This window comes from Roseibium sp. AWQ4_254, from assembly GCF_056161025.1.
Genome location: NZ_JBSWYH010000013.1, coordinates 1 through 57,671, shown reverse-complemented (window position 1 = coordinate 57,671; position 57,671 = coordinate 1). Strand labels below are relative to the sequence as shown.

46 protein-coding genes (1 of these 46 running past the window's edge) are annotated in these 57,671 nt (G+C 58.8%); 28 read left to right on the top strand and 18 right to left on the bottom strand.

The window, feature by feature from the left end; all coding sequences use genetic code 11:
• A protein-coding gene (locus ACXAIC_RS11785) for an SH3 domain-containing protein (RefSeq protein ID WP_475178500.1) crosses the window boundary here: on the bottom strand, nt 1-1,245 show its beginning. The gene continues 1,437 nt to the left of window position 1, outside the view; only the first 1,245 of its 2,682 coding nucleotides appear in the window; the start codon lies at nt 1,243-1,245; the stop codon falls past the left edge of the window.
• A 303-nt stretch (nt 1,246-1,548) separates the two neighbouring features.
• Here ACXAIC_RS11785 and ACXAIC_RS11780 point away from each other — a divergent pair, with 303 nt between their 5' ends.
• On the top strand, nt 1,549-1,980 hold the full coding sequence (locus tag ACXAIC_RS11780; RefSeq protein WP_475178497.1) for a hypothetical protein: 432 nt from the start codon (nt 1,549-1,551) through the stop codon (nt 1,978-1,980).
• A 102-nt stretch (nt 1,981-2,082) separates the two neighbouring features.
• On the opposite strand, the gene ACXAIC_RS11775 is transcribed toward ACXAIC_RS11780, so the two are convergent.
• Nucleotides 2,083-3,210 (bottom strand): Gfo/Idh/MocA family protein, encoded by a 1,128-nt coding sequence (locus ACXAIC_RS11775; protein WP_475178495.1) that lies wholly within the window; start codon nt 3,208-3,210, stop codon nt 2,083-2,085.
• Between the two features lie 36 nt (nt 3,211-3,246).
• A complete protein-coding gene (locus ACXAIC_RS11770; RefSeq protein WP_475178492.1) occupies nt 3,247-3,957 on the bottom strand; it encodes a GntR family transcriptional regulator in 711 nt (236 codons plus the stop codon).
• A gap of 129 nt (nt 3,958-4,086) precedes the next feature.
• Here ACXAIC_RS11770 and ACXAIC_RS11765 point away from each other — a divergent pair, with 129 nt between their 5' ends.
• The 6 genes from ACXAIC_RS11765 (at nt 4,087) to ACXAIC_RS11740 (ending at nt 9,881) form a co-directional block, all read left to right on the top strand.
• Complete coding sequence (locus ACXAIC_RS11765) at nt 4,087-5,241, top strand: LLM class flavin-dependent oxidoreductase (RefSeq protein ID WP_475178490.1); 1,155 nt, start codon at nt 4,087-4,089, stop codon at nt 5,239-5,241.
• The gene (locus ACXAIC_RS11760) at nt 5,241-6,131 is read left to right on the top strand and encodes an aldo/keto reductase (protein WP_475178488.1); all 891 of its coding nucleotides are present in this window, start codon (nt 5,241-5,243) and stop codon (nt 6,129-6,131) included. The genes ACXAIC_RS11765 and ACXAIC_RS11760 overlap by 1 nt, the downstream gene beginning before the upstream one ends.
• Nucleotides 6,131-6,646, top strand: a complete 516-nt coding sequence (locus ACXAIC_RS11755; RefSeq protein ID WP_475178486.1) for a flavin reductase family protein — start codon at nt 6,131-6,133, stop codon at nt 6,644-6,646. The genes ACXAIC_RS11760 and ACXAIC_RS11755 overlap by 1 nt, the downstream gene beginning before the upstream one ends.
• Before the next feature lie 65 nt (nt 6,647-6,711).
• Complete coding sequence (locus tag ACXAIC_RS11750) at nt 6,712-7,302, top strand: TRAP transporter small permease (RefSeq protein WP_475178482.1); 591 nt, start codon at nt 6,712-6,714, stop codon at nt 7,300-7,302.
• A complete protein-coding gene (locus tag ACXAIC_RS11745; protein ID WP_475178480.1) occupies nt 7,302-8,795 on the top strand; it encodes a TRAP transporter large permease in 1,494 nt (497 codons plus the stop codon). The genes ACXAIC_RS11750 and ACXAIC_RS11745 overlap by 1 nt, the downstream gene beginning before the upstream one ends.
• Before the next feature lie 27 nt (nt 8,796-8,822).
• Entirely contained in the window at nt 8,823-9,881 is a 1,059-nt protein-coding gene (locus tag ACXAIC_RS11740) for a TRAP transporter substrate-binding protein (protein ID WP_475178477.1), read from the top strand.
• Nucleotides 9,882-10,086: 205 nt separating this feature from the next.
• On the opposite strand, the gene ACXAIC_RS11735 is transcribed toward ACXAIC_RS11740, so the two are convergent.
• Complete coding sequence (locus ACXAIC_RS11735; RefSeq protein ID WP_475178475.1) at nt 10,087-10,608, bottom strand: tetratricopeptide repeat protein; 522 nt, start codon at nt 10,606-10,608, stop codon at nt 10,087-10,089.
• Here ACXAIC_RS11735 and ACXAIC_RS11730 point away from each other — a divergent pair.
• The 5 genes from ACXAIC_RS11730 to egtD all read left to right on the top strand — a co-directional run bounded on the left by ACXAIC_RS11730 (nt 10,588) and on the right by egtD (nt 18,029).
• Nucleotides 10,588-11,925, top strand: a complete 1,338-nt coding sequence (locus ACXAIC_RS11730) for a cytochrome-c peroxidase (protein ID WP_475178473.1) — start codon at nt 10,588-10,590, stop codon at nt 11,923-11,925. The genes ACXAIC_RS11735 and ACXAIC_RS11730 overlap by 21 nt on opposite strands.
• Nucleotides 11,926-11,949: 24 nt before the next feature.
• A complete protein-coding gene (locus tag ACXAIC_RS11725; RefSeq protein WP_475178785.1) occupies nt 11,950-12,939 on the top strand; it encodes a YeiH family protein in 990 nt (329 codons plus the stop codon).
• Between the two features lie 345 nt (nt 12,940-13,284).
• Nucleotides 13,285-14,805: a methionine--tRNA ligase gene (gene metG, locus ACXAIC_RS11720; RefSeq protein ID WP_475178469.1), complete on the top strand. Its 1,521-nt coding sequence runs from the start codon at nt 13,285-13,287 to the stop codon at nt 14,803-14,805.
• 1,014 nt (nt 14,806-15,819) lie between these two features.
• Nucleotides 15,820-17,085 carry an ergothioneine biosynthesis protein EgtB gene (gene egtB, locus ACXAIC_RS11715; RefSeq protein WP_475178464.1) on the top strand — a complete coding sequence of 422 codons (1,266 nt, stop codon included), beginning with the start codon at nt 15,820-15,822 and terminating at the stop codon, nt 17,083-17,085.
• Entirely contained in the window at nt 17,082-18,029 is a 948-nt protein-coding gene (gene egtD / locus ACXAIC_RS11710; RefSeq protein ID WP_475178457.1) for an L-histidine N(alpha)-methyltransferase, read from the top strand. The genes egtB and egtD overlap by 4 nt, the downstream gene beginning before the upstream one ends.
• Nucleotides 18,030-18,040: 11 nt before the next feature.
• On the opposite strand, the gene ACXAIC_RS11705 is transcribed toward egtD, so the two are convergent.
• On the bottom strand, nt 18,041-18,892 hold the full coding sequence (locus ACXAIC_RS11705; protein WP_475178449.1) for a LysR family transcriptional regulator: 852 nt from the start codon (nt 18,890-18,892) through the stop codon (nt 18,041-18,043).
• Between the two features lie 116 nt (nt 18,893-19,008).
• Between ACXAIC_RS11705 and ACXAIC_RS11700 the strand changes: the two genes are divergently transcribed.
• A complete protein-coding gene (locus ACXAIC_RS11700; RefSeq protein WP_475178446.1) occupies nt 19,009-20,499 on the top strand; it encodes an NADP-dependent isocitrate dehydrogenase in 1,491 nt (496 codons plus the stop codon).
• Between the two features lie 68 nt (nt 20,500-20,567).
• Here ACXAIC_RS11700 and ACXAIC_RS11695 read toward each other — a convergent pair whose 3' ends face one another.
• Nucleotides 20,568-22,967, bottom strand: a complete 2,400-nt coding sequence (locus ACXAIC_RS11695; protein WP_475178443.1) for a GcvT family protein — start codon at nt 22,965-22,967, stop codon at nt 20,568-20,570.
• A 90-nt stretch (nt 22,968-23,057) separates the two neighbouring features.
• Between ACXAIC_RS11695 and ACXAIC_RS11690 the strand changes: the two genes are divergently transcribed.
• From ACXAIC_RS11690 to ACXAIC_RS11660, 7 genes are all read left to right on the top strand, one after another.
• On the top strand, nt 23,058-23,927 hold the full coding sequence (locus ACXAIC_RS11690; RefSeq protein WP_475178440.1) for a MurR/RpiR family transcriptional regulator: 870 nt from the start codon (nt 23,058-23,060) through the stop codon (nt 23,925-23,927).
• 52 nt (nt 23,928-23,979) lie between these two features.
• On the top strand, nt 23,980-24,945 hold the full coding sequence (locus tag ACXAIC_RS11685) for a TAXI family TRAP transporter solute-binding subunit (protein ID WP_475178437.1): 966 nt from the start codon (nt 23,980-23,982) through the stop codon (nt 24,943-24,945).
• Nucleotides 24,946-25,132: 187 nt separating this feature from the next.
• On the top strand, nt 25,133-27,748 hold the full coding sequence (locus ACXAIC_RS11680; protein WP_475178432.1) for a TRAP transporter permease: 2,616 nt from the start codon (nt 25,133-25,135) through the stop codon (nt 27,746-27,748).
• A gap of 14 nt (nt 27,749-27,762) precedes the next feature.
• Nucleotides 27,763-28,191, top strand: coding sequence for a universal stress protein (locus tag ACXAIC_RS11675; RefSeq protein WP_475178425.1), 429 nt, complete (start codon nt 27,763-27,765; stop codon nt 28,189-28,191).
• 348 nt (nt 28,192-28,539) lie between these two features.
• The gene (gene yghU / locus ACXAIC_RS11670) at nt 28,540-29,400 is read left to right on the top strand and encodes a glutathione-dependent disulfide-bond oxidoreductase (RefSeq protein ID WP_475178420.1); all 861 of its coding nucleotides are present in this window, start codon (nt 28,540-28,542) and stop codon (nt 29,398-29,400) included.
• Nucleotides 29,401-29,794: 394 nt separating this feature from the next.
• A complete protein-coding gene (locus tag ACXAIC_RS11665) occupies nt 29,795-31,378 on the top strand; it encodes a Re/Si-specific NAD(P)(+) transhydrogenase subunit alpha (protein WP_475178415.1) in 1,584 nt (527 codons plus the stop codon).
• A gap of 12 nt (nt 31,379-31,390) precedes the next feature.
• Entirely contained in the window at nt 31,391-32,824 is a 1,434-nt protein-coding gene (locus tag ACXAIC_RS11660; protein ID WP_475178411.1) for an NAD(P)(+) transhydrogenase (Re/Si-specific) subunit beta, read from the top strand.
• A gap of 80 nt (nt 32,825-32,904) precedes the next feature.
• Here the strand turns inward: ACXAIC_RS11660 and ACXAIC_RS11655 are convergent, their stop codons facing one another.
• The 5 genes from ACXAIC_RS11655 to ACXAIC_RS11635 all read right to left on the bottom strand — a co-directional run bounded on the left by ACXAIC_RS11655 (nt 32,905) and on the right by ACXAIC_RS11635 (nt 38,018).
• Nucleotides 32,905-33,903, bottom strand: coding sequence for an ABC transporter ATP-binding protein (locus ACXAIC_RS11655; protein WP_475178407.1), 999 nt, complete (start codon nt 33,901-33,903; stop codon nt 32,905-32,907).
• The gene (locus tag ACXAIC_RS11650) at nt 33,900-34,934 is read right to left on the bottom strand and encodes a Gfo/Idh/MocA family protein (protein ID WP_475178404.1); all 1,035 of its coding nucleotides are present in this window, start codon (nt 34,932-34,934) and stop codon (nt 33,900-33,902) included. Before ACXAIC_RS11650 ends, ACXAIC_RS11655 begins: the two co-directional genes overlap by 4 nt.
• Nucleotides 34,931-35,770: a carbohydrate ABC transporter permease gene (locus tag ACXAIC_RS11645; RefSeq protein ID WP_475178399.1), complete on the bottom strand. Its 840-nt coding sequence runs from the start codon at nt 35,768-35,770 to the stop codon at nt 34,931-34,933. Before ACXAIC_RS11645 ends, ACXAIC_RS11650 begins: the two co-directional genes overlap by 4 nt.
• 13 nt (nt 35,771-35,783) lie before the next feature.
• On the bottom strand, nt 35,784-36,698 hold the full coding sequence (locus ACXAIC_RS11640) for a carbohydrate ABC transporter permease (RefSeq protein WP_475178394.1): 915 nt from the start codon (nt 36,696-36,698) through the stop codon (nt 35,784-35,786).
• Between the two features lie 66 nt (nt 36,699-36,764).
• Entirely contained in the window at nt 36,765-38,018 is a 1,254-nt protein-coding gene (locus ACXAIC_RS11635; protein ID WP_475178390.1) for an ABC transporter substrate-binding protein, read from the bottom strand.
• A 430-nt stretch (nt 38,019-38,448) separates the two neighbouring features.
• On the opposite strand from ACXAIC_RS11635, the gene ACXAIC_RS11630 reads away from it, so the two are divergent.
• From ACXAIC_RS11630 to ACXAIC_RS11600, 7 genes are all read left to right on the top strand, one after another.
• The gene (locus ACXAIC_RS11630) at nt 38,449-39,102 is read left to right on the top strand and encodes an NADPH-dependent FMN reductase (RefSeq protein WP_475178384.1); all 654 of its coding nucleotides are present in this window, start codon (nt 38,449-38,451) and stop codon (nt 39,100-39,102) included.
• Between the two features lie 170 nt (nt 39,103-39,272).
• Nucleotides 39,273-39,476, top strand: coding sequence for a hypothetical protein (locus ACXAIC_RS11625; RefSeq protein WP_475178379.1), 204 nt, complete (start codon nt 39,273-39,275; stop codon nt 39,474-39,476).
• A 315-nt stretch (nt 39,477-39,791) separates the two neighbouring features.
• Nucleotides 39,792-42,254 (top strand): tetratricopeptide repeat protein, encoded by a 2,463-nt coding sequence (locus tag ACXAIC_RS11620; RefSeq protein ID WP_475178373.1) that lies wholly within the window; start codon nt 39,792-39,794, stop codon nt 42,252-42,254.
• A 132-nt stretch (nt 42,255-42,386) separates the two neighbouring features.
• Nucleotides 42,387-43,859, top strand: coding sequence for a GumC family protein (locus tag ACXAIC_RS11615; RefSeq protein ID WP_475178368.1), 1,473 nt, complete (start codon nt 42,387-42,389; stop codon nt 43,857-43,859).
• 36 nt (nt 43,860-43,895) lie between these two features.
• Nucleotides 43,896-44,726: a CpsD/CapB family tyrosine-protein kinase gene (locus ACXAIC_RS11610; protein WP_475178363.1), complete on the top strand. Its 831-nt coding sequence runs from the start codon at nt 43,896-43,898 to the stop codon at nt 44,724-44,726.
• 507 nt (nt 44,727-45,233) lie between these two features.
• On the top strand, nt 45,234-45,953 hold the full coding sequence (locus ACXAIC_RS11605; protein WP_475178359.1) for a VPLPA-CTERM sorting domain-containing protein: 720 nt from the start codon (nt 45,234-45,236) through the stop codon (nt 45,951-45,953).
• A gap of 498 nt (nt 45,954-46,451) precedes the next feature.
• Nucleotides 46,452-47,207, top strand: a complete 756-nt coding sequence (locus ACXAIC_RS11600) for an ExeA family protein (RefSeq protein ID WP_475178355.1) — start codon at nt 46,452-46,454, stop codon at nt 47,205-47,207.
• 249 nt (nt 47,208-47,456) lie between these two features.
• Here ACXAIC_RS11600 and ACXAIC_RS11595 read toward each other — a convergent pair whose 3' ends face one another.
• Both ACXAIC_RS11595 and xrtD read right to left on the bottom strand, forming a co-directional pair.
• The gene (locus tag ACXAIC_RS11595; RefSeq protein WP_475178349.1) at nt 47,457-48,800 is read right to left on the bottom strand and encodes a nucleotide sugar dehydrogenase; all 1,344 of its coding nucleotides are present in this window, start codon (nt 48,798-48,800) and stop codon (nt 47,457-47,459) included.
• A gap of 213 nt (nt 48,801-49,013) precedes the next feature.
• A complete protein-coding gene (gene xrtD, locus ACXAIC_RS11590; protein ID WP_475178344.1) occupies nt 49,014-50,630 on the bottom strand; it encodes a VPLPA-CTERM-specific exosortase XrtD in 1,617 nt (538 codons plus the stop codon).
• A gap of 294 nt (nt 50,631-50,924) precedes the next feature.
• Here xrtD and ACXAIC_RS11585 point away from each other — a divergent pair, with 294 nt between their 5' ends.
• On the top strand, nt 50,925-52,181 hold the full coding sequence (locus ACXAIC_RS11585) for a glycosyltransferase family 4 protein (protein ID WP_475178339.1): 1,257 nt from the start codon (nt 50,925-50,927) through the stop codon (nt 52,179-52,181).
• Nucleotides 52,182-52,236: 55 nt separating this feature from the next.
• Here ACXAIC_RS11585 and ACXAIC_RS11580 read toward each other — a convergent pair whose 3' ends face one another.
• From ACXAIC_RS11580 to ACXAIC_RS11560, 5 genes are all read right to left on the bottom strand, one after another.
• Nucleotides 52,237-53,439 (bottom strand): glycosyltransferase, encoded by a 1,203-nt coding sequence (locus ACXAIC_RS11580; protein ID WP_475178336.1) that lies wholly within the window; start codon nt 53,437-53,439, stop codon nt 52,237-52,239.
• A gap of 2 nt (nt 53,440-53,441) precedes the next feature.
• Nucleotides 53,442-54,212: a PHP domain-containing protein gene (locus tag ACXAIC_RS11575; protein WP_475178332.1), complete on the bottom strand. Its 771-nt coding sequence runs from the start codon at nt 54,210-54,212 to the stop codon at nt 53,442-53,444.
• Nucleotides 54,209-55,417: a hypothetical protein gene (locus tag ACXAIC_RS11570; protein ID WP_475178330.1), complete on the bottom strand. Its 1,209-nt coding sequence runs from the start codon at nt 55,415-55,417 to the stop codon at nt 54,209-54,211. Before ACXAIC_RS11570 ends, ACXAIC_RS11575 begins: the two co-directional genes overlap by 4 nt.
• Before the next feature lie 20 nt (nt 55,418-55,437).
• On the bottom strand, nt 55,438-56,106 hold the full coding sequence (locus tag ACXAIC_RS11565; protein WP_475178326.1) for a polysaccharide deacetylase family protein: 669 nt from the start codon (nt 56,104-56,106) through the stop codon (nt 55,438-55,440).
• A gap of 458 nt (nt 56,107-56,564) precedes the next feature.
• Nucleotides 56,565-57,104, bottom strand: coding sequence for a VPLPA-CTERM sorting domain-containing protein (locus ACXAIC_RS11560; RefSeq protein WP_475178322.1), 540 nt, complete (start codon nt 57,102-57,104; stop codon nt 56,565-56,567).
• Nucleotides 57,105-57,671: the final 567 nt, after the last annotated feature.

Below are 57,671 nucleotides of genomic sequence, written 5' to 3'. Positions count from 1 at the left end.
GCGCACCGAATAATAGGGCGCGTCTTCGGGAATGTTCTGAAAGTCGGAGGGCATATCCGGCGTGGTGAAGGTCCAGGGGCCCTCCAGCGAGGCGGATTTGAACCAGCGCCCAGACACCAGAATGTACCAGGTGGACGTGCTCTTGAGGAAAAAGACGTCGCTGTCCGTGTTGGAGGCCCATTCCAGATCCGTGCCTGCCACCGGCTCCAGCTCCGGTTTGCCTTCAAACACGATCATTTCCGCAGGCTTGTCCGAATAGATGACCTTGGGCGCCTTGTTGTCCGCAAAAGGCTGCGGCGGGATCGCGGCACGGGTTTCGGACCAGTTGTCATCATCGGGCAGTTTGGTGATCAGCGCGGGCAGATCGGTGACCGGCTCCCAGCCGGAGGCCACATCTTTGGTCTTGAGCCAGGACTTTTCGTCCCGAAGATAGAACTCCCCTGTGTCGTCGAGCTTGAGAATGTCCCAATTGGTGTTGACCACGAAGCTGAGTCCCTGATCCCCCTTGACCGGTGCCAGGATCGGCGTGCCTTCGGTCTGAACCAGAATGGCCGGATCGTTGGAGATGAAAATGGGCGGGGCGTCAGCATTCAGGCCGTCCACATCTTCCATGCGCTGATATTCCGCAAGGCCTGCGGTGATCCGGTCTTCTTTCACGGTCAAGGTGCCGGTGGGCATGATTTTGCCGACCTGCAAGGTCAGGTCCGTCAGTGACGCCCGGTCCAGGGATGAAAAATCGAGCTGGGTGACCTGCACATCGCTCACATAGACCTCCCCCTTGTCCGGATCGGCCACCGTGGCACCGCTCACGCCAATGACACCGAAAACCGGCTGGGCGTCCTTGTCTTTCAAATATTCTGATGCGACCAGCGCCTTCAGGGTTTTGAAATTGTCCCATTCGGTAAACTGGGGCTGATAGAGGATCAAGGTGGCGCCGCTACTGGTCTGGAAGGATCTCGGCCAGCCGGTCGTCTCTTCCGATTCACTCAATTGCAGATACTGGCCGCTCACAAAGCCGTTCTGGCCATTGTAGCTGATGCTGCACCAGGCACCGGTATCGTCGCAGTTTTCAAGCTCTACCTGCGCGCCATCCGGCAGCGTGCCCAGCGCCCCGAAGCCGGTGCCCGGCCCGGAGCGGAAATTGACCTTTGCCGTGGTGACGGCCGGGGCGGCCTGCAAGCCATTGACCAGGACGGTCTGGAAAATCAGTGCTGACGACAAAATCACCGAAACAAATCTGCGCATCTGGCCCTCCCAAAGGCGTCTCATGCAGTCTGGATCCCCCGAAACGCGGCCGGACCAGGCCGGGCTGCAACGCGGAACCCGTTTTCAAAGGACCTGGCATCTGAGCGCCTCTATAAGAGACGGCGCGATGCCCGGAAAATCTCATGTCCAGATTCTGCCGGTAAGCTGCGGACAAAGGGGCTCTCACATCCCCTGCCCGGTTTGCCTTCACAATACGGCACCTGGAAAAAAATTTACGTAAGGTTGTATTCGACTCACCATGACATAAATTTGGCAGGGCCTAAAGGTCGGGAGAAATCTATATTGGCCCATTGGAACAATACTCTGAAGAGGTGCCTGTCGGCGGCCGGTCTCGGCTTTGCCGCTGTCCTTTGCGTCCCCGCTGCCGCGGCAGCGGAAATCTTTTTCTGTGAAAGCACCCGGACCCCGCAGGGATCCGCCAAATACTGCAATTTCCTGCTCTTTGACAAAGGCTTCCAGCGGCACCGGCAGATTGTTGTCGCCCAGGGGGCCCGGCGCACATTTGCAGTCAATGGGCGCTATGACCTCTTCTGCGTTCTGGTGCAGAACCATACCGGTGTTCCCGACAACATTGCCTATCGCAAACAGCAATGCCGGAAGACGGATACGGGCCGGGAGTATAAGGCGCCCATCAGATCCTTGAACATGCGCCGGGGCCGTGACGCCTTCAGCACCGACGCCCCCCAGGTTGTCCGGCCAGCGGACCGCTGGTAACTTTCCCCCGTATATCGGGGTGGGCAGGCCTTCCAGTTTTTCGGGCGCCCCGGCTGGTCCAGCCGGGCGCGAGATCCATTCGGGCCCCACAGAACCCTGCGCTTAACAGGCCAGAGACGGCCGGGCACTGCGCGGGGCCAGAAGAACCGCCTGGCCGGAGCGCGCGGACTGCTGGGCGGCAAGGCCCATTTCCACCGCCCGGCTGCCATCGTCCAGAGTAACCTCCGGCCCGCTCAGCGCACCGCGCACCAGCGCAACGAAACGTTCATGCTGATAGAAGGTGGAGCCGTTATGGTCGCCTGCGTCCAGAAGCGCCGGGTCCACAGGCACCTCGAGGGTCTGCGGCCCTTTCGGCTGGCGCGGGGAAACAACCAGTTGGGCCACCGGCGGCGTACCCAGATGCTCCGGCCAGAACCGGCTGGGGCCCGGCACAAAGGCCTCGATCTTGCCTTCGGGCCCAACTGCAACGATCTCCTCCTGAAAACGGGAGCCCTCGGCAAACATGCACAGGTCAAGAAGGGCTCTGGAACCATTGTCGAAATCGACAATCACATAACCATTGTCCAGAATGTCCGGCTGTTCGCCGTCATAGCGCTCCTCCATGTGATTGGCATCCTGCCCGGCCGAGGCCATCACACGCACCGGTTCAGCCTTGATGATCAGGCGCATGAGATCGAAAAAATGGCAGCATTTCTCAACAAACGTGCCTCCCGAATACCGGTTGAACCGGTTCCACGCCCCGACTTTGTCCAGAAACGGAAACCGGTGCTCGCGGATGGTCAGCATTTTGATGCCACCGGTCGCCGTATCCACCTGCGCAGCCAGCGCCGCGATGACGGGCATGTAGCGGTATTCCATCGCCACCCAGACCGGCGCCGGATAGTCCGCACGGAAAGCTTCCAGCTCTGCAAGGTCTTTCGGATCCGTGAAAAGCGGTTTTTCGACCAGCAGCGGCAGGGGCCGCTTGCGGCGGATCTCCTGCATTTGCGGCACATGGCAATGGTTGGGGCTGGCGATCAAGATGCAATCCAGCACCTCTTCGTCCAGAAGCTCGGACACGGAAGCTGCAAACCGTGCATTCGGAACGATCTCCGCCGCCCTGGCCTTCATTCCGGCATCCGGCTCAAAAATCACGCTCACATCCGTATCGGGCAGAAGGGCGATATTGCGCAAATGCTCCTGGCCCATCATGCCGCAGCCGACAATTCCGTATCTCACCTTTGCAGGCATCAAAGTCTCCCTATGAACACGGGGTCTGCGCCCCGTCTATTTCAAGCGCTGAACGTAATGTGCCCTGGCCGTATCGAACCAGGTGCGCGAATATTCGACCGGCTGCGGGCGGTCCGCCCAGCTGAACCGTTCGATGAACCCTGTCAGGGTGCCGGGCTCGAGCGGGAACACGTCCGGGGCCCAGCCCGGCACCCCTGCAACCGTGACCCGGTCTTCCGCCCGGACGATCCAGAAGCCCAGATGCTTCTGGTAGTAGCGGTAAAGGGAATCCGACAGGAGGTCCCGGCTCACCGTTCCGGCGTCACCATCCAGCCAGATCTCTTCCACCGCGATCATGACATCATTGAGATATCTGAGGCGGCGGATACGCGTTGCCTCCGCACTGGTGCCGAATGCCGGCAGATCAGCCGGTTTGGCAGTTCGTCCGGCGCTTAAGACATCTGCGCGCGGCAGGCCGCCCCCTGTGAGCAGCTCCAGACGAAACATGGCATAGATGCTGTCCTGGGCGCCGCCCTGGCGTATGTAGTTTCCCGACCCCTGAACCCGCTCCAGTAAGCCTTTTTCCGTAAGGTCTGCCAAGGCCTTGCGCAGGGTACCGATGGAGATTCCCAGCTCATCGGCCATGTCCCGCTCCGGCGGCAGGCGTTCACCGTCTATCAACCGCCCGGCCGCGATATCCCGGATCAGAAGCTCGCTGATCTGCAGGTACAAAGGCAGCGCATTGGACGATTGCGGAGACGAGGACATGGGGCTTGCGGTGACCGGCCTTGGACAAATTGATACACTATTGATTTACATCAATGCGGATGATAAGCAAGATTAAATCGACGGTAAAGTGAACCCGTCCGAAAACAAACGAAACCAGGGAGCCCCTTCATGACAATCGTCCCAGTGACCTCGCCGGATCTCGAGGCCGCGGAAGTATCCTGGTTTTCCGCGCTGTGCTCCGACGACTATCAGTTTCTGGGCGTCCCTGAAGGCGATCTGCGCTCGTCCTGGGAGCATTGCTCGGACATTGTGAAGACCGCTGAAGAGCAAGGGTTCCGCAACATCCTGTGCCCCTCCTCCTATCAGGTGGGCCAGGACACCTTGTCCTTTGTGGCCGGGTGCGCCCCGATCACCGACAAGATCAATCTTCTGGCAGCCGTGCGCTGCGGCGAGATGCAGCCGATCATGCTGGCGCGCACCATCGCGACCCTCGATCACATGCTGAAAGGCCGCCTGACAGTCAATATCATTTCCTCAGATTTTCCGGGCGAACAGGCGGACAGCAGCTACCGCTACCAGCGCTCGCGCGAGGTGGTTGAAATTCTCAAACAGGCCTGGACCCGTGACGAGATCAACTATGAAGGCGAGATCTATACCTTCAAGGACCTGACCACAGATCCCGCCCGCCCCTATCAGACCGGCGGCCCGCTGCTCTATTTTGGCGGCTACTCCCCGGCCGCTCTGGAGCTGTGCGGCCAGCATTGCGACGTCTATCTGATGTGGCCGGAAAAGGTGGAAGAGCTGGAAGGCCGCATGAAGGCGGTGAATGCGGTGGCTGAACGCTATGGCCGCACCCTCGATTACGGCCTTCGGGTTCACATGATCGTGCGAGACACCGAACAGGAAGCCCGGGAATATGCCGACTACATCATCTCCAAGCTGGAGGACGACCGGGGCACGGCCATCCGCGAACGGGCGCTGGATGCCAAGTCCCTGGGGGTGAGCCATCAGGCCAAGAACCGTGACATTGCCGATGAGTTTGGCTATATCGAGCCGCATCTTTGGACCGGTGTCGGCCGGGCCCGCTCCGGCTGCGGCGCCGCCCTGGTCGGCTCTACCGATCAGATCATGTCCAAGATCGAGGCCTATCAGAAGATGGGCATCCGCGCCTTCATCTTCTCCGGCTATCCGCATCTGGAAGAGGCAAAACACTTCGGCGCGCGCGTTTTGCCGAACCTGAAGACCTGCTCGCTTCCCCACGAATACGGCCGCGTTCCGGCCGCCCCCCCTGCAACCCCGCTTGGCAATGGAGTCCGCCGCTGATGCAGCGCGTATCGCTTTCCGAAACCCTCACCTTTTCGCGTCTGATTTATGGCATGTGGCGTCTGGGGGATGATACGGACACCTCACCCGCCCATGTGGAGCGTAAGATCCAGCTGTGCCTGGACCAGGGCATTACCACTTTCGACCAGGCTGACATTTATGGCGGCTATGCGGCAGAAGCCGTGCTGGGCGGCGCGCTCAAGGCCAACCCGGCCCTGCGCCAGAAAATGGAAATCGTCACCAAATGCGACATTGTCGCCCCTGCCGGACGCTATGCGGCGGCGAAGGTGAAACATTACGACACCAGCCGGGCGCATATTGAAAAGTCGGTCGACCTGTCCTTGAGCGAAATGGGCATCGAGACCATTGATCTCCTGCTCATTCACCGGCCCGATCCGCTCATGGACCACCTGGAAACGGGCTCGGCTCTGGATGATCTGGTGGCAAGCGGCAAGGTGCGCGCCGTTGGCGTCTCCAATTTCCGCCCTTGGGACTGGGAGCTGCTGCAATCGGCCATGACGACCAAGCTGCTCACCAACCAGATTGAGATTTCGCTCGCCGAAATTTCGCCCTTCACCAATGGCGATCTGGCCTTCCACCAGCGCCTTGGCACCAAACTGATGGCCTGGTCGCCGCTTGGCGGCGGTTCGCTGATGTCGGAAGACGGCAAACTGGGCGCAGTTCTTGACGAGATCGCCGAAGGGGCCGGTGTCGACCGCTCTGCCGTCGCCATCGCCTTCCTGCTGGCCCATCCGGCCGGGCTTCTGCCGGTTATGGGGACCAACACCCTTGAGCGGATCGCGCGGATATCCGACGCGCTGAGCGTCACCCTGGACCGTGAGACCTGGTACCGGCTCTATGAAGCTGCCCTTGGAACCGAGGTGCCCTGATGACCATGCAAAATGCCAATCATCCTGTGACTTTCTCGCCGGATGCGGACAATACCCGCCTCCTGCGCGATGCCTTCGGCCGGTTCGCAACCGGTGTGACCATTGTCACCACCAGCTCCGAAGACGGGCCGGTCGGTATTACCGCCAACAGCTTTTCCTCCGTCTCCCTGGACCCGCCGCTGGTTCTGTGGATGCCGGACAAGGGCTCGCGCCGGTTCCGCTACTTTGAAACCGCCGAACACTATGCCATTCATGTGCTCAGCCATCATCAAGCGGAAGTGTGCAACGGCTTTGTCCGCAATGCCCACGCCTTTGACCAGCTGCCGCACCGGATCGATGACCGGGGTGTCCCGCTGATCGATCACTGCCTGGCGCGGTTTGAATGCAAGCGCTTTGCAGCCTATGAAGGGGGTGATCACCTGATTGTTCTGGGACAGGTGCTGAAGGCAGAAATGCGCCATGGGGAGGCGCTGACTTTTTTTGCGGGCAAATTGGGGCAAATCGCTCCAGAATAGGGGCAAAACCATACAGCGGGACAGACCCTGTCCCGGCGATAATAATATTCTGGGAGGAAGCCCGAATGGGGGCATTGCTGGCGGTTCTTACACCGCTCGCCTTTGTTAATACGCAGCTTTTGCGTCTTGGGCGTGCCATCGGCATCGTGGCCGTGGCCTTGATGGTGGCAGCCATTCTGGTGCAGGTCGTCTTCCGCTATGCGCTGAACAACGCCCTGCCCTGGCCCGATGAAGCGGCCCGCTTCTGCATGTTGTGGATGGCCGGCTTGATGGCCCCGACCGCCTTCCGGCGCGGCGGGTTTGTCGCCATCGACATGTTCGGCCAGGCCCTGCCTCATTTTCTGGGACAAGTGCTGTCGCTGCTCCTCCTTGCCCTCTCGCTTCTGGTTCTGGTGATCGCCATTCAGATCGGTTACGGCGAAGTCACCGGCTTTGGCGGCAAATTCGCCACCGCCTCCCTTTATGTGCCCGGCAACCTGACCCTGACGGAGTGGATCCGGGTGCCCCGCAGCTGGATGATGATGTCGCTGTTTCTCGGGGTCTGCCTGCTGACGCTGGTCAATATCGAACTGATACTGCGCAGCGTGATTTCCCTTGTTGGCGGCGCGGGCCGCCTGCCAGACATTCCCGATACGGACATGGCGGGGGCGGACTGATGCTGATCTGGTTCCTGCCCGTCTTTCTGATCTTCCTGATGATCGGCCTGCCGGTTTTTTTCGGCCTCTTGGCCGCCCCTGGCCTGTTGTTGTGGCTGAACGGTCAGGAACGGGACATCACGCTTCTTTATCGCAACGTCTACAATGGGATGGATAGTTTTCCTCTCATGGCGATTCCGTTTTTCATGCTCGCGGGCGAGCTGATGAACAAGGGCGGTATCACCTTGCGCCTGGTGGAATTTTCCCAGGCGTTGATGGGCCATCTGCGGGGCGGACTGGCCCATGTGAACATCCTGTCCTCGATGCTGTTCGCCGGCCTGTCCGGGTCTGCGGTGGCCGACACCTCGGCGCTCGGCTCCATGCTGATCCCGGCCATGGAAAAACAGGGCTACACCCGCCGGTTTGCCGCTGCCGTCACCGCCGCCTCCTCTGTCATCGGACCGATCATTCCGCCCTCAGGCATCATGATCATCTATGCCTATGTGATGGGGGAAAGCGTGGCGGCGCTGTTCCTGGCCGGGATCGTACCCGGTGTCATGGTTGGCGTCGGGCTGATGCTGATGGTCCGGCTGATGGCGGACAAATACGACCTGCCCAAGGCCCAGCGCATCGTCAATCCGGGGCAGACCATCGCGCCGGTGGAACACTGGTTCTCATTCGTGCTTTTGCGTCTGAACCTTGCCATGCTGGCCAGTTTCGCAGCCAGCTTTACGGCAAGCAAATTGGGGTATGACGCCTTTTCCACACCTGTGACCCTGCTTCTCTTCGCCGTGATGATGGGGCTGTCCCATGTCTTGCTCCTGGGCCTGCGCGGCACTGTGTCCAGCGATTTCCGCATGGTCTGCAAAAAGGCGGTTGCCCCGCTTCAGACCCCGATCATCATTCTCGGCGGCATTCTTTTAGGCGTCTTCACGCCGACAGAAGCTGCGGCCGTGGCCGTGGCCTATGCGCTGATTATCGGTTTCTTCGTGCTCCATTCCATCAAGATGGACGAGCTGCCCGGCGTGCTCAGCCGGGCGGGCATCACCTCCGCGGTTGTCCTGCTGCTGGTCGGGGCGGCGATGGCCTTCAAGACCGTTGTCAGCCTCAGCCATGCGCCGGAAATCATGGCCGATTTTGTGCTGTCCCTGTCCAACAACCCTCTGATCCTGCTGCTGCTGATCAACCTGCTCCTGTTTGTCGTGGGCATGTTTCTGGATGCGGGGCCTGCGATCATCATTCTGGGACCGATCCTAGGGCCCATCTTCACATCCATGGGCGTTGATCCCATTCACTTTGCCATCATCATGAGCGTGAACCTGACCATCGGTCTGGCGACCCCGCCCATGGGGCTGGTGCTTTTTGTTGCCGCGTCGGTTTCACGCGAACGTGTGGAAACCATCGCCAAAGCCATCCTGCCGTTCCTGGCGGTGGAGATAGTGGTGATCTTCCTGATCACTTATTTTCCGGCACTTTCGATGACGATCCCCCGTCTCACCGGATTTGCCAACTGATCTTGAGCGAATAATGGGAGGTACCTGATGCTCAAATCTGCCCTTAAGACCTTTACCGTCGCGGCCATGCTCGCCGGTTCGGCCCTCAGCGCCGCAGCCGCCGACTACACGCTGCGCGCAACGGCCAATTCCAACGAAAACGACGAGGACTATGACGGCCTGGTCGTGTTCAAGAATTTCGTCGAATCCGCCTCTAACGGCGCTATCGAGGTGGAACTCTTCATCGGCACCCAGTTGTGCTCCAATGGCGCTGAGTGCCTGCAAGGGGTCGCTGGTGGTGCCATCGACATCTACATCTCCACCTCCGGCGGGGCGTCCGGCATCTTCCCCTATGTTCAGGTTCTCGACCTGCCTTACATGATGTCCGACGACCGGATTGCCGAGCATGTCCTGTCGGGTGAATTCGCCCGTACCATGCGCACCATGGCCCTGGAAGACAGCGACAACACCATCCGCCTGATGACCATCGGCAACACCGGCGGCTGGCGGAACTTTGCCAACACCAAGCGGCGTATCGCCAATCCCTCCGACATGGAAGGCTTGAAGATCCGCACGGTGGTCGCCGACCTGCCACAGGAACTGGTCAAGGCTCTTGGCGCGTCCCCGACCCCGATCCCGTGGCCTGAGCTGTTCACCTCCTTCCAGACCGGCGTCGTGGAGGGCTCCAAGAACGGCATCACCGACATCATGAGCATGAAGTTCCCGGATGCGGGCCTGCAATATGTCACCCTGGACGGCCACGCCTATATGGGCGCTCTGTGGTGGATGAACAATGAGAGGTTCCTGTCCATGCCGGAAGATTTGCGCCGGGTGGTGGTCGATGGCTTCTATGCCCTGCAGCAGGCAACCTTCGCCTCGCCGAAGCGCAAATCCATCAAGGCCTATGAGGATTTCGTGGCCGGGGGCGGTGATCTTTATGTTCCGACCCCGGAACAGAAAGCCGCTTTCAAGGAAGCCGCCTCCCCGGTCTATGACTGGTTCAAGTCCAATGTGACCCGGGGCGACGAGATCTTCGGCGCACTGGAGGCAGCCGTTCAGGAAGCGGAAACTGCCGTCAACGGAGCACGCAACGCCGACCTGAACTAGGCTTATACACACAGGCATGTCCGGCCAAGGCCGGGCATGCCCACCGGTTTTCCTGCACACTTTTGGCCCGGAACACTGCATCGCGCACTGGCACCAAGACCTGAGACGACATCCAGCGCCTGGAGGCTCGCCCCTCCCGGGCAGAAGCGCCGGGTTTCCACTCACGCGGTTTCAGGACGGGACGGCCGCACAGGGCCCATGAACCCTACCGGAACGGATACATCCAGACCTTGTAATCATCGACCAGGATATGCGCTTTTTCGATTTCATCCGGGGTCATTTTCTTGACCACTTCCTCAAGGGAGATTGCCGCATCGGGATCGCCGCCGATGGCGGAGAGCGTGTACCACATATAGGCCCGCACCAGATCCGGCGCGGGCACCCCCCGGCCGATTTCGTAATACCAGCCGATCCCGGACTGGGCGCCCGGATGCCCCTTCATGGCACTTCTGAGATACCATTCAAAAGCCCGCTGATCGTCCCGCTCCACGCCGAGCCCCATGGCATAAAGAACGCCGATCAGTTCCTCCGCATCCGCATTGCCGGACCGGGCCGCAGGCCACAATTCGGTCATTGCCTCTTCAAAGCGGCCCGCCTCCATCAGATCGCGCGCCTCTTCGATGTCCGCTGTGGCAGGACCGCTCAAAAGCCCCACAAGCAGGGCCAGGCTCAGACCAAACTTCCGGCAGCCCGCAAACAGGGCGGTGTGATATGGTTTGGGTTTCACGTCGTCTGGCTCCCCCTGATCGCCCTGATCTCCTCCCCGGCCCTTGCCGCCGGTCTACCCGAGCCGCTCACCACTGATGACTTCATTTTAGCCGACCGGAAACAGGCAGCGCTCGGACAGCTTCTCTTTTACGACAGGATCCTGTCCGGCAACAGGAATATTGCCTGCGCCACCTGCCACCATCCCGCATTTGGCACCAGCGACGGCCTGTCCCTCGGCATTGGCGAAGGCGGGATTGGCCTGGGGCCTCAGCGCAGCGCCCTGGTGGCGGAGAACCGGATTAAGAAACGGATTCCGCGAAATGCGCCAGGTCTTTGGAATATTGGCGCAAAATCCATCCGGACCATGTTCCACGATGGCCGCCTGTCGCTCTCCGACGTCTATGGCAACGGCTTCAATTCCCCGGCCGAAGAGTGGCTGCCGGACGGGCTGCCCTCGCTTCTGGCGGCCCAAGCGCTCTTTCCCCTGGTGGCCCAGTTTGAAATGGCGGGAAACCCGAAGGAAAACGAGATTGCCGGGGCCATCCATGACCGCATAGATGCCGCTTGGCCGATCCTGGCGAAACGGGTGCGCATCCTGCCCGGATATGGCCGGAGATTTGTCGAGGCGTTCGAGCATATCAAAGCCCCCGAAGAGGTTACTATTGTAGAGATCGCGGCGGCTCTTGCGGCCTTCCAGACCCTGGAATGGACGAGTTACGACAGCCCGTTCGACCGATATCTTGCCGGAGACACAGCCGCGCTGACTTCGCAGCAACAGCGCGGTCTTGATCTTTTCTACGGCAAGGCCGGGTGTGTCTCGTGCCATTCGGGCCAGCTCCTGAGCGATCAGAAATTCCACGCCCTTGGCCTGCCGCCTTTCGGCCCCGGCCGCACCCGCCGGTTTGACCCGGTGGTGCGCGATGTGGGCCGGATGGGGGAAAGCGACCGGCTGGAGGACGCCTACCGGTTCCGCACCCCCATGCTGCGCAATGTCGAATTGACAGCCCCCTATGGCCATAACGGCGCTTATTCCACCCTGGAGGGCATCGTGCGCCACCATCTGGCCCCCGGCGCGATGCGGGCCGCCTGGCAGCCTGCCACGGCCAATCTTCCCAGTGCCCCCTGGCTGGAGGCCATTGATTTTATCGTCTGGTCAGACAGGCGGGAACTGGCCCGTCAGGCCCGTTTTCAGGACCTCACGCCCGTGGACCTTGCCGACGCGGATGTGGCCGCCCTCGTTGCCTTTTTGAAAGCCCTGACCGGAACCCGTTCCGTGACCTCCCCTCCTTTCGGCATACCCGACCGGGTTCCAAGCGGTCTGCCAGTCGACAGATAGAAAGCAACAGGATTTTTCATGAACATGCCTTTGAAGGACCGCGCCAGCCAGCTGTTTCCCGGCATTGCCATTGCCGGGCTCGTTGCCATTTCCGCACAGTTTCTCAATGAGCACTACGGCGCACCGTCCATGCTGATGGCGATCCTGCTTGGCATGCCGCTCAATTTCCTGTCCGAGGAACACCGCACTTCGGAGGGGATCGCCTTTTCCGCCAAGGTGCTGCTTCGGGTGGGGGTGGCCCTTCTGGGCGTGCGCATCAGCGTTGAAATGGTCCAGTCCCTCGGCCTGCCCTTCCTGCTTCTGGTGGTGCTGGGTGTGCTCGCCACAATCGGCTTTTCCCTTCTGATCGGCCGCCTGTTCGGCAAGGATCGGCTGTTTTCCTTCCTGTCTGGCGGCGCGGTTGCCATTTGCGGCGCGTCGGCGGCCATGGCGATCGGTTCGATCCTGCCCAAACGCGAACATGCGGAACGGGACCTGGCTTTCACCGTCATCACCGTGACCGTCCTGTCCACCCTGGCAATGATTTTCTATCCGATTCTGACCGGCGCGCTCGGTCTCACGCCGGATCAGACCGGCGTTTTTCTGGGGGGGACCATTCACGATGTCGCCCAGGTGGTCGGCGCCGGGTTTTCCGTCTCCGAGGAAACCGGCGACCTGTCCACCCTGGTCAAGCTGATCCGGGTAACCATGCTGGCCCCGATTGTGCTGGTTGCCGCGCTGATCCTGCGCAAGAGCTCTGAGCCCGGCGCGGCCCGGCCGCCAATCATGCCCGGCTTTGTTGTGGCGTTTTTGATCCTGGCGGGACTCAATTCCTTTGGCCTCATCCCCGGGGCGGTCAAGGATCTGGCCAGCCACGTTTCCCGCTGGGCGCTTCTGGCCGCCATTGCCGCCGTCGGCATGAAAACCTCAATCCCGAAACTTCTGGATGTCGGCGGCCCGGCCATCTGGATGCTGGTCACCCAGACTGCATTCCTGGCGCTTTTCGTCCTCGGCGGCATCTGGTTGATCGGGTAGGATGGCCGCAAGCCCGGCACGCTGCGCGCCCCGGCCTGTGCGCCGGGGCCACATCCAGGCCGTCCAGGGGGCCCGGATCTCCGCTGCAGTGCGTCCGGGACGGCACCTTTGAGAAGACGTATAGGAAAGAACAGCCTCCGGCAGAGACAACAGGATCTGGACTGCCTAAGGGTCTCAAAACAGGCTTCGAACTGCGGTTTTCGGTCTGAAACCCCAAGCGGGGCTTTTCTTGATCCCTTGAGTATGAAATATAGCGGCGGTCCCTGGAGCGGGACGCCCCAGCGAGCCTGTGGCCACAGCCTGACGGCCTCCTGCCCTGGCAGCCACTTTATCGAAAGCGTTCGGATGAAAAGCTACATCACAACCCCGATCTACTACGTCAACGGTTCTCCGCATATTGGCCACGCGTTCACATCGATCATGGCTGATATCCTGAAGCGCAACCGGCAGGCAATGGGGTATGAGATGATGCTGTCCACCGGCGTGGACGAGCATGGCCAGAAGAATCAGGAAGCTGCGGCGGATCTCGGCATGCCGGTCGGGGACTATCTCGACATGCGCTGCAAGGAATTCCGGGATGTGTTTGAACAGCTTGGCGTCGAATTCGATTATTTCGTGCGCACCAGCCGGGAGGGCCACAAGACGGCCGTCGCGGAGCTGGAGCAACGTATCTTCGACAAGGGCCTGATCGTCAAGAAGCAATATACCGGCATCTATTGCAAGGGCTGTGAGGAGTTCAAGAAAGAGAGCGACCTCACCGAGGACGGGCAATGCCCGCTGCATCCGACCATGAAGGTGGAGCAGACGGACGAGACCAACTACTTCCTGCAAATGGAACCGTTCCGGCAGCAGCTTCTGGATCATATCGCGGCAAACCCGGATTTCGTGCAGCCCGAGCCCTTCCGCAACGAGCTGACAAAAATGCTCGCCGAACCGCTGGACGATCTGTGCATCTCCCGGCCGAAATCCCGCGTGACCCTCGGGGTGGACCTGCCGTTTGATCCCGAATTCGTCACCTATGTGTGGTTCGATGCACTCGCCAACTACCTGACCAATATCGGCTGGCCAGACGACGGCTATCAGGACTGGTGGGCCGCCTGTGAACATATGATCGGCAAGGACATCTTGAAGCCGCACGGGGTCTACTGGCCCCTGATGCTGATGGCTGCCGGACTGCCTCTGCCGAAAAAGCTCTCCGTACACAGCCACTGGGTCGGGGCCGGCGGGGTGAAAATGTCGAAATCCATCGGCAATGTGGTCGATCCGATCGAGGTCATGGACAAGCTCGGCGTGGATGCCCTGCGCTGGTATCTGGCCCGCCACATGCGCGCGGACAGCGACAGCCAGATTTCGGTCGAGCTGATCACCCAGACCTATAACAGCGAGCTGGGCAACAAGATCGGTAACCTGCTGTCGCGGGTCGCCAAGTTCTCCAACAAGAATTTCGGCGGCAAGGTTCCGGCGCCCGGACCACTGAGCGCGGAGGACGAGGCCTTGCGCAAGTCAGTCGTCGAGGCGACCTCCGGCTTCAGCCGCTGGATCGACCTTCAGGACATTCCGGCGCATAGCCAGGCCATCGTGACGCTCGCGGAAGAGATGAATGAGTACATCGACAAGCAGGCGCCGTGGACGCTGTTCAAGAGCGAAGACACCCGAGAGCGCTGCCAGACGGTGATCTACGTGACCCTCGATTGTCTGCGCGTGATCATGGAGGCACTGCAGCAGGTCATTCCCGGCTCCGCAGACCGGGCGCTCACCATGCTGAACGCACCTGTCGTGGCCTCTCCGTGGGGCCCGGAACTGGACCGCCTTGAAGGCGGCCAGGCGCTTGGCGAGATTGAAAACCTCTTCCCCCGGGTCCAGTAACCGGGCGCGTTTGACGGCCAAAAGAAGCCATGAGATGCGCGCGCAGAGCGTTACACCAAGCGCAATTGATGATGGTCTATTTGGGGCAGGCCTTGCGCCCCGCCGCAGGATGCCTTGTCGAGCTGCCCGCTCCGGCCATGCCGTTTCCCTTTCATCATCCCGGCCGCAGCGCAACGGAGAGCCGGACCCCGGTACGCCGCATTGGCTGCGGATCATATGCAGTTGGGCGGCGACTGGAAGCCTGCCTTCGCAGGACCGACAAGCGCGCGAGATGGGGTCAAGCCCCGGCGCAGGCTGAAGAGCGCGAAATCTTGCACGTCACACCTGATAATACCAACCTGAATAGATAGAAACCCATCTGATGGCGCTGATCCGGATTGGCCGGCAAGGCGCGTTGCGCAGGACGGCCTGGTTGGCCGTTCAAGCGGCGCAACGCAGTCCGGCGGGCCGGAGCAGGCCACCGAGGCCGTGTTTGAGGACTGTTCAGCTGCGTCCCAGGTTTTGAACGATAAACCATATCGCCCTGAAACCTGCTTCTTGCCGAACAGTCCCCAAACACGGTCAGATCGGTTCCTAGCTATTGAGGTTGGTATGAGACCCTCGCCCAGCAAGCTCCGTGGCGCAACACCCGATAGGCCCAACGCGGGCAATCTCATCCCCTCACATCTTTTTGACTGGCCGGCCACACATTCCTGACAGGCAGCTGTCAGGAAGGCAGATGTAAAACAGCCTCGACCCGGCCCATCGCCTCGTCTCCGTCCAGCCAAAATTCACGATCAAAATCAAAGATCTGCTTACTTCTGCCCACAAAGAGCGAAATATGATGAGAATCAAACTTTTGTTTAATTTAATCACCAATTTGAGATTTTCGTGGGCGGCGGTGCATTTGTGCACCGCCGCGGTGCAATTCCCGCCGTTTAAATCCCGGCTCCATCTCTTACCTTCAGGCGGCCTTAAGCAACTTGACGGAGCGGGCAGAACATTCTGCGCCGTATGCCACGCGGAAGGACAGACATGACCCATCTGGACGAGCAAAGCGGCCTAGCCTGTGCCGCAGATCCCCTGGACCTTTTCTTTGCCACACGCACGCAGACGGAGAAACTGACCGCGCCCTTGAGCGACGAAGACATGGGGCTGCAATCCATGGAAGATGCCAGTCCGCCCAAATGGCATCTGGCCCATACAACCTGGTTTTTCGAGGAATTCATCCTCAAGCCCCATCTGCCCGGTTACAAGCCCCGGGACGAGCGCTTCGCCATTTTGTTCAACTCCTACTATGTCCAGGCAGGCCCGCGTCACACCCGGTCCAAGCGTGGACTTCTGTCCCGCCCGAGCGTGACGGAGGTCACCTCCTACAGGGCCCATGTGGAAGACGCGCTGCGCGAAGGAATGATCTACGACAAGTTCGCGCTGGATCAGGCTCAGCTGGACGCACTGATCACGCTCGGGTGTCACCACGAGATGCAGCATCAGGAGCTTCTGATTACGGATCTCCTGCACGCCCTATCCCACAACCCTCTCCTGCCCGCCTACACGCCGTCCCAGCCGGAAGCCGTCCGGGAGGCTCCGGACCAGAGCTGGACGCGCCACGAAGGCGGCCTTCTTGAAATCGGACATGACGGCAACGGGTTCGCTTATGACTGCGAAGGCCCACGGCACAAGGTCTGGCTGGAGCCTTTCAGGCTTGCGGACCGTCCGGTGACCAATGGCGAGTGGATCGCCTTCATGGAAGATGGCGGCTATGACAACCAGACGCTTTGGCTGATGGAAGGCTGGGCGGTCAGGGAGCAAAACGGCTGGGACACGCCGCTTTACTGGTGGCGACAGGACGGCCAGTGGTGGACCTTTACGCTCCAGGGACCACGTCCCGTCGATCTCTCGGCTCCCGTTGTTCACGTCAGCTACTATGAAGCCGACGCCTTTGCCAGGTGGGCGGGACACCGGCTTCCGACCGAGGCGGAATGGGAAGCCGCGGCCCAGCACACTGACATTGCCGGAACCTTTCTGGAAAGCGGCGCCTTCATGCCGCTTGGCCGTGAGGCCGGATTGTGGGGGGATGTCTGGCAGTGGACCAGCAGTGCGTTTTCGCCCTATCCGGGCTTCCGGCCGCCGGAAGGCGCGATCGGTGAGTACAACGGCAAATTCATGGTGAACCAGATGGTTCTTCGCGGCGGGTCCTGTGCAACCCCCAGGCTCCAGATGCGTGCTTCTTATCGAACCTTCTTTTATCCAAACCAGCGCTGGCAGATGCTTGGGCTGAGACTGGCAGCCGATCAATGACCAAACATGTCCCCCCCTCCAGCATCGATCCCGTCTTCCGTTCCGAAGCCCTCAAGGGCCTCACTGGGCCGCAAAAGACCCTGTCGAGCAAATGGCTTTATGACGCGGTCGGCTCCCATCTGTTCGATGCGATCACCGCGCTCGATGCCTATTATCCGACCCGCACGGAGATCAGCATTTTGCGCCGGAAGGCGGCCAGCTTTGCCCGCCTTCCCGGAGCAAAGGGCGCTTTGGTGGAACTCGGCAGCGGCTCCAGCCGCAAGACGGGTCTGTTGCTGGACGCCTTTCCCGATCTGAAGCTTTACATGCCGGTCGATATCTCGGCCAGTCACCTCGCGGAGGCGGCCGAGCGCATGCGCCGGTCTTACCCCTCCCTTGCGGTGGCTCCGGTCACCGCCGACTTTACCCAGCCGCTCACCGGCCTGCCTGTACCGGAGGATCTGCCTGTTCTGGTGTTTTTTCCCGGGTCGACCATCGGCAATTTCGAAGTGCCGGACGCTGTTGCGCTCCTCAAAAACATCCACTCCGCCCTGCCCGGCGCCACCCTGATTGTCGGCGTCGACCGCCCCAAGGATGAAACGGTTCTGGTCACCGCCTATGACGATCCGGCCGGTGTGACCGCCGCCTTCAACCTGAATCTCTTGCAGCGTCTCAACCGGGACCTTGGGGCCGATTTCAATCTGAAAGCCTTTGCACACCGGGCCCTGTGGAACCGGAACGAGAGCCGCATTGAGATGCATCTGGAGAGCCTGAGGGACCAGACAGTCACGCTCGCGGGGCAAGAGATCCCGTTTGCTGCGGGCGAAACCATCCATACGGAGAACTCGCACAAATATGACGAGAATGCTTTTGCCAGGATCACCACATCCGCTGGCTGGCGTATCACTGGCCGGGAGGCTGATGAGCGGGACTGGTTCTCACTCTATACGCTGCAAGCGGTGTGAGCCCGCCGCGTTCATCCGGTTTCGAACGCTCCCTCCAGCACATTGGCCAGACGCCGCGCCGCCTGGCCCGCATCTGACGCGGTGGCCAGCACGATCTCCGTATCTTCCAGATAGGGCATCCGCTCGCCATTGTCGGTGATCAGGTCGTCCGGAGCCATATGGCCTGGCAGAACCGCGATCCCCAAGCCAGCCCGCACAGCCGCCAGGGTTCCGGCAAGCGATCCGCACACATAGGCGGCCCGGGGCTCGTGCCCGCTGCGCCGCAGGGCCTCGAAGGCCCGTTTGCGGTAGACACAGGGCTCGGGACTGACGGCCAGCGGCACACCGGACGCCGGAGATAACAGATTTTCATCGGCGGCTACCCACAAAAGAGGCTCCGCCCAAACCCGCTGCCCGCCGATTGCTGCCGCCGGTTCCCGTTTTAAAAGCACCACATCCAGAACCCCGTTCCGGAACTTCTCCAGAAGGTTCAGGGTCAGATCACAGGTGACCTCCAGACTGACCTTCCGATAGGCAGCAGCGAAATCGGCCAGCGCCTGGGGAAGATAGGTTGTTGCAATATCCTCCGGCGTGCCGAGGCGCACCTGCCCGGTTACTTCCTGCCCCCGGAATGCGGACAACGCTTCCTCATTCAAGGTAAGGATCTGTTCGGCATAGGTCAGAAACCGGTCTCCTGCCGGGGTCAGAACCACCCGCCGCGCACTCCGGCGCAGGAGCCGCTCTCCCAGGATCTCCTCAAGCTTCCGTATTTGCAGCGAAATCGCCGACTGGCTCCGGAAGAGCGCCTCCCCTGCCTTTGTGAAGCTGCCTGTCCGGCTCGTCAGAACAAAAGCCTTCAGCAACGCCGGATCGATTGTATCCATGACCATCCATGCATGAGTTTTTTCAATGATAAAATACCAAATTATAAATTTTTACAATCACGCGAACCTCTCTACACGTGTCCCGCACGCACTCGAACCGGTCCAGGGAGACACGAATGAACGTCCACAGCCACCCGCTCACCCAGTCTGCAACGGCCCATGATGCCCCCAAGGTCGCCATCGCTTTTGGCGATGGGATCGGCCCGGAAATCATGGACGCCGCCTTGCGCTGCCTGACAGCCTCCGGAGCGCGCCTGAAGCTTGAGGAAATCGTCCTGGGCGAATCGGTTTACAGGTCCGGGCACTCTTCGGGCATTGCCCCGGACACCTGGCAGACCCTCAGGGCCAGCAAAGCCCTGTTCAAGGGGCCAATCACAACTCCTCAGGGCGGCGGCTTCAAGTCCTTGAATGTCACGCTGCGCAAGTCGCTCGGGCTCTTTGCCAATATCCGGCCCTGCGCGGCCCTGACACCCTTTATCGCCTCCCATCACCCCGGCATGAATGTGGTGATTTTCCGGGAGAACGAGGAAGATCTTTATGCCGGGATCGAGCACCGCCAGACAGATGAGGTCTATCAGTGCCTGAAACTTGTCTCGCGTCCGGGCACGGAGAGGATTATCCGGTTTGCCTTTGACTATGCGCGCCAGCAGGGCCGCAAAAAGGTGTCGTGCTTTTCCAAGGACAACATCATGAAGCTGACCGATGGTCTGTTTCACAAGGTCTTTGACGAGATCTCGGCCGAGTACCCGGACATCGAAGCCGATCACTGGATCATCGATATCGGTGCAGCCAAGCTGGCCGCGGCCCCAGAACTGTTCGACGTGATCGTCACGACCAATCTTTATGGCGACATCATCTCGGACATTGCCGCAGAAATCAGCGGATCTGTCGGGATCGGCCCCTCGGCGAATATTGGCAGCACATTTGCCATGTTCGAGGCCATTCACGGATCAGCCCCCGCTCTTGCCGGACAAGGCGTGGCCAACCCCTCCGGCCTCATTCTGGCCGGGGTGCAGATGCTGGCCCATCTCGGCCAGACGGACGCTGCCTGCAGGCTCAACAATGCCTGGCTGAAAACGATTGAGGACGGTATTCACACGGCTGATATCTTCAACCCGGCCCATAGCCGGAGCAAGGTGGGCACGGAGGGTTTCGCGGATGCGCTGATCCGCAACATGGGCGCGCTGCCCAAACGGCTGCCTCCGGTGCGCGCTCAGGCCCATCAGACCCCTCTTCACCCCGCCCCGGCGACACGGTCTGAACCGGCCGTCAAACAGCTTGTGGGGGTGGATGTGTTCGTCCATGCACGGGGCGGCACAGCGGACGAGCTCGCCGGTTATTTGACCGCTCACACTCATGATCTGAACGTTGATCTCAACATGATCACGAACCGGGGCGTCAAGGTCTGGCCAGCAGGATTGCCGGAGACCTTTACCACGGACCATTGGCGCTGCCGGTTCACCGGCCCAAAGGGCGCCGGTCTCGAGCCCGCACAGATCGCCGGCTTGATGCTGGTGCTGGCCGAGGCGGGTCTTGATGTCATCAAGACCGAGAACCTTTACACTTTCGACGGGGCGGCCGGGTATTCGCTCGGCCAGGGCCAGTAGCCCCCGGGCGCCTTCAAGCCTCCCTATAAACATCCCGGCGGGTGTCCCGCCGGGATGTTCGCCTGACCTCAACTCCTCCGCATCCGGTGCCCGTCCGGGTCGAAGAGCGGACCATTGGTGGCAACGGCCTTTTCCAGACATCCGGCAAGATCCACCTGAAGCCGGGTACCGGTTGCCAGGGGCTGTTCGACATGGGCCAGGGCCACGGGCCGGCCGGTCCGGTAGCCATAGGCACAGCTTGTGGTCTGACCGATGATCTGACCGTTTAATAGCACAGGCTCGTGGCCGAGTGGAACGGCTGCGTCTTTGTCAAATCTTAGAGACATAATCTTCGGCTGGATGCCGTCAGTCCGCTGGGCCGCCAGTGCCTCAGCGCCAATAAAGCCCCCGGACGTGCGGGTCATGGCAGCCAGTCCGGCCTCCACCGGCGTCACGTCGCTGTCAAGCTCATGGCCCATGGCGCAGAACCCCTTTTCGATCCTCATGGAAGTCTGCGCGAACAGTCCGGCCGGACGGGCTCCGGCCTCCACAAACGCCCGGTAGACGGCTCGTGCGGTGTCAGCGCGGCAGGTGATTTCCCACCCCGGCTCCCCGACATAGGACAGCCGCGCCGCCCGGACATGGCAGCCTGCAATCTGTGCTTCTGCGTGTTTGAAATAGCCGATGGCGTTGAGGTCCGGCGCCCCGGCCTGCGCGGCGATCCGGGCGCTGTCAGGCCCCATCAGGGCGAGAACCGCATACTCCCCGGTGCTGTCGCTCAAGCGCACGTCATATCCGTCCGCCAGCCGGGAGAGCCAGGCAAGATCTTTCCGGATCGCGGCTGTTCCCGTGAAAATCCGGTAGTGGTCCGGTGACAGACGCTGGAGTGTCAAATCACTTTGATAGGTGCCCCGCGCGTTCAGGACAGCGCTATAGATCACAGATCCCGGTGCCCGGCCCACATATCCCGCACAGGCTTTCAGCAAAAAGGCCTCCGCATCCGGCCCCTCAACCTCGATCTTGCCAAAGGACGAAGCATCGAAGACCGCAGCCGCTTCGTGCGCGGCCCGCACTTCCGCGCCGACATTGTCAAACCAGTCCGGACGGGAGAAGGTCAGCACCGGCTCGTGCTGCTTGCCGAAATAAAGTGGCCGTTCCCAGCCATAGATCTGGCCGAAATGGGCCTTGGCCGCCCGGTACTCATCCTCCAGGGGCAAGGACCGCAGGAAGCGGGCTGTTCGGAACTGTTTGCCTGGAAAGGCGATCTCGTAATGGGTGCCGAGGACTTCCGGCGCCCGCGCCATCAGATGGTCTACGGAGTTGAAAACAGGCGCAAACCGTTTGGCGTCCGCCTCGGACAAATCATAGGCGGGCGCCCCGTGAAGGATCGTGTGCGCAAGGTTCATGCCCGCGCCCCCGCCCGCCGCAATGCCGACGGAGTTCATGCCGCAGCCCAGAAACAGCCCTCGGGTTTCCGCTGTCTCCCCCAGCATGAACGTACCATCGGGCGTGAAGCTTTCCGGACCGTTCAGCAGCATCTTCACCTCCGCCGTTTCCAGGGCCGGAAGCCGGTGCAGCGCGTTCAGCATCATCGGCTCGAAATGATCCCAGTCTTCCGGCAGCAGCCCGAAGGCAAAGCTGTCCCCCAGCACGCCGGGCGCAATCGGCTTTCCCATCGGCTCGAAACAGCCGACAAGCAAGCCGCCGCTGTCGTCCCGGATGTAGAGATGGCCGTCATGGTCGCTCAAGGTCGGCATGTTACCGGAAATACCGCCGACCGGCTTGGTCAGGAGGTAGAAATGCTCGCAGGCCACCAGCGGCACGGCCGCTCCCGCCAAGGCCCCGGCCTCCCGCGACCAAAGCCCCGTACACAGGGCAATGGCGTCGCACATGACTGTACCATGCGGGGTTTCAACGCCCCTCACCCGGCCGTTTTCCGTGAGGATGCCGGTCACCCCGGTGTTCTCAAACAACCGCGCCCCGCGCGCCCTGGCACCCTTGACGAGCGCCGCGCAAACGTCGGACGGGCTGACCCGGCCGTCATCGGGGGACCAGACCGCCCCCAGCACATCATCGGCCCGCATCAGAGGCCAGCGCTCCTTGGCTTCGCCAGCGCTGATGGAGGAGGCTGCCACTCCGTATGCCCGGGCGAGCGCTTCCTGGCGCCGGATATGGATCAGCCGGTTTTCAGTGGTTGCAATCGACAGGGACCCTTTCTGGATCCAGCCGGAGGCCTGCCCGGTTTCCTCCTCCAACCGGCTGTAAAGCTCAACGGAATACTGGATCATGCGGGTCAGATTGCGGGAGTGACGCAAGGCGCGGACCTGCGCGGCCGAGTGCCAGGTGGTCCCGGAGGTCAGTTGATTGCGTTCCAGCAGGATGGCATCCGTTACCCCCATCTGCGCCAGGTGATATAGGGTTGAGCAGCCCATGATGCCGCCTCCGATAACAACGACGGGGGCATGCTTTGGAAGGGAGGGAGATGACATCGGAACCAGTCCATGTAGTGACACAGAGTCAACAAAGAAACATTTGTTTCAGAGTTTGACAACACAAAAAACAAATGGAACATTAGCCTTATGGAAACCACCTTGCCGCCCCAGATCCGGACCGCCATTTCGGCCTGCTATGCGGAGTTGAGTGACGCCTTGCGCGTGGCCGCTGACTATATCGTGGAGAACCAGATCGACATTGCCACACGCAGCCTCAGATCGGTCGCCAGTGCCAGCGGCGTGTCTCCGGCCAGTTACACCCGGCTCGCCCGCGCGCTTGGCTTTGCCGACTATGAAGCCTTGCGTGAACAGGCCCGTGTTGAACTCAGCAACCGGGACCGGGGCAGCTTTCAGGACAAGGCCCGGCGCCTGCGCAACGACGCCAGCCAGCCCCTTCTGCCCCGTCAGGTGGCTGCCTGTGCCGCCAATATCGAAGCGCTTCTTCAGGACATCGACCCGGTGGTTCTCGATGCACTGGTCGACCGCCTGGCCGCCTCAAGGCATATCGTTTTGATTGGCGCCCTCGCCTCGGCCGGCTTTGCCGACTACTTTGCCTATCTGGCCAACTGGTTTGACGAACGCTGGATCGTCGCCGGGCGCAACGGCACGACCCTCGGCAGTGCCATGGCAGGCCTGACGGCGGACGACACGGTTCTCATTCTTTCAAAACACCCCTACGCTCACCGGTCTGTCCGCGCAGCGGAAGTGGCCGCAGGAAGAGGTGCAAAAGTCGGGGTTTTGACCGACAGTCATGCCTTTTCCGGGTTGCGGTTCGCAGACTTTCACTTCATACAACGCACTGAAAGTCCGCACTTTTTTTCATCCTATGCGGCCACGCTGGTTCTGATCGAAACGATTACAGGGATGCTGGCGGCACGGTCAGGTTCCGAAGCGGAAGATCGGATTGAGGAAGTCGACAGGCAGAACCGCTTGCTCGATGAGTTTGAAAATGTCTAGTGTGGTGGTTCACGCTGGACCATAGAAGTCTAACAGAGGGAAGCCAAATCTTATGATGATGAAACGAAACCTTGCAGGCGCTGTTCTGGCAGCCAGCTTCGCCTTCACCGGCGCTGCCTCCGCTGAAGAATTCATCACGATCGGCACGGGCGGGGTCACCGGCGTCTATTACCCGACCGGAGGAGCAATTTGCCGTCTTGTCAACAAGGGCCGCAAAGACCATGGCATCCGCTGTTCGGTGGAATCCACCGGCGGGTCGGTCTATAACAGCCGCACCATCCGCCAGGGAGAGCTGGATTTCGGCGTCGTGCAGTCTGACGTTCAGTCCGCGTCCTTGAACGGCACCGGCGCCTTTGCCGATGATGGTCCTTTTGAAGACCTGCGCGCCGTGTTTTCCGTCCACCCTGAGCCCATGCATGTGATGGCCCGCGCTGACGCCAATATCAGCTCCCCGGCCGATCTCAAGGGCAAGAAGGTGAATATCGGCAACCCGGGCTCCGGCACGCGCGTTCTTGCCGAAACGCTTATGAAATATACCGGCCTGAGCGCCGACGACTTTACCCTCGCCGCTGAGCTGAAGTCCTCCGAACAGGCCGCCGCCCTGTGCGACGGCAAGCTGGACGCGGCCATCTGGGCCGCCGGCCTGCCGAACGGCTCGTCCCAGGAAGCCACGTCAACCTGCGACATCAAGATCGTGCCGCTGTCCGGCGCACCGATCGAAAAGCTGCTGGCCGACAATTCAGCCTATGCGGCTGCGATTATTCCGGGCGGCATGTATCCCGGCAACCCCGACGACATCCCGTCCTGGGGCCCCAAGGCCACCATCGTGACCTCGGCCAAGACCTCCGACGATGTGGTGTATGCCTTGGTCTCCGCAGTCTTTGAAAACTTCGATACGTTCAAAAAACTGCACCCGGCCTTTGCCCGCCTGACGCCGGAAGAAATGATTAAGGACGGCTTGACCGCCGATCTGCATCCCGGTGCGGTGAAGTACTACAAGGAAAAGGGCTGGATGTAACCGGCCCAGGAAGCAGCCCGGCCTTCCGGGCTGCTTTTTTGTTTCCAGGCGTTCTGGCGCGTAGCTTTCAGGTCCTGCCCCTTTTTTCGGGATGACTGCCTTTCGAAAGCCCTTCCCCTGGCCCTCCAAGAGGAAGGCGCACGCGCCGATTTTGATACAAACTGACTTGCAGCGGGTTGGGGACCAGATGACCGGCACATCGGCAGACACAGCATCAAACGACCTTGATGACATCATAGCGGAGGCCGACACCGGCGCCCGGGCCCCCAAAGACAGTTTTTCCAGAAACGTTCTGTGGATCGTGCCCCTGTTCTGGTCGGTCTATCAGCTGTGGATTGCCTCGCCCCTGCCCTATCTCGTCGGCATCGGCGTTCTCAATGACACGCAAACCCGCGCCATTCATCTGGGATTTGCCGTCTTCCTGGCGTTTCTGGCCTTTCCGGCCTTCAAGAGCAGTCCCCGCCATTACATTCCAAAGCTGACCTGGCTGGTGGCGATCATCGGCGCGGTCGCGTGTTCCTATCTTTGGTGGGACTACAGGGGCGTTGCCAACAGAACCGGCGTGCCAAGCACCATGGATCTTGTTATGGCCGGGACCGGTCTCGTTCTGCTGCTGGAAGCTGCCCGCCGCTCCCTCGGCTTCCCGTTGATGGGCGTCGCCCTGTTCTTCATGGCCTATGTCTTTTTCGGCTCCTGGGACGGGCTGCCCGATGTTGTGCGCTGGAAGGGCGCGTCCTTTGAAAAGGCTATGAGCCACCTCATGCTGACCACCGAAGGCGTCTACGGTGTCGCGCTCGGGGTGTCTTCCGGTTTCGTGTTCCTGTTCGTGCTTTTTGGCGCGCTGCTCAATCAGGCCGGTGCGGGCAACTACTTCCTGCAGCTTGCTTTTGCCTCTGTTGGGCACCTGACCGGCGGGCCCGCAAAAGCGGCCGTGATTGCCTCGGCAGCAACCGGCCTGATTTCCGGGTCCTCCATCGCGAATGTCGTCACGACCGGCAATTTCACGATCCCGCTCATGAAAAAAGTCGGGTTCTCGCCTACAAAGGCCGGCGCCATTGAAGTGTCCTCTTCAATCAATGGAGTGCTCACGCCGCCGGTGATGGGTGCTGTCGCCTTCCTGATGATCGAATATGTCGGCATTCCTTATGTCGAAGTGATCAAAACGGCAATCATTCCGGCGGCCATCTCCTACATCGCACTCGTTTACATCGTGCATCTGGAAGCGCTGAAAAGCGGCATGCGCGGCACGTTGCAGATGAACAACGCGAAATTCCTTCTGGCCGCAGTCGGCATCATCGTCCTTGCCATTGCCATCGGCGGCGGCATTCTGTTCTCGCTCGGCTTCCTGGTCGGTCTCAGCAAAGCCGCGTTTGGCGCAGCCTCAACCCCCATTCTGATTTGTTTGCTTGTGCTCGCCTATCTTGCGGCCGTCTGGTACGCGTCCAAGGTTCCAGATCTCAAGACAGACCTGGACTCCATGGACGATCTGCCGCCAGTGGGCACGATTTTCAAAACCGGTATTCACTACCTGCTGCCCGTTCTGATGCTCATGTATCTGCTGATGATCGAACGCAAGTCGCCGGGTCTGTCCGCCTTCTGGTCCGCGGTCCTGATGATGGTCATCCTGCTGACGCTGGCCCCGCTCAAAGCGTTCTTCCGGGGCGAAAGCGCCTATCTGGCAAATGTGGCTGCAGGCTGGAAGAACCTCGAAGAAGGCCTGGTGGTCGGCGCCAGAAACATGATCGGACTGGCTGCTGCCATGGGGGTTGCCGGGATCATCGTCGGCGCTGTGACCCTGACCGGTATCGGCCAGGTCATGGCTGAATTTGTCGAATATCTATCCGGCGGCAACCTGCTGGCCATGCTGTTCTTTGTGGCCCTGATCTCCATCATCCTGGGCATGGGCCTGCCGACAACGGCCAACTATATCGTCGTCTCCTCGCTCATGGCCGGTGTGGTGGTCGAGCTGGGCGCCCAGTCCGGACTGATCGTGCCGCTGGTCGCGGTTCACATGTTCGTCTTCTATTTCGGGATCATGGCCGATGTGACCCCACCGGTCGGCCTGGCGAGTTTCGCGGCAGCCGCCATCTCGAAGGGCGATCCCCTGAAGACCGGTTTTCAGGCCTTCTTCTATTCCATCCGCACCGCGCTTTTGCCCTTCCTCTTCATCTTCAACACGGACCTGCTCCTGATTGATGTGGGCCCTGTGCAGGCGGTGTTTGTGTTTCTCGTTGCCCTGATCGCCATGCTGTTATTCGCCGCCGGGACAATGAACTATTTCATCGTCAAGTCGCGCCTTTGGGAAAGTGCGGTCCTGCTTCTGGTTGCCTTCACCCTGTTCCGGCCGGGCTTTTTCCTGAATATGGTCGCCCCTGAATTTGAAACCCGGCCAGCTGCCGACATCTACCAGATGGCTCAGGACGCGCCGGATGACGCGTTGTTGCAAGCCCGTTTTACAGGGGTGAACATTGAAGGCGATCCCGTAGATGCCAAGTACCTGTTGCCGCTCGGCACGAAAGGAGCCGACGGCAAAGACAGGCTTTTCGAAAATCTCGGCCTGACCTTGCGCGACGAAGACGGTGCCTTGTTTGTCGACCAGCTGGAATTCGGCGCACCCGCCCAGAAACTTGGGATCGATTTTGATTGGGAAGTCAAGGAACTGGAGGTCCCTGCGGTCCGGCCGCCAAAGGAGATCTTCTATATTCCGGCCCTGCTTGTGCTCGGGATCATTGTGCTTCTGCAGCGCAGGCGCCATGCCATCGCCCATGCCGGCGAAACCGGTCCCGTCTCAACCGCAGCCTGAAGGGAGCCCTTATCATGAAGAAGAATGTCCTGGCCGCGGTCGATCTGGCCCACCCCCAAGACCTGACCCATATCCTGCACGAAGCCAAGCGCTTTGTGGATCTGGACGGCGGCACCTTGAACGTCATGACGGTTCTGCCGCCCCTTGGCGGCGCCTGGGTGGCCACCTGGTTCAAGGATGACGCGGAAGAAAACATGCTGAAGGAAGCTGACAAAACCCTTCACGCCCAAGTCCGCGACGCGCTCGGACCGGACGTGAAGGCCCGCCACATCGTCAGCCACGGCACTGTCTATGAGGAAATTCTGGCAATGGCTGCGCGTCTCTCGATTGACCTGATTGTGATGGGCGCCCACCGGCCGGAACTCAGCGACTATCTGCTGGGTCCGAATGCGGCCCGGGTGGCCCGGCATTCCAAATGCTCGATCTATATCGTACGCGACTAGTGTGGTGAAATTGACATACGCCTGATTTGCGCAGCCCGCGCCGTTGCGTCCTTAAATCCAGAAAACCTCAATAGTAACAAAAGCCTTCTAGTCAAACCCATGAATCTGAAGGTCGTTCTGAACGCGCTGGAAAATGAGACGAACTTCCGCTCAGGATGACGAGGAGACGGGACTGGGACGGCCCTCCGGCGCCCCTTCGCTGCCGTGGCACCGAACCGGCTTTTCGGCCACAAGACCTAGGCAAATCCTGCAAGCCATCCTATTTAATCGCAAGAATGCGATGAATTGCCGGATTGACCCGGAAGAATCGCAGTCTTTTCAGTCTGATCCGATCCGGAGACCCTTTCCATGAGCGAGACTTCCTCCTACACGCCTCCAAAAGTCTGGACCTGGCAACAGGCCAGTGGCGGCCAATTTGCCAATATCAACCGCCCGGTCTCCGGGGCCACCCACGACAAGGATCGGCCGGTCGGTGCGCACCCCTTGCAGCTCTATTCCCTGGCAACGCCCAACGGCGTCAAAGCCACTGTTATGCTGGAAGAGCTGCTGGCGCTGGGCCATACGGGGGCGGAATATGATGCCTGGCTGATCCGCATCAACGAGGGCGACCAGTTTTCCAGCGGCTTTGTGGAGGCCAATCCAAATTCAAAAATCCCGGCCCTGGTCGATCACAGCACCTCACCCCCGACCCGGGTGTTCGAATCGGGCTCCATCCTGCTCTATCTGGCCGAAAAATTCGGGGCATTCCTGCCCGCCAGCCCGGCGGCCCGTACCGAGACCTTGAACTGGCTGTTCTGGCAAATGGGTTCTGCGCCTTATGTTGGCGGCGGTTTTGGCCATTTCTATGCCTATGCGCCTGAGAAGTTCGAGTATCCGATTAACCGGTTTGCTATGGAAACCAAGCGCCAGCTGGATGTTCTGGAAAAGGCTCTTTCTGACCGGCCCTATATTGCCGGAGACGACTATACGATCGCGGACATTGCGATCTTCCCCTGGTATGGCGGCCTTGTGCTTGGCCGGCTTTATGAGGCAGCAGAGTTCCTGAGTGTCGATGACTATAAGAACGTGAAGGCCTGGGCCGAGAAAATCGACGCCCGGCCAGCAGTCATCCGGGGACGTAAGGTCAACAAGGTTTGGGGCGATGAGGCCGATCAGGTGCCGGAACGCCACAGCGCTGCGGATCTGGAGATGAAGCCGGCCGCCGAATAACCCTCGCCCGGCTCGCTCCCGCGGGCCGGGCGCCTGCGCGTTTCAAGTCACTCTTCATTCCAATTGATTTATTTTTGTTAGAAAAAAATATTAATACCGGGCAAAGCTCGAGTATTACGACCCTTTGATTTCTAAGGAGTCAAGTTTTCAGACTGACACTTCCTCAATTCGCGTTTTCCAGCCTCTCTGGCCTAGCCATCAAATCACGCGCTTGTTTTGGTCAAGCGGCATGCAGGCGTCCTTTTCACGCAAAAACACGTCTTGTCATAAGTATATTTTTCGTCTCTATATGCGGAGAAACCACAAGGTCCACCGATGCGGGCACATTCCCCTGATGGACCCTGCGGCACCAGATTTCTTTGGCCAAGTCCTGGTCACCATCTTGGAGCGACATATGTCAGAAGCCCTTAAGATAGGCACACCCAAGGAAGCTTTTTCCGGTGAGGCGCGTGTCGCCATGACCCCGGAATCGGCAAAGCAACTGCAAAAGCTCGGCTATAGCTGCCTGGTGCAAAGCGGCGCGGGAAAGGCAGCCGGTTTCTCCGACGAGGCTTATCAGGCGGCCGGGGCCGAAATCGTCAAGACAGCGCCAAGCCTCTGGAAACAGGCCGATATCATCGCCAAGGTACGCCAGCCGGACGAGAAGGAACTGGGATACCTGACCGACGGCAAGACGCTGATTTCCTTCTTCAATCCGGGCGGAAACGAAACCGGGCTGGAAGAGGCCAGAGCCAAGGGCGCCAATGTGATCGCCATGGAAATGGTGCCCCGCATTTCCCGCGCCCAGAAGATGGACGCGCTCAGCTCCATGGCCAATATCGCCGGATACCGGGCCGTGATCGAGGCGGGCAACAATTTCGGCCGGTTCTTCACAGGGCAGATCACCGCTGCCGGCAAGGTGCCGCCAGCCAAGGTTCTGGTTGTCGGCGCCGGGGTTGCCGGGCTTGCCGCCATCGGCACGTCTACGTCGCTCGGGGCGATCACCTACGCCTTCGACGTGCGTCCGGAAGTGGCCGAACAAGTTGAATCCATGGGGGCCGAATTCGTCTATCTGGATTTTGAAGAAGCCCAGCAGGATGGCGCCACCACGGGCGGCTATGCCAGCGTATCGTCACCGGAGTTCCGAGAAGCCCAACTGGCCAAGTTCCGCGAGCTGGCGCCAGAGATCGACATTGTCATCACCACGGCCCTGATCCCGAACCGCCCGGCCCCGAAACTCTGGCTGGAGGATATGGTTGCGTCCATGAAACCGGGCTCGGTGATCGTCGATCTGGCGGCTGAGCGCGGCGGCAATGTGGAAGGTACGGTCGCGGACAAGAAAGTCGTGACCGGAAACGGCGTGACCATCATCGGCTACACGGATTTCCCCTCGCGCATGGCCGCACAATCCTCAAGCCTTTACGCCACCAACATCCGGCACATGATGACGGATCTGACCCCGGACAAAGACGGCAAGCTCGTCCATAATATGGAAGACGATGTCATTCGCGGGGCAACTGTCACCTATCAGGGCGAAATCACCTTCCCGCCGCCGCCGCCCAAAGTGCAGGCGATTGCCGCAAAGCCGAAGGAAAAGCCCAAGGAGCTGACCCCGGAGGAAAAACGGCAGCGGGAGGCGGACGCCTTCAAGGCCCAGACCAAACAGCAGGTCACCCTGCTGGCCGTTGGCGGGCTGCTGATGCTGCTGGTGGGACTGGTCGCACCGGTCAGCTTCCTGCAGCATTTCATCGTGTTTGTGCTGGCGGTGTTTGTCGGCTTCCAGGTCATCTGGAATGTCAGCCACTCCCTGCACACACCTCTTATGGCGGTCACCAACGCCATCTCGTCGATCATCATTGTCGGCGCCCTGCTGCAGGTCGGGTCAGGCTCGTTCCTGATCATCCTGCTCGCAGGCCTGTCGATTTTCATGGCCGGAATCAATATTTTCGGCGGTTTCCTCGTCACACGGCGCATGCTCGCCATGTTCCAGAAATCCTAAGGAGCCCGGCCTATGGAATTCGGTTTCACCATTGCCGTCTATGTGGTTGCGGCTGTCCTGTTCATTCTCTCTCTTGGCGGTCTGTCCGGTGAGGAAAGCGCCAAGCGTGCCGTCTGGTACGGCATTACGGGCATGGCCCTGGCGGTCGCCGCGACTCTGATCGGCCCCGGCTCGGGCCTCTGGTTCCTGTCCCTGATCCTGATCGCAGGCGGTGGCATCATCGGCTATTTCGTTGCGCAGCGTGTGCAGATGACCGAAATGCCTCAGCTGGTCGCGGCCATGCACTCGCTTGTGGGGCTTGCTGCTGTCTTTGTCGGCTTCAATGCCTATCTCGAACTGGGCCGGGTTCTGGCCATGGGCGAGGAAGAACGCAAGGCGCTTCAGGGCTTTGCAGCCCTGCTTGCCAAAAAGACGGCCACCGAACAGGCAATCTTGAAGGTCGAGGTTTTTCTCGGCGTCTTTATCGGCGCCGTTACCTTCACCGGTTCCGTCGTGGCTTTCGGGAAGCTTGCGGGCAAGATCACGTCCAAGGCGGAAAAACTCCCGGGCGGCCATGCACTCAATGCCGGGGCTGCCGGCCTCTCGGTTCTGCTCCTGATCCTGTTCCTGAACGGGGCCGGGATCTGGACGCTGATCCTGATGACGCTACTGGCCTTCTTCATCGGCTATCACCTGATCATGGGTATTGGCGGGGCGGATATGCCGGTCGTCGTCTCCATGCTGAACAGCTATTCGGGCTGGGCAGCAGCGGCCATCGGCTTTTCGCTGGGCAATGACCTCCTGATCGTGGTGGGCGCCCTGGTCGGCTCCTCCGGGGCCATCCTCAGCTACATCATGTGCAAGGCCATGAACCGTTCGTTTATCTCCGTCATTCTGGGCGGCTTCGGCAACACGACCGGCCCGGCCATGGAAGTGGACGGCGAACAGATCGCCATTGATGGCGACGGGGTCGCCGCCGCGCTGGAAGATGCGGACAGCGTCATCATCGTGCCCGGTTACGGCATGGCTGTGGCCCAGGCCCAGCAAGCGGTCAGCGAACTGACCAAGCGCCTGCGCGCCAAGGGCAAGACCGTGCGCTTCGCCATCCACCCGGTTGCAGGCCGTCTGCCCGGCCACATGAACGTGCTGCTGGCGGAAGCCAAGGTGCCGTATGACATCGTGCTGGAGATGGACGAAATCAATGAGGACTTTCCCGAAACCGATGTGGCCATCGTGATCGGCTCCAACGACATCGTCAATCCGGCCGCGCAGGAAGACCCAAACTCCCCGATTGCCGGCATGCCGGTTTTGGAGGTCTGGAAAGCCAAGCAGGTCTTCGTCTCCAAACGCGGTCAGGGCACCGGCTATTCCGGAATCGAAAACCCGCTGTTCTACAAGGAGAACACCCGCATGTATTACGGCGACGCCAAATCAAGCCTGGACAAGCTGCTCACCATGATCGCGTGATCGCCCGGAGCCTCAAAACACAAAAAAGCCGCGCCGGGACGCCGCGCGGCTTTTTATTTTGGTATCCGGCAAGAGCGTCCCTACGGGCTCAATCGCTGCCCGTCAGCGTCGAAATAATAGGATTTACCGTCTGAAATCGCGAGGCCGAGATCGCTGCCTGGGGCAATGGCATGCTGGCCGAACAGCCGGGCGGTGATCTGGTGGTCCTTAACCGTGGCAATCACATTGGTGTCACCGCCGAGCTGCTCCACATGCTGAACCGTCGCTTTCAAAGCCCCGTCCTTAGACAGGGACAGATCTTCCGGGCGGATCCCCAGCGTGCGGGTGTCGCCTTCGCGAAGCAAACCGGCAGGCAGGAAATTCATGGCAGGTGAGCCAAGAAAGCCCGCCACAAACTTGTTGACCGGATTGTTGTAGAGTTCCATCGGACTTCCGGTCTGCTCCACCCGGCCCTCCCGCAGAACCACGATCTTGTCGGCCAGCGTCATGGCTTCGGACTGGTCATGGGTCACATAGATCATGGAGGCGTCGAGCTGACGGTGCAGATTGGCAATCTCAAGCCGCGTATTCATACGCAGGGCCGCATCCAGATTGGAGAGCGGCTCGTCAAACAGAAACAGCTTGGGATGGCGCACGATGGCCCGGCCAATGGCGACCCGCTGGCGCTGGCCACCTGACAGCTCGGACGGGTACCGGTCCAGATAGGCTTCCAGATTGAGCATGCGGGTGGCTTCCGCGATGCGCTGCTCAATCACCTCCCGGCGCTGCCGCTCCTGTTTCAGGGCCAGGGACATGTTGCCGCGCACAGTCAAATGCGGATAGAGCGCATAGCTTTGAAACACCATGGCAATGCCGCGTTTGGAGGGCGGTGTCAGGTTCACATGCTCCCCGCCGATATGAATATCGCCCGAGGTCACATCCTCCAGCCCGGCAATCACCCTGAGGAGGGTGGATTTGCCACAGCCGGAGGGGCCGACAAAAACGACGAATTCGCCGTCCTCCACCTCAAGCGTGACATCTTTGAGCACGTGAACATCCCCGAAGGACTTGTTGACAGTTTGCAAGGTAAGCGCCGTCATGGCGTCGGCTCCTTCAGGAAAACGGGCTTGCCGGTGCGCACGCTCTCATCGGCGGCAAGACAAATGGCCAGAGACCGGACCGCGTCCTGCATGTGACGGGTCAGATCGAGATTTTTGCGTATTGCGTGCAGCATATAGGCCTGCTCCGCATCGCACAGGTCCTGGTGGCCGGGTTCGTCCGGCAAATCAATGCGGGTGTCCCCGTCCAGGCGGTGCACCAGCAGCCCCCCCACTTTGGTGTGGCCGTCCACATCCGCCGAGCCCCCTTTGTTGCCCTCCACAATGGAGACGGACCCGGCGGGCGAGACCACATCTTTGACGAAAAAGGCTGTTTCGGACATCATCGGGCCCCAGCCGGCCTCGTACCAGCCCACTGAGCCGTCGTCGAACACCACCTGGAACTGGCCGTAATTATACATGTCCGGGGCAATTTCCCCGGAAAGCCGCAGCCCCATGCCATGGACCTTGACCGGAACCGCGTCGGTGATCTGGCACCAGACATCCACATAGTGAACACCGCAATCGACAATCGGTGCGGTCGTCTGCATCAGGGCCTTGTGGGTGTCCCATTCCGCACCGGAGCTCTGCTGGTTGAGATTCATGCGGAACACATAAGGCCCGCCCAGCGCCCGGGCTTCCGTGATCAGGCGCTGCCAGGACGGATGGTGGCGCAGAATATAACCAACCACGAGTTTCCGGCCGGTCCTGAGCGCACACTCGGCCACCCTTTCAGCGTCTGCCACTGTGGTTGCCAGCGGCTTTTCGACAAAGACATGGGCCCCGGCCTCCATGGCTGCCACCGCATAACTGGCGTGCGTGTCCGAATAGGTGGCGATCACCACCAGATCCGGCTTTGCCGCAGCAAGGGCCGCCTCAAAGCTGTCATAGGCCGGATAGGCGCTCAGCTCCGGATGGTCCACCTTTCCCGACCGGTTGACCAGGGCAACGATCTCGCTGCCTGAGTGCCTGTGGTGGGCCAGGGCGTGGGACAGGCCCATATTGCCGAGACCGGCCACCAGAACGCGGGTCATTTGACAGCTCCGGAGGTGATGCCGCGGATCAGCTGGCGCGAGAATATCACATAGAGCACCAGTACCGGCAAAATGGCCATGCTGAGCGCGGACAGAACGGCGTTCCAGTTGGTCACGAACTGACCGATAAACACCTGGCTGCCAAGGGTCAGCGTCTTGGTTTCCTCAGCCGGGGCCAGAATGAGCGGAAACCAGAGATCATTCCAGATCGGGATCATGTTGAAGACGGCGACCGTAGCCATGGCCGGACGCACCAGCGGCAGCACCAGACGGAAGAAGATCGTATATTCGGACAGGCCGTCAATCCGGCCGGCGTTTTTCAGATCATCCGACACCTGACGCATGAACTCGCTCAGGATAAAGACGGCAAGCGGCAACCCCTGGGCCGTATAGACCAGGATCAGGGCGGTCAGCGTGTTCACAAGGCCGGTGGCGACCATCATGTCCAGAATGGCCACCGTGCCGATCCGGATCGGGATCATGATACCGAGCGCCAGATAGAGCCCCATCAGCAGGTTGCCCCGGAACCGGTATTCGCTGAGCGCAAAGGCGGCCATGGCGCCAAATAGCAGGATCAGGGCCAGCGAAACCACGGTGACAATCATGGAGTTCTGGAAATAAAGGAAAAAGTCCCCCTGCTTCAGCACCGTCTGATAGCCGATCAGGGAAAAACTCTCTGTATCCGGCAGGCTCAGCGGTTCACGGAAGATTGCCTTTCGGGTCTTGAAGCTGTTGATCAGGATCACAAAGACCGGAAACAGGGCAATCAGCGTATAGAGGATCAGTGCGCCATGCATGGCAAGGCTGTTGAGCGGGTGTGATCTGGCCTTGTTCATATCTCCCCTCCTCTCAAAGCTGATACCGGCGCAGCCGGGTCTGGATGCCGAAGAGATAGATGCACACACCGATCAGGATGATCGCGAACATGGCGCTGGCAATGGCCGAGCCCATATGCGGGTCGCCCAGCTGCAGCTGAAAGCCGAAAAAGGTTCGGTAGAGGAAGGTCCCCAGAATATCAGTTGAGAAATCCGGTCCGGCCAGCGCCCCCTGGGTGGTGTAGATCAGGTCAAAGGCGTTGAAATTGCCGACAAAGGTCAGGATCGAGATGATGCCGATGGAGGGCAGGATCAGGGGCAGCTTGATTTTCCAGAACGCGGACAGGCCCGTGATGCCGTCAATCTCGCCTGCTTCCAGGATCTCATCCGGAATGGACAGCAGCGCCGCATAGATCAGCATCATCGGAATGCCGACAAACTGCCAGACGGAAATCAGCGACAGGGTCGTCAGCGCATAGGCCTCCTTGCCGAGCCAGGGCGCAAACAATGACCTCAGCCCGACCGCGTCCAGCATGGACGGTGCGATCCCCCAGATCGGTGACAGAATCAGTTTCCAGGCGAAGCCGACAATCACAAAGGACAGGATCGTCGGGATGAAGATGGCCGAGCGGTAAAAGGCGGCAAAGCGCAGTCTTGGATGGCTGAGCAGAGCGGCTAGCGCGATACCGATCGGGTTCTGCACCAGCATGTGGATCAGGAAAAACCAGAAATTGTTGCCGAGCGCGTTCCAGAACTGGTCTGCCCAGAGCGGGTCCCCGAACAGGGTCATGAAATTCTGCAGGCCGACAAACACCCGCTCCTGCTCGATCCTGCTGAAAAGGGCCAGACGCAGCGTGTTGAACAGCGGGAAGATCATCACGGCCGTATAGACCAGCACGGCAGGGGCCAGAAACACGGCGATGTGCCAGCGGAAACGAGGCTTGCTCATCCGAAGACGCTCCGGTCACAGTGCCCGGACAGGGCAAGCCCTGTCCGGACGCGTCAAAAAGGCTGGTTACTGTTGCGGCTTGTACCAGCTTGCAAGGCCGTCCTGCAGCTTCTTGCCAAGCGCCTCAGGGGTTTCCGTGCCCTTGATGGCGGCGGCGGATGCGCCCCAGGTCTCGTTTTCAAGGTTCGGGGTTCCGCGGGACAGGATCTGATAGGTGGAACGGATGGTGCTTTCACACTCGCTGCGCCAGCTGGCAAACTCCTTGGCCAGCGGATCGTCCAGTTCGACCGGGGCCTTGGACAGCGGGAAGAAGCCGGGCAGCGCATTGCCGAAGATCGACGCAAATTCCGGAGAGGCCACCCAGGCCAGGAAGGCTTTTGCAGCTTCGGGGTGGTCCGTCGCCGTGTTCATGCCAATGCCGATATCGGTGTGGTCGGAAATGTAGCAGGTGTCCCCTGCCTTGCGGACCGGCGGTTTGAACGCGCCCATTTCAAAATCGGCCTGGGCGTTGAAGCCTGCAATCTCCCAGCTGCCTGCCGGATAGATGGCCGCACGGCCAAGGGTGAAGAGGTTCTGGCTGTCCGGATAGGTCTGGGCTTCATAGCCGTCGCCCAGATACTGCGCCCATTTGGCCAGCGTCGCATAGGGGGCAACCCAAGCCTCGTCCGTGAGTTTCTGTTCCCCCTTGATCAGAGCCTGGCGCCCTTCTTCGCCTTTCCAGTAGTTCGGGCCGATATTGTTGTAGCCCATGGTGGCCGCTTCCCACTGGTCGTTGGTGCCCATAGCCATGGGGATGTAGCTGCCATCTTCTTTGAACTTTTCAAGAACCGCGAAGAACTCCTCTTCGGTCTGCGGAACCTCGACCCCGAGCTCCTTGAACGCATCCTTGTTGTAGATGAAGCCATGGATCACCGCAGCCATGGGCACACAGAAGCTGGCCGACCCGTCATCGGTCTGCCAGGCTGCCTTGGCCACATCGGAAAAATTGGTCATCGCCTCCATATCGTCGAGATTGGCGAGATGGCCAGCATCAAACAGCGCCAGGGAGGCGTCGAACGGGCGGCAGGTGATCAGGTCTCCGGCAGAGCCTGCCTCCAGCTTGGAGTTCAGCGCGGCGTTATATTCGGTCGGCGCTGTCGGCGAAAAGGTCAATTTGATGCCCGGATGAGAGGCTTCGAAGGCCGGGATGATCTTGTCCTGCCACAAGGCCAGATCGTCGTTCCGCCAGCTTTCAATCGTCAAGGTGACATCTTCGGCATAGGCATGGCCTGTCACCAGTGCCGTGCTGATCATTGCCAAGGAGAATAACTTCAATTTCATAGCGCTGTTCCCTGTCTCAACCGGTATTACCGTTCATTGATTGACGCCGCCCGGCGGGTTGGCCCCGCTTTGGCACTGCACCGCCTTCTCCCCCTCTACACCCGCCAGTTCTCCTGACTTTTCGGTAGAGTCTCCGGACTTGCAGGCGCAGTCCCCGTTCGCCTCAAAACATAATACCTATCTAATACCATTTGTCGACGGCAAAGTTTCGATTCGCAAATCTCAAGGTTCTGCTAACCAGAATAGCCTGCGATTTCCTGAGGAATATGCTGAATTCTGCCGAGCAAACGGCTCAAAGGCATTGCAAAGGTATTATCAATTGAGAGCCCAGCCACCCGGTGCGCCGGCCCCCTCGCCTAAGGCGCCATTGCTTTCCACCTGGAGGGCGGTACAAACAATTCTCAAGGTTTCAGGGCAAGGGAGTGCGAGAATGCGGTTTCTGGTGTTTTTGGGGTCCGACAGAGACAGCACGCCTCCCCGGCCCGCCCGGCTCGGCGCCCGGGTCGCGGCAGCCTGCACGAGGAGACTGCACACCCTGAATGCCGAAGCAGAACTTGTGGATCCCCTGTCCATAGACCTGCCCTCTCCCTTCAAGCCGCATTTTTCCTATGCAGCCGGACAGGCTCCCGCCCAACTGACCCAGCTGGCCGACGGCATCCAGGACGCAGACGGATATGTGATGGTGAGCCCGGAATACAATCATTCCATGTCCCCGGCCCTCGCCCACTTGCTGAATCACTTCGGCAGCTCGCTGTTTTCCTTCAAGCCGAGCGTGATCGTGACCTATTCAGCAGGCCAATGGGGCGGCACCCGTGCCGCCGTTTCCATGCGCAGCTTTCTGTCCGAGCTGGGCTGCCTGCCCGTTTCCGCCATGATCCACGTTCCCATGGCACAGGACGTCTTTGAAGACACTGGCGCCTGTCGCTCAGACGCGGATCCCGAACGGTGGGACGGTTATCTGGACAGAGCCTTTCAGCAGCTCCTATGGTGGGCAGAAGCCGCCAAACGGCAGCGCAGCTGCGGTAACACCAGAGCAACCCCCGCGTTCCTCACATCTCCGGCGGAGCGGAATGCACCCAGATAAAGAATGCCTGACAACCCTTTAATGCCGCTAAGTTAAATATCGGATTAGTCGTATATTGACGCCAATGCACTTCAATGATTTACTCAAATCACAGGTAAACAATTATTAACTATAACCTGACAGACATGCCTAGATTTTGTGGCTTCCTGTACCGGCATTTTGGTTCTGACATGTTCTTTTTGATCGCCCTTGGCTTTTTTCTCTATTTCGCTCCGGCATTTGCGTTTTTCACGCTCAGCGCCATGGAGCTGGCGGAAACCGGCAGGAACCGGACGGCACCACTGGCAACCGCCTTCACGGCGGCCCTGCTCTGGCCCCTCACCCTGTCCGTGATGACTGCACTTGTGATTGTTCAAAAAACGCGTCCTTCCTGACCCTGCGCACCCCTCTCAGACAGCGTGTGCAGCAGCGGGCCAGTGCTTCCCTGCCCTGCCTTGCCTTGCTTTGCCTTTCCGAGGGTAGCGCAAACAGACGGTCTTTGCCGGTAAAGAGGTTGCGCACAAAGAAAAAGCATCTAAGATTTGAAAAATTGCGGACACAAACCGTGTTTGTGCACCGCAGCATTGCCATGGTCCACATCATGTGATTTAACCTTAAGTAAATTTTTACGTTTTGTTTACTCGAAATTTTGCGGCCAAGTCCCTATTTTCGCAGCAGTTATGATACGGAATTTCGCAGGAGCTGATTTTATGAACTCGACGCCTCGGTTCAGTCAGGCAGTCGCCTCTTTAGTATTGTTTTTGGGTATTTCGATCCTTGCTGGTTGCAGCTCCTCTGAAGAAAGAGCCCAGGCCCATTACGAACGCGGCCTCGAACTCGTGGAACAAGGCGATCTCGTGAAGGCGAGCCTTGAATTCCGCAACGCGGTAAAACTCAAGCCCGACCATGTTGATGCTCTTTATGCCTTCGGTGAAATCCAGGAAAAGCAGGGCGACGTTCAGGCAGCTTTCCGGGTCTTCACGGCAGTCACGGAGCGGGACCTTCAGCATCAGCCCGCACGCCTCAAGCTTGCTTATCTGCTCATGACAGGGAACCAGTTGGATCAGGCCAAAACGCTCCTGGATCAGGCTGCTGAAATCGACCCTGAAACCCCGGACTACCTGATCGCCAGGGCCACCTATGACTTGCGATCCGGCGATCTGGACAAGGCGGAGCAGCTGGGAAAGCAGGCCTTTGAGAAGGATCCGGAGTCAACGGAAGCGGTGATCGTTCTCGCGTCTTCCCGCATGGCTGCCAAAGACCCCCAAAGCGCCCTCGACTACATTCTTCAGGCGCCGAAAAGCGGAGAAAAGAACATTGGTCTTCAAGTCCTGCACCTGTCTGTTCTGGAAGCGCTGAATGATCAGGACGGCATTGAAAAGCTGTTCGGCAGGCTCGTGACCCTCTTCCCCGACGCTCCGCAATTCCCGCAGGCCTGGTCCCGATGGTACATGAGCAAGGGGCAGACCCGGGAAGCCGAAGGGGTCATCCGCCAATTTGCCGAGAACAACCCGGACAACAACGACGCCCAGCTCGCTCTTGTCGCCTTTGTAAACCAGCAGCGCGGCCCGGACGCCGCGCAATCCGAGCTGGAGCGCATGATCAAGACGCGCGAAGACGCGGATCTCGACGCTTTTCCGCTGCAATCCGCCCTCACCCGTCTGCTGTTTCAGTCGGACCACAAGGATGACGCCATTTCCCTGATGCGTTCGATTGTCGACAGCACAAGCGACAGGGATATAAAGAACCGCGCCCGCATCATTCTGGCCACCATGCTCGGTCAGACCGATGAGGTTGCGCAAGCAGAAGTGTTGATCGAAGACGTTCTCAAGGACGACGCCAAGAATGTCGAAGCGCTGCGTCTGCGCGCCTCCATCAGGATCTCCCGGAACGAGAATGCCCAGGCCGTCGATGACATCCTGGTGGCATTGAACGAATCCCCGGAAGACGCCCGCCTGCGCACCATGCTTGCCAGCGCCTATGAGCGGGACGGCTCCTCCGTCCTGGCGGAAGAGCAATATGCCAAGGCCATGGCTCTGGATAGGAACTCACCGGAAACCGGGCTGCCTATGGCCCAGTTCCTGCTGCGCCACGGCAAGGCGGATCAGGCGGAACGGGTTCTGGAAGCCGTTCGGTCTGAAAACCCGACAAACGGCCAGGTGATCGCCCTTCTTGCCCAGCAAAAACTGGCTCAAAAGGACTGGGCTGGCGCTCAGGAACTTGCCAGCATCCTCAGACAGATCAAGGATGTTGACAAGACCGGCACCGCGAATGGTGAGGTGGCTGACAAGATCTCCGCCGCAGCCCTCTCCGGTCTTCAAAAATATTCGGAAAGCCTCAAGCTTCTTGAAAAATCGACAGCAGAGGCGGATGACGATCAGGAGCTCCTGCCGGACCTGATCCGGGCCTATGTTCAGGCCGGGCGTCAGGACGCGGCCATCTCCCACTTGAAAACGCTGTTGCAGAACGACCCGAAAAACACCCTTGCTCAGGTTCTTCTGGGATCTGTCTATCTGTCGCAAAATCTTGTCGAAGAGGCGCAAGGGGCGTTCGAAGACGCCGCGGCTGACAAGGACAGCGTCGTCGGTGACACCTCGCTGGCCCAATTTCACATGGCCCTGGACCAGACGGATCAAGCGGAAAAAGCCATTCGCGCCGGGCTAAAAAAAGACGGCACCGACACGGCTCTGCGGTTGATGCTGACCTCCGTGCTTCAACATCAAGAACGGTTCGATGAAGCCATTCAGGAATATGAGGCCATGTTTGCGGAAGACCCCGAATCCACGATTGTCGCAAACGATCTGGCCAGCCTGTTGTCCGAACGCCGGGGGGACCCTGCGTCTTTGGAGCGGGCCTTCGAAATCGCCCAGCGGTTCCGGACCTCGCAAGTTCCCCAATATCTCGATACACTTGGGTGGATCTATTACCTGCGCGGCGAATATTCCTCGGCTCTCCCCCTGCTGCGTACAGCCTCACAGGAACTGGACAAGATGGGGCTTGCCCAATTCCACTACGGGATGACCCTTGCCGCACTGGGCCAGAAAACCCAGGCAATCACAGCGCTTGAAAAGGCGCTGGACCTTAAGACCGTCATGACGGATAAGGACATTCAGCAAGCCAATATGAAGTTGGACGAGCTGAAAAGTAAGAATGAAGTCACACAAGCAAATTAATATCGTGCCCATCTGCGGCATCCAATAGCTCTTTCGTAATGGTTTGGATCGATGGAACAAGGCTTTAACCTCGGTGCAATTTGGTCAATCGTAAAGCGACGCTACGCCTTTTTTCTGGTGCCAGCCGTCCTTGTGTCCGCGGTTGCTGTGGTTGTTGCTTACTCTTTGCCGCGCAGCTATGTGGCAAAAGCAACAATCCTGATCGAATCCCAGCGCATTCCGAATGAACTTGCTGCCGCAACAGTGACAGCAGATCCGCGCGAGCGGCTGAAAGTGATTGAGCAGAGGCTGATGGCCCGCGACAATTTGCTGAGCATCGCCGACAAGTTCTCGCTTTACCGCACAGAAAAGGGCACTCCGTCGCCCACCGCGCTTGTCGCCAACATGCGCAGGGACATCAAGATCCAGCAGATCAGCGTCTCCCGCTCCCGCCGCAACACCCAGGTTGTCGGCTTTGACGTATCGTTCAGATATTCCAACGCAACCATGTCGGCCCGCGTTGCCAACGAACTGGTCACGTCAATCTTGTCGCAGAACCTTGAATCGCGGATCAGCCGTGCGGCTGAAACCAGTGAGTTCTTCGAAGCACAATTGCGGGATCTGGACAACGAGCTGTTGTCGATGGAACAGAAAATTGCTGCCTTCAAGCGGGACAATGAGGCAACTTTGCCGGAAACGCTCAATTTCCGCCGGGAGCAGCTGTCTTCGCTCAACACCAAGCTGGAACTTGTCAATCAGCAGCTGCTCGTCGCCGAGCAGTCAGATGATGGCACTGGCGGGCTGGGCGATGCCAAGGCCCAGCAACTTGGCTTCAGCCTGCAGTCCAAGGAACTCAGTTACCAGGCCATTGTCGACCGGCGCGAGCGCCTTGCGCCGCTGGTGAAAAAGGGGTTTGTCTCCCAAAAAACTCTTGAAGATCTGGACAGGCAGATCACCCAGGCGGAAATCGGCATTGCCGCGCTGAAATCCCAAATGGCCCAGGAAGGGTTTTCAACTGACCCTGCAACCCGGCTGAAGCTGCTCAAGGCCCAAAAGACTGAGCTTGAAAGACAGGCAGGACTGGTGCAGCAATCCATTGCCAGGACCCCCTCCACCGAAGTGGAAATGTCGGCCATGGAGCGGGATTACGACAACCTGCGCAAAGAATACAGCCAAACCAAAGCAAAGCTCACAGACGCCCAGATCGGTGAGCGCCTGGAGCAGGACCGTCAGGCCGAGCGCTTTGAGGTTCTGGAACAGGCCACCATTCCGGAATCTCCGGCAGCGCCGAACCGGATCCAGATTGTTGCTGCTGGCGGTGGCGGGGCTGTGGCAATAGGCATCGCTCTGGTGTTCATCCTGGAATTTCTGGACAACAGCATCCGCACAGCAAATGATCTGGAACGCCGCCTCAAGCTGCGTCCAATCGCCGTTATTCCTTACGTCACCACACGGCAGGAAAGAATGCGCCGGGTTGCCCGGCGGAGTTTAACAATTCTCGTAGTATTATCTGTTATTGTCGCAGGACTGGCAGCCGTTCATCTGTTCGTCACACCATTGGATATTCTCGGCGAGCAGCTATTGCAAAAAATTCAGGCTTTTGTGCCGAGTTCCTTGCTGCCTTAATGACGGTCCCGGACGTTTATTTTCGGAGAAGATGAGTTGGAACACATCAAGAGTGCACTGAAAAAGGCTGGCGTTGCGGACGACAGCACCGATACTGTGACGCCGATTGCCTCAGTGCCAAACCGGACCGTGAAACAGACTTTTAAAGACACGGTTTCTTCGGAAGAAGACGAAGAGCCTGTGCTTCGCCAGGTCGAGATTGATCCGAAACATCTCGAGAAAAAGCGGATCGTTTCGAAATCCATGGACGATCCCAACCACATCGCCTTCAACCTGTTGCGCACACGGGTGCGCAAGGCGATGGCTGACAATGACTGGAAATCGCTGGCCATCACCTCTCCGACCCCGGGCTGCGGCAAGACAATGGTAACCCTCAATCTTGCCTTCAGCCTTGCACGGAACCCGGGATTGAAGACGATTGCTGTGGATCTGGACCTGAAGCGTCCCTCAATCGCGCCGACCCTGAAGATCGAACCGGACCGGTCCGTTGCCCAGTTCCTGCTTGGCAAAGCGGAGGCAAAAGACTGTTTTGTCCAGGCCGATCCGAACCTCATTCTCGGCCTGAACAGCGGTCATACCCCCGCTTCGTCCGAACTGCTTCAAGCGCCGAAAATGCTGGAGCTGTTCGAGTTCATCGAAGCCATGTCTCCAGACATTGTCCTGTTCGACCTGCCCCCCATGCGCAACAGCGACGATGCGCTCGGATTTCTGCCGCGCATCGACACGTCCTTGCTTGTGGTTGCTTCCGGCACAACCACAACAACGGAAGTCGACGAATGTGAACTGCAGATCAGCGAACTCGACAAATTGCTCGGAATTGTCCTCAACAAGTGCGACGATGTGAAATCCGAGGCATATTACTACTAGGGACCCAGCGCTCAAGCGGTGCTTCTGTGCGGCCTCTGCTTTGAAGATGAAAGAGAGCGTTAACGCCCTGACGCGCGCCGCAGTGGCCACAAGCGTTTCTGCAGTGACATGGCTGTTCTACATCAGCCAGGCAGTAAGCCGCCAGACATGGCGGCTTTACCGACACGGCCCGAACGCGTTCAGGCTGCGCCGCACACGCTCCACTCGTTTTTCGAGAACTCTTTGTAATCATTTCAGGATTTTTTTCCAAAGAACCTGCCCAACAAGCGCTGCCTCCAGTGTTTACCGGTTCTTTTCTTTTGCACTATTGACGCAACCACATTTCTCGAGGGCCCAGTCCCTGAGAACTCCGCCTTCCCTACCTCTTTTGCATTTACCACCTGCAGAGAAACCATAAGGCAGCCCCTGCAGAAACCAAGGAATATGCTTGTAACTTACCGTCACAAATGCTAGGACTTTTCTAAATTTTAATTAAGTGTGAACATTCTAAAAAGGTAGAACTCGAGTATGAAATTCACCAGTTTGATCACCGGCGCGGCATTGCTTGCCATGAGCGCTGGGTTTGCAGTTGCCTCGCCGGTAACATTGTCGAAACAGAACAAATGGGACGTTTTCGACGGAGGCGGCAGTCAATCCGTCAAGATCCGCAACAAATCGTATCCATTTGAAAGCGCACGTGTGGATGCAGGTGGCTTCCGGCTCTCCGACGGTGTCAATGACTTGATTGCCTGGTGCCTGGATATTACCCATAACCTGTCCCTCCCGAGCCCTTACAAGACGACCGATGATCCGTTTTCCAACAGCTACGGCCTGACGGATGTCCAAAAGGCGAATGTCGAGAACCTTTTCGAGACCAGTTATTCGACGCTGGACCTTAGCAACGACGCTCAGTCCGCGGGCTTCCAACTGGCGCTTTGGGAAGTCATCTACGAAAAGTCCGGCACATTTGATGTGACCGATGGCAATTTTTACGCGCGTGCGTCCAGTGCGGCCAGCGATCTGGCGAACGCCTTCCTCGGCAATCTGGGCGGCGCCATCACCCAAGCCTACAATTTCACCTACTATGAGTCCCTCGGATACAAGTCCGGCTGGGGCAAGAAAAAGTGGAAGAAAAAGTATAGCCAGAACCTTGTCAGCGTGACCCCGGTCCCGCTTCCAGCTGCCGGATTGCTGCTGACCTGCGGTCTCGCCGGGCTTTATGTCGTGAACCGGCGCAAAAAAGCCTGACCCTGTGCGGGTGTCTGAACAACCTTAAAAAGATCCGCGATTTTTTCGCGGATTTTCCATGTTCGATGTTGAATACACGCGTAAATTTTTGTCGCACGGATAGTGATTTATTTGCTTCTCTGCAGCTGCCTTTCAGCCTAAAACGAGAGGCGCAAGTTTCGATTGAAGCCTTAGGCACCTTCCTGCCCTGGATGTCTTAGCGTCTTGAAATGTCCGGTAAGAGACATATCTCAGGATTTACCCTTTTAAGAGTATTTCCTTGATAATAGAGCGTAAACTTGCGATTTGAAACACTAGATGAAACGGTAAAATTACAGTCAAAATAGAGAATTCGAATTGGTGTGGTTTTGCCGGTGAAAGCCGATGCAACAAGATTCGAAAATTGGAAACTCTCGCTCTTCGGGGTCGCTGATGTATGAGCCGTATTACGGTCTCTTGACGAAGCCGTTTGCACTAGTACCTGATCCCCGGTTCATATATTGGGCCGGCCCGCACAGCATGGCCTTCGCCATGCTTGAATACGGTATCGTCAATCATGCGGGCTTCACGGTGATTACCGGTGAGGTCGGTGCTGGCAAGACAACCTTGATCCAGCATTTGCTCGGCAAGCTCCCGGGAGATATCTGTGTGGGGCTGCTGTCCAACACAGGCGGAAGCGGCGAATTGCTGCAATGGGTCCTGATGGCCTTTGATCAGGACTTTGAAACGGACTCCCATGTCAAACTGTTCAAGCAGTTCAAGGACTTCCTTATTTCGCAATATGATGCGGGACGTCGGACCGTCCTGATCGTGGACGAAGCCCAGAATCTCGGCTCTGAGACGCTGGAAGAGCTGCGGATGCTGTCCAACATCAACACCCATGACCGGGAGCTGCTGCAGATCGTGTTAAGCGGCCAGCCGGAGCTGAAAACCCTGCTCGCAGCCCCCAATCTCCGCCAGTTCGTGCAGCGGGTGACCTCCGACTTTCACCTGTCCTTTCTTGAACAGCAGGAAGTCGCGGGCTATATCGCCCACCGGCTCAAGGTCGCCGGTGCAACAAGGTCCCTGTTCACGCCCGGGGCCTGTGACCTGATCTATTATGCAACCCAGGGCACCCCCCGTCTGATCAACACCTTGTGCGACACTGCCCTTCTCTACGGGTTCGCAACGGAAGCTGATGAAATCACACCGGACATCGTCAAGCGCGTTCTTGATGACAAGCGGCGTTTTGGCGTGTTCGCTGTTCAGCCCGACATGGCACTGCCACAGCAATAGACACATAGCCGGGGGCGGGATGCGTTAAAGCATGCCGCCTTTTTGACGGGCTCTTTCCACTCGGCCACGGCCGGACACCACTCTCAATGAATAGAAACCCATCTGATCTCGAAAACCGGCCTATGCTGGCGTGTTCCAACATGCCAGACGGCGCTGCGCTGTTTGAATGATATCAGACCGTCCGTCACAACGCCCCTTGCCTGCCTTTGGAAAGAACCATCAAATCGGGTTCTATCAATCGAGATTGCTTCAGGCCTTGGTCACCAGCTCCGTTGGCAGGCCTCGCGACGCAATCGCGTTTCTGGTGTCAATCACCGGCAATCCAAGGCCCAGCAGCCTCTTATAATCCAGCGCATCGTGATCCGTTGAAATCAAAACCGCATCATAGTCTTGCGCTTTGAGGCTCTCAAGGCTAACCGCCTCGCGGTCCTTCAGATGTGCAAATTCCCGCATGGGAGGGATGGCACCGATATGGGGGTCTAGAAAGTCCACCCGGGCCCCGCTTTTCAGCATCATATCCATCAGTACGACGGACGGGCTCTCCCGCATGTCAGGCACATTTTTCTTGTAACTGATCCCCACCAGCAGAATGCGGGACCTTGACAGGCCCTTGCCGCACTGCCGGTCCAGAACCTCACGCAATTTGCCTATGACGTAGTGTGGCATGGTGACATTGATTTCCCCGGCCAGCTCGATGAAACGGGTTGAATGTCCAAATTCGCGAGCTTTCCAGGTGAGGTAAAAAGGATCGATCGGAATACAATGTCCGCCGAGACCTGGCCCCGGGTAGAAGGGCATGAAGCCGAACGGCTTCGTGGCTGCGCCGTCGATCACGTCCCAGACATCAATTCCCATGGCGTCATAGATCACCTTGAGCTCATTCACGAGCGCGATGTTCACAGAACGGAAGATATTCTCCGTAATTTTGACCGCTTCAGCCGTTCGCGTTGAGGCGACGGGCACCACCTGGTCAACAATCTGCCCATAGAAGGCGGCCGCCAGGACCCGGGCACTTTCAGTATCCGCCCCAACAATCTTGGGGATGGACTGGGTGCGATAGGTCGCGTTGCCCGGATCCTCCCGCTCGGGACTAAACGCCACCCAGAAGTCCTGGTCCACCTGCCGCCCGCTGGCTGTCAGGATCGGCGTCAGCACCTCGTCGGTCGTTCCGGGAAAGGTGGTCGATTCCAGAACCACCAGAACTTTCTCCCGCAAATACCGGGCGATCTCACGGGCGGTCTTTTCGACAAAAGAAAGGTCCGGCTCCCGGTGTCGGGTCAACGGGGTCGGCACACAGATGACAATCACATCCATGGCCGCCAGTCCTGCAAAATCCGCAGTCCAACTTACCCGTCCGGCTTGTGTGACCTCCTCGAGCATAGCATCCGTCACGGCGCCAATATAGCTGCGGCGTGCCTCAAGCCGGGTCACCTTGCTGGCATCAATATCGAACCCTGTAACCTGAAAGCCGCGCAAGGCGGCTGTCACAGCCAGGGGCAGACCGACATATCCCAGCCCGATCACCCCGACACGGGCAGCCTTGCCGTCAATCAACTTCAGAAGTTGGCGGCTTTTCGCACTGTCAGATGTCATGATCAAATGTCCGTAAAACGGTCAGCTCCCGAGGCGCTGCTGGACACCTCAGATACACCGTAAGGGTCTGGAAAAAGGCTCGAGAGGCAGACCTATCCCGATTTGACGTAAAGCGTCAAATCAGAAGCAGCCACGACGCGGCAGCTGACCGGTCTGCATCAGTGACCCTCATGGCAAAGAGCAGAAGCGAGACGGCCTATGCATGAACAGGCCTTAAGCATCTGCACCCATGTCTGGAAAATAGCTCGGCAGTTGCGGCACGATCTCTTCAAGGAACCCTTGAAGCCTGTCATCCGCCCGGGCCACATCCTCTGTCTGGCCAATGGGAGTGACCACCCGCACGAGGCCGCCGTCGGATCTGCCTTCGGTGAACGTGTCCCACATGGACACGAATTTTGCCTCAAAGTCGTTGGTGATCTGGCGGCCACGCTGTTCAAACCAGAAATAAACCAGCTGCCGGTTCAGACCCTGCTGGATGACCGCCCGGTTCACGGTGATGGTCTTCGGGCCTGCACCGGTCTCGATCGTCACCGGCTTCTGTTCCCAGTTGGAGACCTCCCAGCCGCCGCCGGGCAGACAGATTTCCGGAGAATGGATCCCCGACCCCTGGGTCTGGGATTTGTAGAATGTCATCAGCAGATTGATGCTATCTTTGCCATTTGTGTAATCCGCCAGCAAATATTCATCGGCGCCGAGCACCCGCTCGATGTTGCGGTCCAGGATCGTCGAACGCCCTTGCCAGTCACTGACCTGAAGCGGAAAAACCCCGAGAGGAATACGGTTGATCGCGGGCGGAACCGGTGTCGGGGTCACCTGCCACAAAGCACCAGCCACCACACTAACCACCGCCGCAGCAATGAAGGCCCGACCGGCCCGCATGGCTGGAAGTTTCTTCAACGGCCCCAGCAGCCCCTCAAAATCCATACCGATCACATAAGCCGGACGCGGCCGCCCAAACAGGAAGAAACGTGACAGGAACCAGGCCAGCACATAGAGCAGCAGTGTGCAGGAAATGAAAATCACCCAGCCCTCGAAAAAATGCAGGAAGCCTTCCGCCTGCGCGATCCCGTACTGATTCACCAGCACGCCGATCATGCCGATCCTGAAGCTGTTCATCAGGATCGTGATGGGAATCGTCGCCAGGAAGATCACGACCCGGTGCCAGTTCGGGCCGTTATAGAGAATGGCCATCAGCCAGCCAAAACTGAACAGCGGAAAGAGATAGCGCAGCCCGCTGCAGGCTTCTGCAACCAGAAGCTTGTATTCGCCCAGATCGATAACCGTTCCATCCAGCAGAACCGGGATGTTCACGAACTGGATCACTGCAACGCCCAGCTCCGCAGAGACCGCCTGAAGATAGGTGGAAACGTTCAGATAAATGAATTGCGGCAATGGCAGCATGAAGATCAGATGCAGCCAGCCCGGCCAGAACCGGACCCCTTCCCGGGTGCCGGCAAGCAGGAGAATCAGCGCACCGATATACAGAATAAACCCATAGGTGATGATGTCCGGGATCTCGACCAGATTGCCGATCAGTCCAACCAGCAGCGCCAGTGCGAACACAAGAAGGCCGACGATCCGGCTGCCGTGATCCGGTTTGACCGGATGCCGGTGAATTTCCAGCAGGGTCATGTAGCCGGTAATCAGCGGCACAAGCGGCCCGTAGCTGTATTCCGGCCGCGCCCAGGCCACGCCCAGCGAAATCAGCCCGTCCCAGAAAAACGCGACGGCTCCGAGCGACGCCACCAGGATCCAGGGGATCGCCCGCATGGAGAAGGAGAAAAATTCCTTCGGCATTCCGGGAGTATCGTTTCGAACATCGGCCGTCATGGAAATTCCGTCCAAAAGCGTTTCAAAAGACAAGTTATTCAGCAAAGAGAAAGCCAGAGCGCAATTATCATCAGACGCTCCATGCCCTCTTCATACCCAAATCCGGGCCTCATTTGTACTTAAATTCTTGGTGAGGACGTATCGTCGCTTCAAATTTTAATAAAACAATTGAAGAATTAAGCTTAATATTGAATGTGATTTGAAATTGGGGCCACCGCATTTGACGCTTCGGACGCCAGCGCCCTATAGGAAACACAATTTGATTTTTGATTTGCACATTGAGGAGTTGGATTGTTGGGTGAAACAGAGATCATGCCGCGCCCTGCGCCCGGAAAAGTACTGATCATCGTCGAGAACCTCCCGGTTCCCTTTGACCGCCGGGTCTGGCAGGAGGCCAGCGCGCTGCGTGAAGCCGGGTATGAGGTCTCTGTCATCTGCCCAAAAGGGAAGAAGCACACTCTCTCTGAGGAAACTCTGGACGGCATTCACATCTACCGTCACAGCCTGCCGCTGGAAGCCACCGGTGCGCTCGGCTATCTGGCAGAATATTCAGCCGCCCTTTTCCACGAGATGCGGCTGTCCATCCGGGTTCTGAGGCGCCATGGCTTCGATGTGATCCATGCCTGCAATCCACCGGATCTGATCTTTCTGGTCGCGCTCTTTCACAAACTGCTCTTCGGCAAGAAATTCGTGTTCGACCAGCATGACATCAACCCGGAACTTTATGAGGTCAAATTCGGCAAAAAGGGCTTCTTCCACCGCCTCCTGACCTTCTTCGAACGCTGCACCTTCCGCCTTGCCGATGTCAGCCTGGCCACGAACGAAACCCTAAAGGGCCGGGCGGTCACGACCGGCAAAATGGCACCTGAGAATGTCTGGGTGGTCAGAAGCTTTCCCGACATTGCCCGCTTCAAACGGACCGCGCCAGATGAAAATGCCAAACGGGGCCGCAAGTTCCTGGCCGGATATGTCGGCATCATGGCTGAACAGGACGGGGTGGAATACCTCGTCAGGGCTATGGACCATATCGTCAATGTGGAAGGCAGAGATGATATCGGCTGCATCATCATCGGGGATGGCCCCGATTACGACCGTCTGCGCGCGCTCTCAGTGGAGCTGCAGCTGACAGACCATGTGGAGTTCACTGGCTATGTGTCAGGCCCTCCCCTTCTGGAAAAGCTGTCCGCCTGCGATATCGGTGTGATTCCCGATCCGCCCAATGTGTGCAACGACAAGCTGTCAATGAACAAGGTGTTCGAATATATGGCGCTCGGCCTGCCCTTTGTTCAATTCGACCTCGAACAGGCCAGGATCGACGCGGGCGACGCGGCGCATGTGGTGAAAGACCGGACCGCAGAAGGTCTCGCCCGGGGCATGATGGACTTGCTCGCCGATCCAGAACGCCGGGAAAAAATGGCGCACTATGCCTCCGACAGAGCGCAGCGGGAGTTCCATTGGGACATTGAAAAACAGTCGCTTCTGGACGCCTATCAGACCGTGTTCCACCCGCGCGAAGTCACGGACATGAGCGGGCCGGTGCGGGCTTCCTGAGGCAGGAAACCGGATTGCTGTCGGCGTGGAGCCGAAGCCCCAGACTCCCTTCGGATCAGGTGCTTTGCTCCCCGGACAGGACCTTTCGAACGGCAGTCTCATAGGCTGCAATCACATTGCTGCGCTGAAACCTGGCAAGCTGGCCGGTCTGCTGCCACTCGGCCAGGTCTCCTTTCAGGCGCTCCTGGTCCGTGATGAGTTTTTCCATGGCTGCTTCAATGGCCGGCACATCATCGGAGGGGGCTGCCAAGGCAAAGGAAGCACCGTCAAAGAAGCCATCAATGGCCCAGTCTTTGGGATAGACAACCGGACACCCTGCCAGAATCGCCTCAAGAAACACCATGCCGAAAGTTTCCCGCTTTGAGACCATGGCAAAGCCGCACATGCCATTGAGCATGTCCTGCACGTTTTCATGGGCGATCGGGCCCTTACGCACGAAAGACGTAGCCTCTGCCTGTGCGGCCAACTGATCGATCCGGGATTCGTCCTGAAGACTTCCGCCGCCGTAAAGATGGAAGGCATAATCCCTGTGCCGGTCCTGCAACGCCTTGCTGGCCGTCACCAGGGCGGCAACATTCTTGTTTTTCTGGTCTTTCAGATGAAACACCGAAGACAGCACGGGGGCGGTCACTTTCGGGGCAAGAATCCGGTCCTGGGACGAACTGCAAGGTAAAAGACAGGTCGGTTTGTCCCGAGGCCCAAGCACCGCATCACACACACGCTGCCCCATCACCGAAAACGGAAACACGACGGCTGCGCCGTGATAGATCCTTCGGTAGGCTGGCGTCAGATCCGGACGGAATTTCAGGATTTTTCTGTCGGTATTCACCTGCAGCGACAAAGCGAATGGGCACTTGAAACGCAGGCTGACCCGCTCAGCAATCAACCCTTCCAGCGTAAGCTTGTGCCCGTGAAGAAGGTCGGGCCTGATCCCACGCCGGACAAGGTCATCCGCAATCCGGTCCGCCAATTGTGACAAGGTTCCCTGCATGAACAGGCCCGCTGGCAGGCCGTCATATTCAACCGCGGTCACACCGTTGTCCGCCTCTGTCAGACGCACCTTAAAACCGGGCTTAACCGGATTGCGCATCAGTCCGCTCAACAACTCCCTGCCGGAAGGGGATGTGCGGTTTATAGAATAAACATGCTGGTCAAATGTGTCATGCACAGCCTCCACGAGGCTGCTCACCGCTCTGGTTTTGCGAGGCTGAACCGCATCCGGATAATCGCCGGAGATGTGCACGATCACCTTTGCCATGGTCAGCTGTCCGCGCCTGTCCGGCTGCGTTGTCCCGGACCGTCCCCCGATCCCGGCTTAACCCGTTTCAATCCCTTGCGCAGGGCCTCCAAACGGTCGGACACGGGTGTTGAAACCTCACCGTTCTTCGTCAGGACCGGCTGCGAAGCGATCATTGGCTGCAAACGGCCTGCGCGGATTTCCGCAACCAGTTCGCGCTCCAGATCTTCTCCGGCGACTTCGGCCCGGTGCGTTAACGGCCAGTAGTGGCGCAAATGATGGAAGTCGACGCCGACCGTGGCATGCAAACCCGTTTGGGTGATGAGTTTCTTTGCCTCTGCCCCGGGCGCAATTCCGTCGGACTTCCGGTTCCAGACTTCGATCCCGGCGAGATAGGGCACGAAGGCGTCCTGAAATTTCCGATACGCCTCCCGGCGAATCGGATGAGCAAATACCGCCACCCCTCCGGCTTTCTGAACCTTTTCAAGGGTTTCCAGAACCGGGCGGTGCTCGGCAAGAAAGTGATCAAGCCCCCAGGTCAGAATATGAATGTCATTGTCGGGACAAGAATATTCAATACCCGGGATCAAGGTGCATCTTTCCGTGGACGCCTGCACGCACGCAGTTCGGAACTCGGCAAACCGGTCTGGTGCAAAGCCTGTGTCATGTTCGCTCATCATGACCACATCGACACCGCGCCGGCCGAAAAACTTCGCGATCTGAGCCAAGGTCCAGCGGCCATCATAAGACCAGGTGGAGTGGGCATGCAGCACCACGGACAGGGACCGGTTCATCCTTTGCGCTTCCTGATTGTTTTTTTCACCGTAGCCAGGGCCTCACGCAGGAAGAACCCGGGAAAGGCGGGATCATAGTTGTAAAACCGGGACAAGGCATGGAGGGCAAACACCCCGAACAGGGACCGCAGGAGATTTGGCCACCGCTGCGCATGAAACCTGCTTTTGGGCCCCTTGATCACAAACAAGAGGTGCAACAGCTCCCGCCCCAGGTGGCGGACCTGCTGATGGCCTTCTACTACCGGCACATCCTTCGGGACAAAATCGGGGTCCAGAGCCTGCTCGACGGCCCAGCCCGGGTAGTCCAGACCACTGCGGCGCGACAGAGCTGTTGATCCCCACAGACGCCCGTTCAGCTCGATAAACCATCCGGTTCCGTCATCATCCGTCAGAAGTTCCACCATGAAGGGGCCCCGCCATCCGATAGAAGAAACGAATGTCTTGACCTTTTCTACCAGATCAGGGGCCGGAGCGACCGAGCGGCAGGCACTTGCTCCAGAGCCGTGCGGGTTCATCATGCGCACCCGGCGGTGAGCGAACAAATGGCTGATGCCCCCCTCGCCTGCAAAGCCGAATATCCCTTCTCCCGCGCCATGGATCAAGGGCTGCACCAGCATCGGAAAGGTCATGGCGTCTTCCGGCGGAAGCGTCTCCAGGTCCTTGGCCTCAAAAAGATAAAAGGCGTCCCCCTTTTTCAGCGTGCCAGAGGCGTCGAGGGAAATCGCCCGGGCGGGCTTGACGATTGCCGGAAAAATCGTCGCCTGGAAAATGTCTTCCCGTGTCTCAGCCACAAGTGTTGGCGGCACAGAAAGACCCGCGGCCTCAGCCGCAGCGATCTGCCGGGCCTTGTCCAGGGCGATTTCCTTTTGCGGCCCGGTTGCATTTGCGAGCGCCGGCCTGGCCTCCCCTTCTCCCAAGCCCGCAAGGGCCTCATTGGCAAGCCAAAGCCCGGTATCATCCAGTGCCAGCACCACATCAATCTCCGGATGCGCGCGCAAATGCTCTGCAAGATCCGCTGCAGCTTTCCCGGAATCGTCTTCCGGAGCGGTGACAAGGAGAGGCTCGCCAACTGGCAGAAATCGGGCGACCGGTGCCAAGGCGCCCTTGCGCTGGAAAACGCGGACATTCATCCCCTTGTGATGCAGGCTGAAAAACACCTCCGGCGCAGCCAGCGCGTCCGCAAAGCCGATAAGAACCGTTCTCATGTCTGAACCGGATACCATCTTTAAAAAAGCTGTTTCTTGGTTTTCGCCAGGGCCCGGCGGACTGTTCTGACGAACGGCTCGTCTCCCGCAAGGAAGCCGGCAAGATCCTGTTGCGAGGTGTCCGCACGCACAGACCAGCGCGGAATGGGGAAAGGCATGCCCGTGAAGCTGCCACCGTCACTGGAATAGGCCCTGCTAAACCCGGCTGCCTTTAGACGCTGCAAAGTGGATCTTCCGTACTGACCGAAGGGGATTGCCGCTTCGCTGATCTTGCGCCCGATATGGCTCTCCAGCAGCGATTTGGCCTCGGCAAGCTCCCGCTGCGCTGTTGCATCATCCATCTGTCTCCAGCTCACATGATCATGGCCATGAGAGCCGACTTTGTGACCGAGATGCAAGAGTTCCAAAAGATCGTCCGGCCCAAGCGAACCTGTGTCCTCAAGCCGCCCGGCCAGAGGAAAAAACGTGGCGGTCAGGCCGCGTGCCGCAAGGCCCTTGGCGCCGATTTCCAGGTCGGAGAGGTTGCCGTCGTCAAAAGTAATCAGAACCCGTTCGCCAGCCGCCGCAATCTGGTCCAGAAACCCTGCATATTGGTCAGTGCTGATCCAATAGCGATCTTCACCCGGCTCCAGCGGGCGCTTTGGCGTTCCGATCCCGTGAAAATTTACGATCTGAAATCTATCTGCCAAGGTGAAACTCTTAAATATTGCAACGTTTGTTCACGCTCAAATCTATCCCATCGCCTCGTCAATGGTTCGGGCGGCGGGGTCAATATGTCCCGGGCACATTTTCATGTCCTAGCGGTACACGCAAACGATAAAACCTCGAGCTCCCGGCTTTACAGCATATTTGGCGTCTTTCTCCGCCGGATCCAGCAAGACAAAACAAGCCAAACGACCAGCCCCGCTTTTCCCGCAAAAGCGGTTTTCCACTCTTCCCTCCCTTCAAAACCCAATACTTGCCTGAAAGAGAAAAGAATGAGGGCAGTGCACACGCCTATTCTTTGAAAACGTGCCCGGGGCCTTTTGATCCGGCCGCCGGTTCAGGATCTCAACACCTGCCAGCCTGTCCGGAGGTCCAAAAAAATATCCCGCCCGCAGGGCAGCCTGCGGGCGGGATATCATCATCATACAGAAAGGAGGCTTGATTAAGCCTGCTTGCGGCGAACCATAGCCAGACCACCGATCGCGGTGACCAGAAGCAGAGCGCCCGCCGGAAGCGGAACCGGGGTTACGCGAACGGAGTCCACGTCGAAACCACCAAAGGTCTTGCCAGCGTACACTGGAAGGGATGTATCGGTTGTATCGACCAGCTTGATCGTGTCGAACAGGCCCGCACCAAGACTGATGACGACCCCGCTAACCGCATCAAGGTTGGAGATCTCTGCCACCTTGGTGAAGACGCCACCGATGCCAACAAAGAGGTCAGCGCTCTCCGGCCACCCAGCAACGTCATCGAAGGTCACCTCGAAGACGGAGACACTCGTGTCGAAGAGTTTGCCGAAAGTAAGCTCGATATAGCTGCCGAACCCGATTTCGAAGAAGCTTCCATCGGTTGCCCCAAGGGCGTTCGCCGCGTTATCGCGGCCGTCCGCCGTACCACGGGCTGCTGCGTCGTCATAAGTGATCTGCGTCGCATATCCATTGTCAAATCCGCCGGCACCGACGGTAACAGGAGCTGCGCTCACAGCACCCGCTGAGCAAACTGCAAACGCAGCCGCCAACATTGTAGCTTTAGCTTTTCCAAACATTGTTTTCACTCAATTGAAATAGTTAAACGTTCAGCGGAGTACCGCCACCTGAGGGACATTAGGCTATTACCGCCAATTGTGTCAATGAAATTCATACATTTTTAATCAAAAAACCCCGGCTCTTCCTGAAAAAAATCAAATCACCCTAACGGTAGAACAATTTCTAACTCATGATTACAGATGAGCTTCCTGTAATTCTTAAGATATCGATTTAGCACACTCAACAGAACATCATTAACATGCTGGATCTCATCAGTTCACAGGAGGAAATTTGCCAATATTTTCAATCGAAGGGGCCGTGCAACACGCATAAATCCAGCTTATACTTCTATTGGAAAACTTGATATCCGTGAGCCGGAGGTAATCAGACCAGTGGAAGACCCGATTTTTAGCCAAAAACAAAGGACCTACGTGGTGAGCGTCCGTTGAACCCGACCTGCCGCTTTTCGATTTGGTGCGTTAAGTGTCCGCTTAATTAAATGGACATTTAAGGGCCCTTAATGA

Excerpts from the sequence above, each read along its gene's own strand:
- ACXAIC_RS11775 (WP_475178495.1), bottom strand. The coding sequence starts at position 3,210 with ATGCCTGCAAAGGTGAGATACGGAATTGTCGGCTGCGGCATGATGGGC.
- ACXAIC_RS11770 (WP_475178492.1), bottom strand. The coding sequence starts at position 3,957 with ATGTCCTCGTCTCCGCAATCGTCCAATGCGCTGCCTTTGTACCTGCAG.
- ACXAIC_RS11765 (WP_475178490.1), top strand. The coding sequence starts at position 4,087 with ATGACAATCGTCCCAGTGACCTCGCCGGATCTCGAGGCCGCGGAAGTA.
- ACXAIC_RS11760 (WP_475178488.1), top strand. The coding sequence starts at position 5,241 with ATGCAGCGCGTATCGCTTTCCGAAACCCTCACCTTTTCGCGTCTGATT.
- ACXAIC_RS11755 (WP_475178486.1), top strand. The coding sequence starts at position 6,131 with ATGACCATGCAAAATGCCAATCATCCTGTGACTTTCTCGCCGGATGCG.
- ACXAIC_RS11750 (WP_475178482.1), top strand. The coding sequence starts at position 6,712 with ATGGGGGCATTGCTGGCGGTTCTTACACCGCTCGCCTTTGTTAATACG.
- ACXAIC_RS11745 (WP_475178480.1), top strand. The coding sequence starts at position 7,302 with ATGCTGATCTGGTTCCTGCCCGTCTTTCTGATCTTCCTGATGATCGGC.
- ACXAIC_RS11740 (WP_475178477.1), top strand. The coding sequence starts at position 8,823 with ATGCTCAAATCTGCCCTTAAGACCTTTACCGTCGCGGCCATGCTCGCC.
- ACXAIC_RS11725 (WP_475178785.1), top strand. The coding sequence starts at position 11,950 with ATGCCTTTGAAGGACCGCGCCAGCCAGCTGTTTCCCGGCATTGCCATT.
- metG (WP_475178469.1), top strand. The coding sequence starts at position 13,285 with ATGAAAAGCTACATCACAACCCCGATCTACTACGTCAACGGTTCTCCG.
- egtB (WP_475178464.1), top strand. The coding sequence starts at position 15,820 with ATGACCCATCTGGACGAGCAAAGCGGCCTAGCCTGTGCCGCAGATCCC.
- egtD (WP_475178457.1), top strand. The coding sequence starts at position 17,082 with ATGACCAAACATGTCCCCCCCTCCAGCATCGATCCCGTCTTCCGTTCC.
- ACXAIC_RS11705 (WP_475178449.1), bottom strand. The coding sequence starts at position 18,892 with ATGGATACAATCGATCCGGCGTTGCTGAAGGCTTTTGTTCTGACGAGC.
- ACXAIC_RS11700 (WP_475178446.1), top strand. The coding sequence starts at position 19,009 with ATGAACGTCCACAGCCACCCGCTCACCCAGTCTGCAACGGCCCATGAT.
- ACXAIC_RS11695 (WP_475178443.1), bottom strand. The coding sequence starts at position 22,967 with ATGTCATCTCCCTCCCTTCCAAAGCATGCCCCCGTCGTTGTTATCGGA.
- ACXAIC_RS11690 (WP_475178440.1), top strand. The coding sequence starts at position 23,058 with ATGGAAACCACCTTGCCGCCCCAGATCCGGACCGCCATTTCGGCCTGC.
- ACXAIC_RS11685 (WP_475178437.1), top strand. The coding sequence starts at position 23,980 with ATGATGATGAAACGAAACCTTGCAGGCGCTGTTCTGGCAGCCAGCTTC.
- ACXAIC_RS11680 (WP_475178432.1), top strand. The coding sequence starts at position 25,133 with ATGACCGGCACATCGGCAGACACAGCATCAAACGACCTTGATGACATC.
- ACXAIC_RS11675 (WP_475178425.1), top strand. The coding sequence starts at position 27,763 with ATGAAGAAGAATGTCCTGGCCGCGGTCGATCTGGCCCACCCCCAAGAC.
- yghU (WP_475178420.1), top strand. The coding sequence starts at position 28,540 with ATGAGCGAGACTTCCTCCTACACGCCTCCAAAAGTCTGGACCTGGCAA.
- ACXAIC_RS11665 (WP_475178415.1), top strand. The coding sequence starts at position 29,795 with ATGTCAGAAGCCCTTAAGATAGGCACACCCAAGGAAGCTTTTTCCGGT.
- ACXAIC_RS11660 (WP_475178411.1), top strand. The coding sequence starts at position 31,391 with ATGGAATTCGGTTTCACCATTGCCGTCTATGTGGTTGCGGCTGTCCTG.
- ACXAIC_RS11655 (WP_475178407.1), bottom strand. The coding sequence starts at position 33,903 with ATGACGGCGCTTACCTTGCAAACTGTCAACAAGTCCTTCGGGGATGTT.
- ACXAIC_RS11650 (WP_475178404.1), bottom strand. The coding sequence starts at position 34,934 with ATGACCCGCGTTCTGGTGGCCGGTCTCGGCAATATGGGCCTGTCCCAC.
- ACXAIC_RS11645 (WP_475178399.1), bottom strand. The coding sequence starts at position 35,770 with ATGAACAAGGCCAGATCACACCCGCTCAACAGCCTTGCCATGCATGGC.
- ACXAIC_RS11640 (WP_475178394.1), bottom strand. The coding sequence starts at position 36,698 with ATGAGCAAGCCTCGTTTCCGCTGGCACATCGCCGTGTTTCTGGCCCCT.
- ACXAIC_RS11635 (WP_475178390.1), bottom strand. The coding sequence starts at position 38,018 with ATGAAATTGAAGTTATTCTCCTTGGCAATGATCAGCACGGCACTGGTG.
- ACXAIC_RS11630 (WP_475178384.1), top strand. The coding sequence starts at position 38,449 with ATGCGGTTTCTGGTGTTTTTGGGGTCCGACAGAGACAGCACGCCTCCC.
- ACXAIC_RS11625 (WP_475178379.1), top strand. The coding sequence starts at position 39,273 with ATGTTCTTTTTGATCGCCCTTGGCTTTTTTCTCTATTTCGCTCCGGCA.
- ACXAIC_RS11620 (WP_475178373.1), top strand. The coding sequence starts at position 39,792 with ATGAACTCGACGCCTCGGTTCAGTCAGGCAGTCGCCTCTTTAGTATTG.
- ACXAIC_RS11605 (WP_475178359.1), top strand. The coding sequence starts at position 45,234 with ATGAAATTCACCAGTTTGATCACCGGCGCGGCATTGCTTGCCATGAGC.
- ACXAIC_RS11600 (WP_475178355.1), top strand. The coding sequence starts at position 46,452 with ATGGCCTTCGCCATGCTTGAATACGGTATCGTCAATCATGCGGGCTTC.
- ACXAIC_RS11595 (WP_475178349.1), bottom strand. The coding sequence starts at position 48,800 with ATGACATCTGACAGTGCGAAAAGCCGCCAACTTCTGAAGTTGATTGAC.
- xrtD (WP_475178344.1), bottom strand. The coding sequence starts at position 50,630 with ATGACGGCCGATGTTCGAAACGATACTCCCGGAATGCCGAAGGAATTT.
- ACXAIC_RS11580 (WP_475178336.1), bottom strand. The coding sequence starts at position 53,439 with ATGGCAAAGGTGATCGTGCACATCTCCGGCGATTATCCGGATGCGGTT.
- ACXAIC_RS11575 (WP_475178332.1), bottom strand. The coding sequence starts at position 54,212 with ATGAACCGGTCCCTGTCCGTGGTGCTGCATGCCCACTCCACCTGGTCT.
- ACXAIC_RS11570 (WP_475178330.1), bottom strand. The coding sequence starts at position 55,417 with ATGAGAACGGTTCTTATCGGCTTTGCGGACGCGCTGGCTGCGCCGGAG.